Raw genomic sequence first — 55,958 nt, forward strand, 5'->3', positions numbered from 1 at the left:
CGGCCGCCGCGAGGCCGGGATGCGGACCCGGCGGGAGGTCCTCGGCGACGCGTGGGTCGACCGCGCCGTCGCCAACACCACGCCGTTCTCCGCCGGCTTCCAGGACTTCATCACCCGGGTGGCCTGGGGCGACGTCTGGCAGCGACCGGGCCTGGCCCGGCGCGACCGCAGCCTGATGACGCTGTCGATCACCATCGCGCTGCGGCACTGGGACGAGTTCGCCCTCCACGTGCGGGCGGCGAAGAACAACGGGCTCACCGACGACGAGATCGCCGAGTGCATCCAGCACGCCGCGGTGTACGCCGGCGTCCCGTCGGCCAACCACGCGTTCAAGGTCGCCGCGCCGATCCTCGAGGAGCTGCGCGGCGCCTGAGCGCGCGCGACCGTGCGGTGCCGCGGGGGTCCCGCGGCACCGCACGGCCGGTTCCGGCGGTGTCAGGGCGTGACGTCGCCGGGGCCCTGGTCGGCGGTCCCGTCGTCGTCGGTCGCCGCGGCACCGGACCCGGCGGCCGTGCCGCCCGGGTCGGTGGGGGTACCGGCCGGGTCGGTGGGCGTGACCGTCGGGTCGGTGGGCGTGATCGGGTCGGTGGGGGTGGCCGTCGGGTCGGTGGGGGTCTCGGCCGGGGCGGGCGTGGCCGGTTCCGGGTCCGCCGGCACGGTCACCGGGAGCGCGAGCTCCTCGGCGTCCTCCGCGAAGGTGACCCGCCAGACCTGTCCGCCGGGCTCGACCTCCTCCGTCGCGGGGTCGTCGGCGTCGGCCGGGGACGTGCTGTAGGCCGAGACGTAGACGGAGTCGCCCCTGCCCAGCGCGAGTCCGGACGGGAACGGGACGTCGACGGAGGTGTACGTGGCCTCCTCGGGGTCGTCGGTGGTGAAGCGGACGACGTTGCCGCTGGGCCGGGTGGGATCGGACCCGAGGATCTGCGAGACGTAGACGTGCTCGCCGTCCGGGGCGACCGCCAGGCCGTTGATGCCGGTGAAGCCGTCCCAGCGGCCGGTCTCGTCGCCGTCGGCGTCGTAGCGGACCACCTCGGCGACGCCCGGACGCAGGGAGCCGACCCCGCCGACGTAGACGTTGCCGGCCCGGTCCCGGGCGAGCGCGCTGGGGACGAACTCCGGGGTGGTCTCGTCGTCGTCGGACTCGTAGGCGGCGAAGACGCTGACCTCGTAGTCGGGGAGGCCGCTCTCGTCGAGATCCGAGAAGTCCGGCGTCACCCGCCAGACGGCGTTGGCGCCGGCATCGGCGACGAGGGCGTACTCGTCCACGCCGCGCTCACCGCGGGGGGTCGGGTCGACGACGATCACGGCGTTCGGGTTGGAGTCCAGCGCCGTCTTCCGATCCGGGTTCAGGCGCTCCTCCGCCTCGCCGAGGTCCACCCACGGCAGGACTTCGTCGTCCACGCTGAGGAGCAGGTGCTCCTGTGTCTCGTCGTCGGGGTCGTCGGTCTCGTCGCCTTCCGCGGCGAGGGCTTCGGGTGTTCCCTCGCCCTGGGCGATGACCAGGGCGCCCGGGAAGCCGGTCGCGACGCCGTCGGCGCCGACGGTGCCCTCGGCCGACTCCACGGAGTAGAGGCCGGACACGATCTCGTCCGCGTCGCCGTCCACGGTGCGGCCCGGCCGGTCGATGGCGGAGATGGCGCCGGTGAACCCGTCACAGATGCCGTCGGCACCGAGGTCGCCGACGGCGGCGGTCGCCGCGCTGTCGGTCCCGGTCGACCCTGTGTCGGTCGCCGTGTCCCCGCCGGTGGTGGGCTCGGTGGGGGTGGCGGTCGTGTCGGGTGCGGGCACGGGGACGTCGCCCGGGCCCTGGTCGAGGGTGCCGTCGTCGTCGGCCGGCGGCTCGGCGACGACGGGCCCGGCGCCGGTCGACCCGGGATCGGTCGACCCGGTGCCGGGTGCGGCCGTCCCGGCGTCGGTGGCGGGGGCCTCGACCGGCGGTGGTGCGGTGCAGTCGTCACCGCCCTGGCCGCCCTCCGCGACCAGGAGGGTGCGCCCGGCCCACGCGAGCTGGCGGGGGTTGTCGAGCCCGGTGGCGACCACGACGTGGTCGGGCTGTTCGCTGCTGTCGGGCGTCTCGACGGTCGCGGACGCGGCGGTGGCGCTGCCCAGGAGGAGGGCGAACGAGCCGGCGGCGACGATGGTTCTGCGCATGTGGAACTCCGCGTGGGGGTCGGCGGTGTGGAGGGAGACCCCGGGCCTCTCGTCGCCCGGGGCGGATCGCGTGCGGTCCCCGATGCCGACCGAAGCTAGGTGCGGACCGGGAGGGTCCGGAGCCCCCAGGTGGGGGAGGGACAGGTCCGTCTCTTGGGGGGCGCCGGTACCCCGTCCGCCCGGCCCCCACGACGACGAGGGCCCCGCCGTCGGTCCCGGAGGACGGACGGCGGGGCCCTCGTGCGGGGCGCCCCGGGTCAGGCGGTGGCGGGCGACATCTCCCGGACGGCGTCGGGGACGGTCAGCGGGGCGCCGGTCTTCTCGGCCACCTCGTCGGCGCTCACCCCGGGGGCGGTCTCCACCAGGACGAACCCCTGCGGGGTCACGTCGATGACGGCCAGGTCGGTGACCACCCGGTCGACGCAGGCCTTGCCGGTGAGCGGCAGGGTGCACTCCTCGACCAGCTTCGGGCTCCCGTCGCGGGCGACGTGCTCCATCATGATGATCACCCGCTTGGCGCCGTGCACGAGGTCCATGGCGCCGCCCATGCCGTTGACCATCTTGCCGGGGATGAGCCAGTTGGCCAGGTCGCCCCGGGGGTTGACCTGCATCGCACCGAGGACGGCGACGTCGAGGTGCTTGCCGCGGATCATCCCGAACGACAGCGACGAGTCGAAGTAGCTGGCGCCCGGCAGGACCGTCACCGTCTCCTTGCCGGCGTTGATGAGGTCGGGGTCCTCATCGCCCTCGTAGGGGTAGGGGCCGACGCCGAGGATGCCGTTCTCCGAGTGCAGCACGACGTGCACGCCCTCGGGGATGTAGTTCGGCACCAGGGTCGGCATCCCGATGCCGAGGTTCACGTACTGGCCGTCCTCGAGCTCCAGCGCCACCCGGGCGGCGAGCTCCTCGCGGGTCAGGGCCATGTCAGTTCCCCTCGGTGACTTCCTCGCCGGCGGCGGCCGGGGTGGCCGGAGCGCGGCGCGGGCGGGTGGTGAGCTTCTCGATCTTCTTGTCGTCGGGGCGGGCCAGCACCACGCGGTCGACGAACACGCCGGGCAGGTGCACCTGCTCGGGCACGATCTCCCCGGGCTCGACCAGGCGCTCGACCTCGGCGACGGTGATCCGCCCGGCCATGCCGGCCAGGGGGTTGAAGTTGGCCGCCGACTCGTGGAACACCAGGTTGCCGTGGCGGTCCCCGAGGGCGGCGCGGACCAGCCCGAAGTCGGCGGTCAGCGCGGTCTCCAGCACGTACTGCTGGCCGTCGAACTCGCGGACCTCCTTGGGGCGGCTGACCTCCACCACGGTGCCCTCGGCGTCGTAGCGGACGGGGATGCCGCCGTCGGCGACCATCGTGCCGACGCCCGTGGGGGTGTAGAAGGCCGGTATGCCGCTGCCCCCCGCGCGCAGCCGCTCGGCGAGCGTGCCCTGCGGGGTCAGCTCGACCTCCAGTTGACCGTTGAGGTACCGCCGGGCGACCTCCTTGCTGCCGCCGACGAAGGAGCTGATCGTCTTGCGGATCCGCCCGGCGTAGAGCAGCACCCCGAGGGCCGCGTCGTCGACCCCGCAGTTGTTGGAGATCGTGGTCAGGTCCGTGGTGCCCTGTTCCAGGATCGCGTCGATCAGGCCGTACGGGATCCCGCACAGGCCGAACCCGCCCACGGCCAGCACCGCGCCGTCCGGGATGTCGGCCACCGCCGCAGCGGCGCTGTCCACCACCTTGTCCATCAGCTCTCCTCGTCGTCCTCGGCCGTTCAGGGGCGGGCGGGGGAGGCGTGCGTCTCCTCCGCCCGGGTCTCGGTGACCAGGCGGGGCCGGCCCGCGGCCAGCCCCACGACCAGCTGCAGGACCGCCAGCACCAGGAGCAGGACCAGGCCGGTCCGCCACCCCCCGGTCACGTCGTGCAGCAGACCGACGGCCAGCGGCCCGGTGGCCGCGAGCAGGTACCCCACGCTCTGGGCGGCCGCCGAGAGCCGGCCGGTCTGGCCGACGTCGCGGGTCCGCACCAGGACGAGGGTCATGGCCAGCGGGAAGGCGATCCCCGTCCCCAGACCGTAGAGCACCGCCCACAGCACCGGCGCGGCCGCCGGGGCCAGCAGCAGGCCGGTGATCCCCACGGCGATCAGGGTGCAGGAACCGCCCACCCACGCGCCCTGGCCCGGGCGGCGGGCGGCCAGCGGCGGGACGACGAGGGCGCAGGGCGCGCCGACGGCGGTGGCCCCGGCCAGCACCGCGCCCGCGGCCACCCCGGACATCCCGGCGTCGTCCTCGAGGATGTTCGGCAGCCAGGTGAGCATCGCGTAGAAGGTCAGCGACTGGAGGCCGAAGAACCCGGTCACCGCCAGGGCCACGCGGTCCCGGAGGACGGCGCTCACCGGCAGCCGGGCCGCGGCGGGGATGCGCTCGACGCGGCGGCGCGAGGCCAGGACGGCGATGCCGCCGAGGGCGACCACGGCCGGGACCAGCCAGAGGGCGAGCCCCGCGAGCGCCGAGCCCCCGAGGGTTCCCAGCGGTTGGGCGAGGCCGGCGCCCAGGCTGGCCGACAGGGCGACCGACGCCGTCGTCACCCCGAGGACCGGCGCACTGCGGGCTCCGTACTCGGCGCGGACCGCGGCGGGCAGCAGCACGTTGACCACCGCGATGCCGGCGGTGAGCACCACGGTGCCGGCGAACAGGCCCCAGGTCCCGGCCAGGCGCAGGAGGATCCCGGCGACGAGGACCACCGCACCGGCGGTGACGGCGCGGTGCACGCCGATGCGGGCCGCCAGGGCAGGGGCCGTGGGGGAGACCAACCCGAAGCAGATCAGCGGCAGCGAGGTGAGGACGGCGAGCGTCGCTGTCGAGACGCTCAGCTCGTCGCTCAGCTCGTCGAGCAGCGGGCCGACTGCGGCGAACGGCGCCCGCAGGCACAGGGCGAGGAGGACGAGGGCCACGGCCGGGCCCAGCAGGACCCACCACGCCCGGCGGTCGGAGGGAGGGCGGCTCACGACCCGGGACGCCGGGTGCGCGAGAGGTCGTGCTCGATGTGCCGGGCGGTCTCCAGCAGGACCGGGACCAGCTCGTCCTCCAGCTGCTCCATCGACGTCCGGCTGGCGTGCGCCGAGACGTTGAGCGCGGCGACCAGCTCACCGTCGGTGCTGCGGACCGGGGCGGCGGCCGAGCGCAGGCCCTCCTCCAGCTCCTGGTCGACCAGCGCGTAGCCCTGGGCGCGGGCGTGCTCGACGGCGGCGCGCAGCTCGACCGGGTCGGTGACCGTGCGGGCGGTGTAGCGGGTGAGCTCGGCCTGCTGCAGGTAGGCGGCGAGCTCGGCGTGTCCCAGGCCGCCCAGCAGCACGCGGCCCATCGAGGTGGCGTGCGCCGGCAGCCGGGTGCCGACCGACAGCAGGACCGTCATGATCCGCTTGGTCGGGACGCGGGCGACGTACACGATGTCGTCGCCGTCCAGGACCGACAGCGACGAGGACTCGTTGACGCGCGCGACCAGGTTCTCCAGGTGCGGTTCGGCGACCTCCGGGAGCGTCAGCCCCGACAGGTAGGAGTAGCCGAGCTCCAGGACGCGCGGGCGCAGCGAGAACTCCCGCCCGTCCACGCGCACGTAGCCCAGCTGCACGAGCGTGAGGAGGAAGCGCCGCGCGGCGGCCCGCGTCAGGCCGGTGGCCCGGGCGACCTCGGACAGCCCCAGCCGCGGGTGCTCGGCGTCGAAGGCCCGGATCACGGCGAGCCCACGGTCGAGCGACTGCACGAAGGTGCTGTCGCGCACCGGCAGGACGGCCGGCTCCTCGGCGATCTCCACGCGCTCCCTCCCCGGCCCGAGGGGGCGGGTCGGCGCCCCGTCTGCCATTGTGCGCAGAGTGAACGGCTGTACGGCAAGCGGACCTCACCGGCGATCACGGCGCGGTCACTTCCCGCGGTGCGGGCTTGACGGTGGCAGCCGTCACCTGTTTCCGTTCTCAGACAGCACAGCGGTTCGCGCAGCGAACGCCAGTCATCCGGATCCCACTTCTCGAGGAGCGCCCATGCGCCGAGCTCGAGCGGCCCTCGCTGCCGCGTCGTTGCCGTCCGCCACCCGTGGCGGGGCCGACGGCCGAGGGGTGCTGCTGCCGTGACCGAATCCCCCTCGGCGCCGGTCTCCGTCTACGAGCCCGCCGCGGACAACTCCGACGCCGGCGTCGCGCCCAAGCCCCCAGCCAAGCGCTCCCTCGGCGCCTCGCCGATCGTGCTCGGGCTGATCGGACTCGTGGCCCTGGTGGCCCTGTTCGAGATCCTGCCGCGGATCGGGGTGCTGCCGAACCGGTTCTTCCCGACGTCCTCGCAGATCTTCGCCGCGTTGCTGGACCAGCTGGGCCAGTCCGGGTTCTGGATCGCGCTGCTGGACACCATCCAGGGCTGGGCGCTGGGCCTGTTCATCGCCGCCGTGGCCGGCGTGCTGATCGGGATCCTGATCGGCAGCTCGCACTTCCTGCGCGAGCTGACCGCCTCGACCATCGAGTTCCTGCGGCCGATCCCCTCGGTGGCGCTCATCCCGCTCGCGGTGCTGCTGTTCGGCACCTCGATCGAGAGCAAGCTGCTGCTGGTCGTCTACGCGGCGTTCTGGCAGATGGTCATCCAGGTCCTCTACGGCGTCCAGGACGTCGACCCGGTCGCCCAGGACACCGCGCGGGCCTACCGCTTCCCGTTCTGGGCGCGGGTCCGCTACGTCACCTGGCCGACCGCGCTGCCCTACGTCATGACCGGGCTGCGGCTGTCGGCCTCGGTCGCCCTGATCCTGGCGGTCACCGCCGAGCTGGTCATCGGCAACCCGGGCATCGGCAACCGGCTCGCGGTCGCGCAGAGCAGTGGCGCGATCGAGGCCACCTACGCCCTGGTCGTCGTCGCCGGCCTGCTCGGTGTGGTGGTCAACCTGGTGTTCCGCTTCATCGAGCGGCGGGCGCTGAGCTGGCACCCGTCCCAGCGGGGAGAGGTGGCTCTCTGATGGCGTTCCTGCGCCGGTTCGGGTTCGCCCTGGGCCTGCCCGTCGTGCTGTTCGTGCTCTGGTGGGTGACCTCGGCGTCCAGCACCGACTTCTACTTCCCGCCGCTGTCGCGGATCGTCGACAGCCTGGTCGAGGAGTGGTTCGGCCCGCGGCTGGCCGACGACGTCCTGCCCAGCCTGCTGCGGCTGGCCGCCGGTTACCTGATCGCCGCGGTCGTGGCGGTCACCCTGGGCGTGCTGATCGGCACCTACAAGCGGCTGCGGGACCTGCTGGAGCCGGTGCTGGAGTTCTTCCGCGCCATCCCGCCGCCGGTGGTCGTGCCGATCCTCATGCTGATCTTCGGCATCGAGAACACGATGAAGATCGTCGTCATCGCGTTCGGCTGCATGTGGCCGATCCTGCTCAACACCGCCGAGGGCGTCCGGGCCGTGGACAGCGTGCTGTCCGACACGGCCAAGACGTACCGGATCAGCGGCGCGGCCCGGCTGCGGCACCTGATCCTCCCCGCGGCCAGCCCGCAGATGGCCGCCGGCCTGCGGCAGGGCCTGTCGGTGGCGATCATCCTGATGGTGATCAGCGAGCTGTTCGCCGCCAGCGACGGCCTGGGCTTCGCCATCGTCCAGGCGCAGCGCAGCTTCGCCATCCCGGAGATGTGGGCGGGCATGCTGATGCTCGGCCTGCTCGGCTTCCTGCTGTCCCTGCTGTTCCGCCTCGTCGAGAGCCGGTGGCTGGCCTGGTACCACGGCCTGCGCCGGGCCCAGCGCGCCGGGTGATGACAGTGCACACCCCGACCCTGACCCCCCGATCGGAAGGCACGACGCGATGCTCGAGGTGAACGGCATCAAGAAGGTGTACGAGGGCAAGTCGCGCACCGTCGAGGCCGTGCGCAACCTGACCTTCACCCTCCAGGACGGCGAGTTCGCCTGCCTGGTGGGTCCCTCGGGATCGGGCAAGACCACGCTGCTCAAGATCATGTCCGGGCTGCTGGACCCGACCGCGGGCGAGGTCAAGCTCAACGGCAAGAAGGTCGACGGCCCGCCGCCGGGCATGGCGATCGTCTTCCAGGAGTACGGGCGCAGCCTGTTCCCGTGGATGAGCGTCCGCGAGAACGTGGAGCTGCCGCTCAAGCAGAAGAAGGTGCCCGGAGCCCGCCGCAAGGAGCTGGTCGACGAGTCGATCGCCGCCGTCGGCCTGGCCGACGTGCACAGCGCCTACCCGTGGCAGCTGTCCGGCGGCATGCAGCAGCGCGTCGCGATCGCCCGCGCGATCGCGTACGAGCCCGAGGTGCTGCTCATGGACGAGCCGTTCGCGGCCGTCGACGCGCAGACCCGCGCCGACCTCGAGGACCTCGTCCGGGACCTGTGGCACCGGTTCCAGGTCACCACGCTGTTCGTCACCCACGACATCGACGAGTCGGTGTACCTGGGTCAGCGGGTGATCGTGCTCTCCAGCTCGCCCACGGTCATCCGCGACGACGTCGCCATCGACCTGCCCGAGGAGCGCGACCAGCTGCACACCCGGTCCTCGCCCCGGTTCGCCGAGCTGCGCGCCCGGGTCTTCGAGCAGATCCACCGCCCGAAGGAGGAGACGCCCGGCGCGGTCGACCCGCACGCGCCCACCGTGATCGGGACCGGCTCGTCGGCCTCCGGCGTCGGGGCCTGACGACGCGGACGACGAACGGGCGCGGCCCCGGGGGAGCACCCCCGGGGCCGCGCTCGTTCCCGGCGGCGCTGACCCGGTGGTCCCGCGTCCTCGGTCTCAGGTCGAGGACTCGTCGACCGCGATGGCGGCCGCCGGGCAGTCCGTGACGGCGTCGAGGATCCTGGAGCGGTCCGCTTCGGCGTACCTGCTCTTCCTCGGTGCCGCGATGTCCGTGTCGTCGTCGAGGTCGAACAGGTCGGGGGCGGCGGCGACGCAGTTGCCGTGACCGCTGCAGCGCGCCGGATCGACGGTCACCCTCATCGGTCGCCCCCCGCTCCGGTCGGTGCGTCGGCGAAGGCCAGTGGCAGCGAGCGGGGGCCGTGGTGGATGCCGCCGACGAGGCCGCCGAAGTCTGCCGGGCCGGCGGGAACCAGCGCCGGCAGCTCGATCAGTCGCGCCAGGAGCAGCCGGAGCTCGGTGCGGGCCAGCAGGGAGCCCGGGCACTGGTGGATGCCGAACCCGAACGCCAGATGGCCCCGGGAGCCACGCTCCAGGTCGATCACGTCGGCGTGCGGGAACTGCGCGTCATCACGATTGGCGGCGGCGAGCGCGAGGAGGACGCGCGATCCGGCGGGGATGACGGTGTCGCCCACCTCGACGTCCCGGGTGGTCTGGCGTGCGAAGAGCTGAGCCGGGGTGCCGACCCGCAGGATCTCCTCGACGAACCCAGGGATCAGTGACGGGTCCTGGCGGAGAGCCGCCTGTTGCCCCTGGTCGGATGCGAGGAGATGCGCGAGCCAACCGGCGGCGTTGGTCGTGGTCTCGTGACCGGCGATCGCGAACGTGAGCAGTGCCCGCTCGAGCTCGTCGTCAGTGATGGGCCGGCCCTCGATCGAGGCGTCCAGCAGTGTCGTGAGGTAGGTGTCCGGCCGCTCGGAACGATGTCGGGCGATCTCGGCGCGGATGACCTGGCGGAGGGCCGCCCGTGCCTCGTCCAGCGAGTGCTCGGTGATCTGCCTCCACGACTCCTCCGTGAGGCGGCGGAGCTGGGAGATGGTGGTCGGGGAGAAGCCGACGACCTCCTCCAGGACGGCGAGCGGCATCGGCAGCGCCACCCCGCTGACGAAGTCGCCGCCGCCGGCCCGATGGAACGCATCGACGAGGCCGTTCACCAGTTCCGAGAGGAACGGCGCCATCGCCTGCACCGACGCCGCGGTCAGTCGGCTGGCGTAGAGAGCGCGGTAACCGGTGTGGGCGGGCGGGTCGAAGTCGATCGGGATCGACCGGCCCCCGCTGTCCGGGATCCGCACACCGGCGGCGGAGGAGAAGGTCCGCGGGTCCCGCAACGCCGTCCGCACGTCGGTGTACCGGCTGAGCACGTAGAAGCCGCCGTGGAGCTCGGACCGGCTCACACGCTCCTCGCGGAGGTCCGCGTAGGAGGCCCACACCTCTTCCGCGGTCTGCACGGCGTGGTGGTCGAACGGGCACCGGCCCGAGGTGGTGGAGCGCGGAGGTGCCGTCGAGTCGGTCGTCATGGGCCCGTTCCCCTGTGTCGCCGGATGCGGTGGGAGCACCGTAGATCGAAACGAAACGTTTTGTCTAGTTGCGGTAGCCTGACCCCGTGGCCACCGGACGGACTGATGACGCCTCGACGACCCGTGTGCGCGGTCCCCGGGAGCGGGTGCGTACCGCCGTGCTGACAGCGACCCGTGACCTCATCGACGAGGTGGGCTTCTCGAGGTTCTCCATCGACGCCCTGGCGATCCGGGCGGGGGTCAGCAAGGCGACGGTGTACCGGTGGTGGGACAACCGGGCCGACGTCGCCATGGACGCGCTGCTCGACGCCGCCGGACCGGACACGCCGGTGCTGCACGCAGGGTCGGCGCTGGAGAACCTGGTCAGCCACGTCCACATCGGGGTCGCCTTCCTGGCCGGCCCGCACGGCCGCACGCTGGCGGGCGTCGTCGGCGACGCCCAGCACGATCCGCAGCTGGCGCAGGCCTTCCGCGACCGCTACCTCAGCAGGCGCCGCCGCCTGGTCATCGGCCTCATCCGGCAGGCGATCGACGACGGCGACCTGCGCCCGGACACCGATCCGGACCTGCTGGTCGACGTCCTGATCGGGCCGATGTACTACCGCCTGCTGCTGGGCCACGCCGCGGTCACCGAGGCGATGGCCGACGCGCTCGTCGACGTCGTCCTGCGCAGCCACGGAACGGCCCGGGCCCGGCCCCGGCCGCGCGCGCCGGACCCAGCCCGGGCCTCCTGACCCCTCGGCCGGGGGCAGGCGCGGCACCGCCGGCACCTGCCCCCGCCACCCCGCACTACGGCAGCAGCGAGTCCAGGTCGGGCTCGGCGGGCAGCACGCCGTCCTGGACCATCAGCTGTCCGAGCTCGCTCACGGCGTCCCGGTTGATGTCCGTCGTCCAGCGCGGGTAGAAGACGTTCTCCACCTGCTCCGCGGTCAGCGCCGTGAAGGTGGGGATCACGCTCCGGACCTCGTCCGGGTTCTCGTTGGAGTACTCGATCGACTCGGCGAGCGCGGCCGCGAAGTCCTCGATCAGCTGGGGGTCCTCCTCGGCCTGCTGCGCGGAGGTGAACGCCAGCGCGATGGGCAGCTCCGGGTCGACGTCGACGTACGGCCATGCGACCGCGCGGTAGCCGTTGGCCACGGAGGAGGAGATGAAGGGCTCGACCTCCCACGCGGCGTCGACGTTGCCCGCCTCGAGGGCGGCCATCATGTCGCCGAAGCCGATCTCGACGAACTCGATGGCGTCCGGGTCGGCGCCCGCCTGCCGCACGGACTCGCGGATGACCGTCGTCCCGATGCTGTTGAAGGTGTTGATGGCGACGGTCGCCCCGGCCAGGTCGGCCGGCGACTGGATGGGGCTGTCGTCCCGCACGAGGACGGCGCTGCCGTCGCTGCCGGGCTCGCCGGTGGAGCTCGCCAGGTTGGAGACGACTCGCAGGTCCAGTCCCTGCTGCTCGGCGACGAACAAGGTCGTCGGGTTGGCGAAGGCGAACTGGTACTGGCCGCTGACGACGCTGGGCAGGAGCGCGGCGCCGCCACCCCCGGTCTGGATGTCCAGCGTGATGCCGTGGTCCTCGAACACCCCGGCCTGGTCGCCCACCCACAGCGGGGCGAGGTCGCTGATCGGGTTGGCACCCACGGTCACCGTGCGCGCCTCCGTCGCATCCCCGCCGGACGAACCGGCGGCCTCGGGGGAGTCGGGGGAGTCGGCGGAGCAGGCCACCGCCGAGACGGCGACCACCAGACCGATGCCGACTGCCGAGGCCCGCCGGGACCACCGGCGTCCGGCTGAGGGCAGGGGGGTCCCGCCTGATCGGAGGCTGTTGAGCAGGTGCATCGTCGTCACCTTTCACGAGGGAGCCGCCGACGGTCAGAGGGCGGCCTGGGACTGCCGAGGTCCGACCACCGGGGGAGCTGCGGTCGGGGCGCGGGGGTGCGGGGGTGCGGCAGCGAGCCGGCTGGGATCAGCCGGCTCCGCCGAGGCCGATCTCCCGCGGGGTGCCGACCAGCAGCTCGGCACCTCCGGGGCGCACGACCATGAAGTCGGCCAGCATGCAGCCGACGTCGGGCTTCCACGCGGGGTCGTGGAGGTCGATGTTGTTGCCGAAGGCCATGCCCTCCTCGAGCACGAGCCCCCCGAGGCGGGAGCCGTTGAGGGCGTCGCTGCCGAAGCCGGGCCGGTAGATGACGGTCGGGAACTCGGGTGACGCCAGACCCATGGCGTGGAAGCCGAGCTCGACGAAGTCCAGCCCGGCCCGCTCGGCGGGCCGCCGGATCGCCTCCCAGGCCTCCTGGAGGGTGACCCCCGGCCGCAGGTGCTCCTGGCTGGCGTCGAGGCACTCGAGGGAGACGTCCCAGATCCGCTGCAGCCGGTCGGGGACGCGCGTGCCGACGTAGACCGTGTACTCGGTGTGCACCAGGTAGCCGCCGTACTTGGTGTGCCACTCGGTGACGATCAGGTCGCCGTCCTCCAGCGGCCTGGTCGAGGGGACCATCGGCTGGTCGCTGCCGTGCAGCAGGTGCCAGAGTTCCTCGGTGGGGTGCTCCAGGGGCCCGGAGGCGAAGAGGTTGAAGATGTTCGGCTCGCCCCCGGAGGCGATCTGCTGCCGGATCATGTCGGCGTAGACCTCGGCCTCGGTCGCCCCGGGGCGGGCCGCGGCCACGAGGACGTCGACGACGCTGCGCGCGATGCGCCCGGCCTGGCGCATGTGGGCGATCTCGTGCTCGCTCTTCACCATCCGCATCTCCTGCAGCGGGGCGTTGAAGTCGACGAGCGTGGCCTCCGGCAGCGCCTGCGCCAGCGCGGCAGCGTCGCCGGCGAGCATGGTCGGGGTCGTCTGGATCGTCGAGCTGAAGGTCACCAGGCCGATGCGCGAGCGGGCGTGCCCCCGGTCGTGGAGCTCGGCGGCCACCTCCCGCAGCCCGCGCGAGATGCGGATGTCGCTCACCCAGTCCTGGATGGACGCCTGTGCGTGGAACGGCCGGCTCATGTGCGCCACGGCGTTGTAGAGCACCGGGTCGTGGTCGTGGAAGAAGAGGCCGACCGACCCCATCTTGGCGCCGATGCCCATCACGTACCGGAGGTTGGCCAGACCCATGTCCCAGTACAGGTCGTTGCCCAGGATGACCAGGGCGTCGACGCCGGCCATGAGCATCTTCTTGCGCAGCCGGTCCCAGCGCCGGTCGCGCTCCTCCAGCGGCAGTTGGGGGAGGTGGTCCTTGAGCCGGGTCGTCGGGCGGGCGTGCGCCGGGACGCGGTGCGGTGGGAAGGGGACGGGGAGCCCGAGCGCGCGCACGTGCTCGCCCAGGTCGTCGGGCAGCCCGGTCGTCTCCCGCCACGTCAGCGGGTCCGGCGTCGTGGGAGTCGGCGCGGTGTCAGTCATGGGGAGGGGATGCCTTCCTGGTGTGGGGTCGCGCTCAGATGCCGTCGTAGAGCCAGGCGAAGCTCTCGTGGGTCCTCGGGCCCTCCCAGCCGCGCAGCATGTCCCGCCGGACCTCCCGCGCCATCCCGTCGGCGTGGTACAGCTCGCCGTAGAGGCGGGAGAGGAGGGTGACCCGGGCGGTCCGCACGGAGCGCTGGTCCTGGTAGGCCCTCAACCAGGACGGCGCGTCGTCGGCCTGACCGAGCAGCTCGCCCAGCACCCAGGCGTCCTCGATCGCCATGCCGGCGCCCTGTGCGAGGTACTGCAGCGTCGGGTGCGCGGCGTCGCCGAGGAGCGCGACCCGCCCGTCGGTCCAGGTGGCGACGGGCTCCCGGTCGCGGAGCACCCACATCCGCCACTCCTCGATCCGGGCGACCAGGCGGCGGACAGGGTCGCAGGTGACCGCGAAGCGCTCGTGCAGCTCGTCCGGGTCGCCGTAGGTGTTGGCGCCGGCGTCGAAGCGGAGGCTGTGGAAGATCGCGCCCATGTTGAACAGCTCGCCGCGTCGCAGCGGGTAGTGGGCCAGGTGGAGCTTGGGGCCGGCCCAGAGGACGACCGACTCCGAGTACAGGTCGTCGTCCACCTCGGCGCGCGGGAGGACGGCTCGGTAGGCGACCTGCCCGGTCACGCGCGGGTCGCCGTCGCCCACGATCACCGACCTCGTCTGCGACCAGAGCCCGTCCGCGGCGATCAGCACGTCGGCCCGGTTCGGCTCCGTCTGACCCTCGCAGAGGACCTCGACACCCGTGCCGTCCTGGCTGAACCCGGTGACCCGCCGGCTCGGCTCCAGGAGGACGCGGCCGGTGTCCCGGCAGGCGTCGACCAGGACCGCGTGGAGGTCGGCGCGGTGGATGGTGGCGTAGGGGTAGCCGAAGCGACGGCGGAAGGCGTCGCCGAGGTCGACGGTGGTCACCTCGCTGCCGTCGAGGGCGTCCTTCAGGACCAGGCTCCGCGGGAGGAAGGCGATCTCCATGACCGCGTCCATGACGCCGAGCCGGTCGAGGACCCGCATGACGTTGGGGCCCACCTGGAGCCCGGCTCCGACCTCGCCGAACTCCGGGGCCTGCTCGAGCAGCCGTACCGTGCAGCCGCGCCGAGCCAGGGCGAGGGCGGTCGCGGTTCCGCCGATGCCGCCCCCCACGACGATCACGGACGTCGCCGGGCGCCCTGTCACGACGGCCCTGTCCCGGGGTTGGTGCACATGGCTTCCTCCTGGTGGTGGGTGGTCGGCAGGGCAGCGGCGCAAGCCGGATCGCGTCGCTGGAGCGCGTAGTACGTTGACCGCGGCGGTTGGGCCCTCCGCAGCGGAAGTGACGTCGATGTCATCGGTTCGAACGGCCCGTGCCCGTCGGTTCGCGGGCGACCCTGCCTCGGTGGACGGTGCGTGGGCCGAGAGCGTCTTCGGGACCCTGCACCCCGCCGTCCAGGCCAGGCTGCGGCAGGGAGCCACGGCGGCCTCGGTCCCCGCCGGGCAGGTCATCTACCGCGGTGGCGGAGCGCCCCGCCTGGCCCTCGTCGTGTCGGGGCTGGCCCGGGTGCTGATCTCGTCCCCGGACGGCCGCCGCGCGACAGTTCGCTATGCCCGGCGCGGCGACTTCACCGGGATCATCTCGGTGATCGCGGACCGGCAGGTCGTCGACTCCGAGGCGGTCACGGGCTGCGACGTCCTCTTCCTCGAGGTCGACGCGGTCACGCGCGTAGCCCGCAACGACGCCGGCGTCGCGTGGCTGCTGGCGCGGGAGGCCGGCCAGGTGTGCTCCGAGGTCATCGAGATGTCCGCGACGAACGTCTTCGGGACGATCCGCCGCCGCGTCGCCTGGCACCTGCTCGACCTCGCCCAACAGGACGAGGAAGGTCTGGTCGTGGTGGCCGACCAGCAGGAGATGGCCGACTCGATCGGATCCGTCCGGGAGGTGGTGGCCCGCGCGCTGCGGGGCCTGCGCGAGGACGGCCTCGTCGGCCGCTCGCAGCAGGGGGTGCGCCTGCTCGATCCCGCTGCGCTGCACGCGGTGGCCGTCGGCGAGCGGTGAGCCGCCGTCCCCCGGGCGCGGGAGAGGCGAGGAGGACGCAGGGTCCCGTCCCAGCACGGCACGCCCTCCTCTCCCCTGGACCGGGTGTGGTCCGACCCACATCGTCTGGGCCGGGCAGGGCGGACTGAATGACCGAAGTCACACACCCGGACCACAGGGCAGGGCGGGGCTCAGTGCCGCGGCGCGCCGGTCGACAGCGAGCGGGTCACGCCGCGGGCGGCGGCCAGCAGCGCAGGGACCTGCGTCGCGGCCCGGCCGTCGTTGGGCACGATCACCGAGAGGGCGGCGACGACCTCCTGCAGGCCGTTGCGCACCGGCACCGCCACCCCCGCGGCGTCGTCGTGCACGTGGCCAGGAGTGATGACGTAGCCCTGGCGGCGGACCTCGGCCAGCGTCGTCCGCAGCCGCTCGGGCGTGGTGATGGTGCGTGCGGTGTGCTGCTCCAGCGGGCGGGACAGGATCCGCTCCTGCAGCTCGACCGGCCCGTAGGCGAGCAGTACCAGGCCGGACGAGGAGATGTGCAGCGGCAGCCGGCCGGCGATCCGGGAGTAGTTGATGACCGCGTCGCGCGCGGACAGCCGCTCGACGAACAGGACGTCGTCCCCGTCCCGGACGCCGAGCTGCGCGTGGTGGCCGACCACGGCGTGCAGGTCCTCCAGGTAGGGCATGGCCGCCTCGCGCAGCGACAGCGTGAGCGACGCCCGGGCGGCCAGCTCCCACATCCGGACGCCGACCCGCACCTCGCGGTCGGGGCCACGCTCCAGCAGCCCGTGCGCCACCAGCTCGGCGATCAGCCGGGACGCGGTGGCCACGTGCAGGCCGGTGCGGCGGGCGATCTCCGAGACCTGCAGGACCTTCTCGTCGGGGGAGAAGGCGTCGAAGATCCGGATGGCGCGGGAGAGCACCGACTCGCCGGTCCGGACCCGTCCCACGTGGCGAGTCTGGCAGGGCGGCGCGTCAGCCGGCCCGCACCGTCCCCCGGAAGCGGAGGGTCTGGCCCGGTCGCAGCTGGGCGCAGCGGTCGACGTCGGGGTCGGCGACGTAACCGATGACCGGGTACCCGCCGGTCACCGGGGCGTCGGCGAGGAACAGCACCGGCAGTCCGGACGCCGGGACCTGCAGCGCGCCGCGGACCATGCCCTCGCTGGCCAGCTCGCCGGCGCGGGCGCGCTCGAGCGGGGCGCCGTCCAGCCGCAGCCCGATCCGGTTGCTCTCGCCGGTGACCGTCCACGCGGTGCCGGTGAGCGCGGCCGCCGCCGCCTCGGGGAACCAGTCCGCGCGCGGGCCCGGCAGCACCTGCACCGTGACCTCCCCGCCGGGGGGCTCGGGCACGGGGGCGAGGTCCACCCCCGGCAGCTCGCCGGCCGCGTCGCCGACGGGCAGCTCGTCGCCGGCCGCGACGACCGGCGGGCCCAGGCCGGACAGCAGGTCGGTGGACCGGCTGCCGAGCACCGGGGGGACGGCGATCCCGCCGCGGACCGCGAGGTAGGTGCGCAGCCCCGACCCGGGCGGGCCCAGCCGCAGCTCGGCGCCGGCCGCCAGGCGCAGCGGCGCGTTGTGCGCCGGCGAGCCGGCGCACCGCGCGCCCGTGGTGACCACCAGCAGGTCGGCGCCGGCCCGCACCGCCAGCCCGCCGAGCGTCGACTCCAGCACCGCGGCGTCCGGCGGGTTGCCGACCAGCCGGTTGGCCAGCGCGGCGGCGGCCCGGTCGCAGGCGCCCGAGCGGCCGATGCCCAGTGCGCCCTGCCCGGGCCGGCCGGCGTCCTGCACCGTGGTGAGCGGTCCGGTCGCCAGGACGGTCAGGCAGCGGCTCACGTCGACTCCACGAACCGCACCCGCACGCCCGGGCGCAGCAGCGCGGCGGGGTCCCGGGACAGGTCGAACACCGGCACGTCGGTGTGGCCGACCAGCTGCCACCCGCCGGGGGACTCGCGCGGGTAGACGCCGCTGAACTCCCCGGCCAGCGCCACCGCCCCGGCCGGGACCCGCGTGCGGGGCGTCTCCCGGCGGGGCACGTGCCACGGCTCCCCGGCGGGGGTGCAGTAGCCGAAGCCGGGGGCGAAGCCGCAGAAGGCGACCGTCCACTCGGTCCCGGTGTGCCGGCGCACCACCTCCGCCGGCTCCACGCCCAGGTGCGCGGCGACGTCGCCGACGTCCTCGCCGTCGTAGACCACCGGCAGCTCGACCAGCTCACCACCCCGGTCGGCGCCCGGCCGCGGCCGCACCCGGCGCACCGCATGCTCGACGGCGGCCAGCTCGGTGACCGCCGGGTCGGTGACCAGGAGGACGGTGCGGGCCGCGGGGACGACGTCGACGACGCCCTCCAGCGGCTCGGCGGTGAGCGCGGCGTAGAGCCCCAGCACCTCGTCGAGGTCGTCCACCTCGACCAGCAGCGCCGTGGACCCGCTCGGCCGGAGGCGCATCAGGGGGCGAACGGCGCCAGCTCGAGGCCGGCCCCGGTGAGGGTCGCGCGCACCCGCTCGGCGATGCGCACCGCGCCGGCGGTGTCGCCGTGCACGCAGATGGACTCGGCCCGGATGACCAGCGGAGAGCCGTCGACGTCGGCGATCGGCTCCCCGCGCGCCATGGCGAGGCAGCGGTCGGCGATCTCGTCGGGGTCGTGCAGCACCGCGCCGTCCAGCCGGCGGGAGACCAGGGTGCCCTCGGGGGTGTAGGCGCGGTCGGCGAAGGCCTCGCGGACGACGGTCAGCCCCGCCTCCTCGGCCAGCCGCAGCCAGGCCGAGCCGGGCAGCCCGAGGACCGGCAGGCGGCGGTCGTACTCGGCGACGGCCCGGACGACGGCGGCGGCCTGCTCCTCGTGGGTGACGATCGCGTTGTAGAGCGCGCCGTGCGGCTTGACGTAGCGGACCCGGGTGCCGGCGACGCGGGCGAAGGCCTCCAGCGCGCCGAGCTGGTAGAGGACGTCGTCGGTCAGCTCCTCCGGGACGACGTCGATGAACCGTCGCCCGAAGCCGGCCAGGTCGCGGTAGGAGACCTGCGCGCCGATCGCCACCCCGGCGGCCGCGGCCTGCGCGCACACCCGGCGCATGATCCCCGGGTCGCCGGCGTGGAACCCGCAGGCGACGTTGGCGCTGGTCACGATGGCGAGCAGCGCCTCGTCGTCGCCCAGCTGCCACTGGCCGAAGCCCTCGCCGAGGTCGGAGTTCAGGTCCATCCGTCCCCCTCACCCGAACGGCTCGATGACCGGGTGCGCCGGTCGAGACGCTAGGGCCCGTCGCGGAGCCCGGCAACGCGGGAGCGGGGGAGGGAGGCTCAGAGGAGCATGGCGGGATGACGCAGCTGGCCTCCGCCGCCGGTCCCGCCGACGTCCGCGCCGCCTGCCGGGCCGGGTCCGCCGTCCCGACCTCGGGCCTGGCGCCGGGGTTCACCCAGGCCAACCTCGTGGTCCTGCCGCGGGACTGGGCCTACGACTTCCTGCTCTTCGCCCAGCGCAACCCGCGGCCGGTGCCGCTGCTCGACGTCGGCGACGCCGGGTCGCCGCGCACCGTGCTCGCGCCGGACGCCGACCTGCGCACCGACCTGCCCCGCTACCGGGTCTGGCGGAACGGTGAGCTGGCCGGGGAGCCGACCGAGGTCGGCGACCTCTGGACCGACGACCTGGTCGCCTTCCTCATCGGCTGCAGCTTCAGCTTCGAGACCGCGCTGCTGGACGCCGGCGTGCCGGTCCGCAACATCGAGCAGGGCCGCAACGTGTCGATGTACCGGACCGACCGCGCCTGCCGCCCGGCCGGCCGGCTGTCGGGGCCGCTGGTGGTGACGATGCGGCCGGTCCCCGGCGAGCTGGTGACCACCGCCGTCCAGGTGACCGCCCGGATGCCGCAGGTGCACGGGGCGCCGGTGCACGTGGGCCCGCCCGGGTCGCTGGGCATCGCCGACCTCGCCCGGCCCGACTTCGGCGACCCGGTGGACGCGCACGACGGCGACGTGCCGGTCTACTGGGCGTGCGGGGTCACCCCGCAGGCGGCGCTCATGGCCTCGCGCCCGCCGTTCGCGATCACGCACGCGCCCGGGCACATGTTCGTCACCGACGTCCCGGACGCCGCCTACCGCCTGCCCTGACCGGCGGTTCCCGCGACAACCGCCGGGGAACACGAGCGCAGGTCGGGCCGACCGGCCGCCGGTCGTCCGGTGGGGTGGTGGAACGACGCGGGGCCGCTATCGTGGACGACGTCAACGATGGAGGTCCTCATGGACAGCACCTCGCTCACCGACGACGTCGGCTACCTGCTCTCCCGCGCCAGCGGCTCCCTGGTGCGGGCCACCAACGCCGCGCTCACCGTCCACGGCCTGCGGGTCCGTTCCTACTCCGCCCTCCTGCTGGCCTGCGACTCGGGCGACGGGATGTCCCAGCGCGATCTGGCCGAGGCCCTCGGGCTCGACCCCAGCCAGGTGGTCCTGCTGGTCGACGAGCTCACCGAGGCCGGCCTCGTCGAGCGCCGCCCGTCGGAGAGCGACCGGCGCACGAAGCTGGTCTGCGGCACCGCGGCAGGTCGTGCGGTCCGGGGTCGCGCCGAGCGGTCGGTCGCGGAGGCCCATCGCGGCCAGCTGGAGCAGCTGAGCGCCGAGGAGCAGGACCTGCTGCGCGGTCTGCTCGGCCGGCTGGTGCTGGGCGGCGACCCGGCGCTGCGCGGCTAGCGGGCGGTACTTGCCCTCGGGCCCTGTGACGGGCATCATTCAGATCGTCAACCGTTGAGTTTCTCAGCGATTTCGAGTTTGGGAGAGCACATGCTCCGCAAGTGGGTCCCCGTGCTGGCCGCGACGACGCTCGTGCTCGCCGCGTGCGGGGGAGGCGACGACGAGGCGTCCGGCGGCTCCGGTGGGAGCGGCGGCGAGGCCGAGGTCCGCCAGGTCACCGCCGGTCTGCTCCCGGTCGCCGTCACCGGCGCCCTGCAGGGCGGCATCGAGCAGGGCTTCTTCGAGGAGCGCAACATCGAGGTCACCATCGAGACCGGTCAGGGCGGTGCGGCGCTGCTGCCGGCCGTCGCATCCGGCGAGATGGAGTTCGCCACCAGCAACCCGGTCTCGCTGCTGCAGGCGCGCGGCGAGGGGCTCGACGTCCGGGTCATCGGCCACTGGACCTCGACGCACGCCGAGGGCGAGGACGTCAACGGCGTCGTCGCGCACCGCGACTCGGGCGTCACCGACGCGGCCGGCCTGGCCGGCAAGCGGATCGCCGTCAACACGCTCAACGGCATGGGCCAGCTGACCATCGACGAGTCGGTCCGCCAGGCCGGCGGTGACCCGTCGGGCATCCAGTACGTCGAGCTTGGCTTCCCGGACATGCCCGCCGCCCTGGAGGCCGGCAACGTCGACGCCGTCTGGGTCCCCGAGCCCTTCCTGTCCCGGCTGATCGACGCCGGCCACCCGGTGGCGAGCTACTCCAGCCAGGAGTCGGTGCCCGGCCACCCGACCCAGCTGTTCTTCACCTCCGCGCAGCTGGCCGAGTCCGACCCGCAGCTGGTCGAGGACTTCACCGCGGCGCTCGAGGAGACCCTCGAGTGGGCCGACGCCAACCCCGACGCCGTCCGCACGGAGGCCGAGGAGTTCCTGCAGACCCCGCCCGGGGCGATGGCGACCGTCGGGATCGAGGAGTTCGGCACCGACCTGCGGCGCGAGCAGATCGAGCGCATGGGCGAGCTCATGGTCGAGGCCGGCCTCCTCGAGGAGGACGAGCTCGACATCGAGGGGCTGCTGCCCCAGGAGTGACCGGCCCGGCTCCGGCGGTCGTCCGCCGGTGCGGTGGGTCCCGGGGGTGACACCCCCGATCGATCAGCAGGCCCGTCCGGCACGCCGGCCGGGCCTGCTGCCGCTCGCGTTGCTGCTTCCCGGCGGACCGCGCACGATCGGGGGACCGGCTTCTCATCCATCGAGAGGTGGGTACCGCGACAGCGGCCGGTGCGGTCACCGTGGGCGCTGAGCCGGGGCGCCGTGGCCTGTGTCACGGTGGCGCCACCGGTCCGGTCCCCGGCCCGCGCGCAGCACGTCCCCGGCCCGCCGTCCGGGGCGGCGGGCAGCCCGTCATGGAAACGGAGTGAGCCGTGCACACGACGCACGACGAGGTGGACCTGCGGCTGCAGGTCGCGTCCCGCACCGAGGGCGCCGAGGGCGTCGTCGTCCTCGAGCTGCGGAACCCGTCCGGAGCCGAGCTCCCGGCCTGGGCGCCGGGGGCGCACCTGGACCTCCGGCTGCCCAACGGCCTCACCCGGCAGTACTCCCTGTGCGGCGACCCGGACGACCGGTCGGTCTGGCGGATCGGCGTGCTCCGCGAGCCGCAGGGGCGCGGCGGCTCGGCCTACGTGCACGACGAGCTGACCGAGGGCGACGAGGTCGACGTGCGCGGCCCGCGCAACAACTTCCCGCTGCTCCCCGCGCGGCGCTACGTCTTCGTCGCCGGCGGCATCGGGATCACGCCGCTGCTGCCGATGATGGGCGCCGCCCAGGCCGCCGGGGCCGAGGTCGAGCTGCACTACGGCGGCCGCAGCCGGCGGTCGATGGCCTTCCTGGAGTCGCTGGAGGCGCTGACCGACACCCCGGTCACACTCCATCCGCAGGACGAGGTCGGCCTCATCGACCTGCCGGCCATCCTGGGCACGCCCCGCCCCGACACCCTCGTCTACTGCTGCGGCCCCGAGCCGCTGCTGCAGGCGGTGGAGCAGCACTGCGGGGCGTGGCCGCCGGGCTCCCTGCACGTGGAGCGCTTCGCGCCCAAGGAGGTCGGCGAGCCGGTCCGGACCGACTCCTTCGAGGTGGAGCTGGCGCAGAGCGGCCTGACCCTGACCGTGCCGCCGGACACGTCGATCCTGGACGTCGTCGAGGCGGCCGGCATCCCGGTGCTCTCCTCCTGCCAGGAGGGGACCTGCGGCACGTGCGAGACCGCGGTGCTCGAGGGCGAGGTCGACCACCGCGACTCTCTGCTCACGGTCGAGGAGCAGCAGGCGAACGACACCATGTTCATCTGCGTGTCCCGGGCCGCGTGCCCCAAGCTGGTGCTCGACCTCTGACCCCGCCCGGCCGGCCCGTCGCGTCGCCGGCCGCCGCCCGACACCCGCCGACCCCTGCCAGGAGGACACCCGTGGAGATCACCGCCGCCGTCGTCGAGGAGCTGCACGGCCCCTTCGTCGTCCAGGACGTCCAGCTCGACGACCCCGGCCCCGGCGATGTCCTCGTCAAGGTCGCCGCCACCGGCTTCTGCCACACCGACGGCATCGCGCGCGACGGCGACCTGCCCTTCCCGCTGCCCGGCGTCCTGGGGCACGAGGGGGCCGGCACGGTGGTGGCCGTCGGGGAGGGCGTGACCGGCGTCCGCGAGGGCCAGGCGGTGGTGCTCGGCTGGCCGTACTGCGGCGACTGCCGCAACTGCCTGGCCGGCGAGCCCCGGTACTGCCTGCGGCTCGGCGAGCTGGTCGGGGCGGGCCACCGGCTGGACGGCGCCTCGGCCCTGCGCACGGCCGGCGGCGCCCCGCTGAGCAGCCACTTCTTCGGCCAGTCCTCGTTCGCCACCTACTCGATGACCAGCGCCTCGTCGCTCGTGCCGATCCCGGCGGGGCTGCCGGTGGAGCTGATGGGCCCGCTGGCCTGCGGCCTGGCGACGGGGGCGGGCGCGGTGTTCAACACCCTGCGCCCGCAGCCGGGCAGCTCGATCGTCGTGTACGGGGCGGGCACCGTCGGCCTGGCCGCGGTCATGGCCGCCCGCAACTCGGCGGCCACCACGATCATCGCCGTCGACCGGCACGCCGCCCGGCTGCGGCTGGCCACCGACCTGGGCGCCACCCACACGATCGACGCCACCGACACCGACGCGGTGGCGGCGGTGACGGACATCTGCGGCGGGCCGGCGGACGCCGCCCTGGACTGCACCGGCAACGTCGGCGTCATCCGCCAGGCGATCGACTCCGTCGGCATGCTGGGGACGGCGCTGCTCATCGGCGGGGCCCCCGCGGGCGCGGAGTTCACCGCCGACCACGTGAGCACGCTGTGGGGCAAGACGATCCGCGGCACCCTCGGGGGCAGCGGCCGCGGGCAGGCGCTCATCGCTGCCCTCATGGACCTGTACGCGCAGGGTCGGTTCCCCTTCGACCGGCTCGTCGAGTACTTCCCCCTGGACCGGATCGGGGACGCCCTGGAGGCCTCCTACAGCGGCGCCGTCGTCAAGCCGATCATCCGCATGCCGGCCTGAACCCGGGCGTCCCGGGACGGTCGGCGACACGCCCGGGACGTCCTCGGCGGCGCGAACGCCCTGTTCCCGCAGGCCACCGCGGCACTAGGTTCCTGAGCCCCGGCTCCGACCCGTGAGCCGTGAGCCGTGGGGAGCAGCCTGTGCGCGGACGTCGGTCCATCTGCCTCTACACGCCGTCGACCGACCCGTCCGGGATGGGTGCGCACATGGTCGACCTCGTGGTGGAGTTCGCCGGGGCCGCGGACGTGGCGTTCATGATGCGGCCGACGGTGGCCGGCAGGCGGCTGCTGGACCGCGCGGCGGCGTTCGGCGCCCGCACCGTCGAGCTGCCCTCGCCGCGCGACCCGTGCTTCGCCGGGGTGGTCACCGGGTGGCTCGCGGCGCACCCGGCCGACGTCTTCCACTGCCACGTGGGCACCGGCGCGGAGAACTGGGACGGCGTCCGGCTGGCCCGGCGCGCGGGCTGCCCCGCGGTCGTGCAGACCCAGCACCTGCCCTTCCTGCTGGCGCACCCGCGCAAGCGGCGGGCCTACGCCCGCGCGATCGAGGGGGTGGACCGGCTGATCGCGGTGTCGGAGGGGCTGCGCCGGACCTACGAGCGCGTCGGCGTCCCCCCGGAGCGCGTCACGACCGTGCCCAACGGGGTCGCGCCGCTGCGCGACCCGATCGGCCGCCCCGCCGCCCGCGCCGCGCTGGGCCTGGACCCGGTGCAGCCGGTCGTCCTCACCGTCGGCCGGCTGACGCACATGAAGGGGCAGGAGCACCTGGTCGACGCGGTGCCGGAGCTGCTGGCGCGCTTCCCCGACCTCGCCGTCGTCCTCGTCGGGGACGGGCCGCTGCGCGAGGCGCTGGAGAAGCGGGCGGCCGCGCTCGGCGTCGGCGGCGCGGTGCGGTTCGCCGGTCACCGGACCGACGCCCGCCAGCTGCTGGCCGCCGCCGACGTCTTCGCCCTGCCCTCGCGGCACGAGGGGATGCCCCTGGTGGCGCTGGAGGCGATGGAGGCCGGGCTGCCGGTGGTCGGCACCCGCGTCATCGGCACCGAGGAGGTCGTGGTGGACGGGACCACGGGAGCGCTGGTCCGGCCGGGGGACCCGGCGGCCCTGGCCGGCGCCCTCGCCCGCCTGCTCGCCGATCCGGAGCTGCGGCGCTGCCAGGGCGCCGGTGGCCGGGCCCGCTACCTGGCCTGCCACACGCGGGAGCGGATGGCCCGGGCCACCGCGGCGGTCTACGAGGCGGCCCTGTGCGGAGCCCGCCGGTGAGCCGGCTGCGGGTCGGGGTGGTGGGCACCGGCTTCATCGCCGGCCGGCACCTGGCGGCGCTGTCGGGCCTCCCGGAGGTCGAGGTGGTGGCGGTCGCCGACCCGGTGCGCGAGCGGGCCGAGGTGGCCGCCGCCCGCGTCGGGGCCCGCGCCCTCCCCGACGGCGCGGCGCTGCTGGCGGGCGAGGAGCTCGACGCGGTGTGGCTGTGCGTGCCTCCGTTCGCGCACGGTCCGCTGGAGGCGGCGGCGGTCGACCGGGGACTGCCCTTCTTCGTCGAGAAGCCGCTGGCGCTGGACCTGGACACCGCGCGCGAGGTGGCCCGCCGGGTCGAGGAGCGCTCGCTGACCACGGCGGTCGGCTACCACTGGCGGCACCTGGACGTCGTCCAGCGCGCGGCCGCGCTGCTGCCGCCGGGCACGCCGCGGCTCGTGACCGGGTGCTGGCAGGACAAGACCCCCGGGGTGGCCTGGTGGCCGCGCCGCGAGGGGTCCGGCGGCCAGGTGCTGGAGCAGACGACGCACCTGTTCGACCTGGCCCGCGTGCTCGCCGGTGAGGTCGTCTCGGTAGCGGCCGCCGAGCGCCCGGCCGCCGACGAGGGGGAGGTCGCGACCGCCGCCGTGGCCGTGCTGACGTTCGCCTCCGGCGCGGTCGGCAGCATCTCCTCCACCCGGGTCCTGGGCTGGCGGAACGCCGTCGGCCTGCAGGTGGTGGCCGACGGGCAGGTCGTCGAGGTCGGTGAGCGCAGCCTCGACGACCACGAGCTGCGGGTGGTCACCGCTGACGGCGAGGAGGTGCACCGCACCGACGCCGACCCCATCGCCGCCGAGGACCGCGAGTTCGTGGACGTGCTGCTGGGCCGGGCGGAGCGGGTGCGCGTCCCCTACGCCGAGGCCCTGCGCACCCACGCGCTGGCGTGGGCGGCCGACCGGGCCGCGCGCGAGGGGACGGCCGTGCGGCCGGCCTGCTGACCGAGGGGACGGGGACGGGGATGAGCGGACGGCCGGTCCGGTCGATCGGTGTGGTGGGCCCGGGCAGACCTGAGCTGCTCGACGACGAGGAGCCCGAGCCCGGCCCGGGCCAGGCGTGGGTGCGCACCGAGTGGAGCGGCGTCAGCGCCGGCACGGAGGTGGCGATCGTGCGCGGCACCGATCCGCACTTCCAGCTGCACTGGGATCCGGAGCGGCGGGCCTTCGATCCCGAGGGACCGCGCAAGGCGTACCCCGTCCGCGGGCTCGGCTACATGGAGGTCGGGCTGGTCACCGAGAGCCGGACGCCGCAGCTGGCCGAGGGGTCGCGGGTGGCGATGGCCTACGGGCACCGCACCGGGTGCTGCGCCGACCCCGCGCGCAAGGCCGTCGTCCCGGTGCCCGACGACCTCGATCCGCTGCTGGGCGTCTACCTCGCCCAGATGGGGCCGATCTGCGTCAACGGGCTGCTGCACGCCGCGGCCGACCTCGCCGGGCCCGGCGCCGCGGTGGACGCCGGGGTGCGCGGGCGCTGCGTGCTGGTCACCGGTGCCGGCGTCATCGGGCTGCTCTCGGCCCTGCTCGCCGTCCGGCACGGCGCGGCCGAGGTGGTGGTCGTGGAGGGGTCGGCGCAGCGGCGGGCGGTCGCCGAGGCGCTGGGGCTGGCCACCCTCGACGACGCGGCCGGGACCGCGTGGCGGGCGGTCAAGCAGCGGTGGCGGCACGGCCCGGGGGACGCCGGCGCGGACGTCGTCCTGCAGTGCCAGGGCCACGACACGGCGCTGGCCACCGGGCTCAAGTCGCTGCGCCCGCAGGGCACCGTCATCGACCTCGGCTTCTACCAGGCCGGTGCGGCGGCGGTGCGGCTCGGCGAGGAGTTCCACCACAACGGCCTCGCCGTCGTCTGCGCACAGATCGGCCGGGTGCCGCGGGGCATGGCCGACGCCTGGCCGCGGGCCGCGCTGGCCGAGGTCACCCTCGACCTGCTGCGGGCCCGCGGCGCGGACCTGCGCGCCCACCTGGTCACCGACGTCCTGCCGTTCGAGGAGGGGCCGCGGCTGCTGGCCGACCTCGCCGGGCGCCGGCTCGCGGCCCCGCCGCTGCAGGCGGTGCTCCGCTTCGACGGCGCCTGACCGGGCGCCGCCGCGCCTTCCCAGCGTGTCCCCGGCGTGTCGTCCGCGCGTCGTGAGAGACGGACTTGTTCCGGATGCGGCGAGGGGGGATCGTCCGCATCAGCGCCGCGGACGCCGGGGGACCGGGCTGCGCGGCGGCCTCAGAGGAGGGGCCGTCATGGGGTGGGCGATCGTCAGTGTCGTCGGCTTCGCGTTCATGACCGCGCTCGTGGTGGTGCTGGCGCGCAGCAACACCGCCCGCTGGGAGCGCAACCACCGGGCGGCCCAGGCCGCGATCCGGGCCCGGGAGCGGCATGCCCGGGTGGCCGTCCTGATGGCGCACCGCGCTCCGCAGCCCACCCGTCGGTTGCCGCACCCCCACCTCCCGCACCCGCACCTGCCGCACCTCCCGCACGTGCACCTCCCGGCGTGGGTGGTCGACCGGCTGCCGCACCCGAACGGCCACGGTTCCCCGCGCCGCGTCGAGGGCCGGTTCGTGCGCCGGTTGGTCCGCATCCCCGGCCGGCACAAGGCCGCGGCCGAGCAGCCGAGCGAGCAGCGGGAGCCGCAGCGGCAGCCGGACGACAGCGGGCCCACGACGGGCACGCCCTCCTAGAGCAGCGACCGGAACAGCGCGACCAGCCGGTCGGCGTGCGCGTCGAAGGTGTGCTGCTCCCGCACCGTCAGCGCCGCCGCCCGCCCGCGGCGGCCGGCCAGCTCCCCGGCCAGGGCGCCGGCCACGTCGTCGGCGGTCGCGTAGAACAGCCCGGTGCCGTCGCGGCGCAGCACCCGCTCCACCGACACGACCGACCCGGGGTTGGCCGGCTGCAGCAGCGGCAGCCCGGCGGCGAGCAGCACCGGCAGCCGGGCGGGGGAGTTGAGGTCGTCCCAGCTCGCCCGGCGCAGGTCCCCGCCGTTGCCGCTGCGGAAGCGGTGCAGCCAGCCGGCGTCGTAGCGGGAGAGCTCGCGCACCCAGTCCTCGGGCCCGACCGCGGGGTGCACGTGCACGAACGACGGGGCGGCGGCCCGCGCGGCGTCCAGCCAGCCGGTCCAGGAGCCCTTCGGCCCCGGCGCCCGCACCTGGCCGTACAGGTGGGTGTGCACGCCGCGGTGTGCCAGCGCCAGGACCCAGTCCAGGTCCAGGCCGGCGGGCCGGCCGACGACCACGGTGTGCGGCCGGCCGTCGCGGTCGGAGAGCTTCGGCGACAGCGGGGCGACCAGCCAGTCGCGCTTGGGCAGGTCGCCGTCCAGGACGCCGAGCCGCGCGGGGTCCACCCGCCCGCGCAGCGCCAGGGCGAACCAGTCGCGCTCCTCCTCGGTGGCCAGCAGGCAGGCGTCGGCGCCGGCCACCAGGTCGGCGAGCAGCGGCCACTCGCCGCGGGCGATGGTGCGCTGCGGCGCCTCCTTGAACGTCCACACGAACGGCAGGTCCGGGACCGCCGACCGGACGGCGTGCGCGAACGGCACCGCCCGCCAGTTGAGCTGGGCCCACACCACGTCGGGCGGGTCGGCCCGGACCGCCGCGCGCCACCGGTCGCGGTCGACGTCGGGCACGTGCCCGAACGGCAGCGGCCCGACGGTGGAGTCGCCCAGGCCGTCGGCGGTCCACAGCCCGGTCAGCCGGTGCCCGCGCTCGGCCAGCGCGAGGACCCGCTCGGGGTTGAACGCCAGCTCGCCGGCGAGCAGCACGTCCAGCCCGTCGTCCGACGCCGGGTACGCCCGGTCCCGGAACCGGGCGTAGCGCGCGACCTCGTCGACGAACCCGCTGTCGGTGGAGGCGAACCGCAGCGGCTGGCGCACCCGGTAGCGGCTGCGGAAGACGTTGAGCCCGCCGTCGGAGGACTCCCGGATGGCCCGCGAGCGCTGCCCCGGGTGCCGGGTCCAGGTGCAGGTGGTCCGGCCGGTGTCGGCCGCCGGGCCCCGGGCGCGCAGCCGGCGCCACATCAGCCGGTCCAGGTCGTCGGTCTCCAGCTCGGCCCGCTCGGTCCAGCGGTCGGGGGTGCGGGCGTGCGCCACCTGCACCAGTTGCTCGTAGGGAGTGCCCGCCGGCTCGGTCAGCCCGCTGCGCGCCAGCACGACACCGGGCTCCGCCAGGCAGTCCAGCAGGGCGGCCAGGTGGCCGGGGGACCAGACGTCGTCGGCGGGCAGGTAGGCGACCACGGGCGCGTCCGTGTCGTCGAGGCCGGCGTTCAGGGTGGCCCCCAGGCCGCGGTTGGCCGGCCAGCGGACCCGGCGCACACGGGGGTCGGCGGCGGCGGCCACGACGGCGGCGACCGCCTCCGGGTCGGGGGAGCCGTCGTCGAGCACGAGCGCGGTCCAGTCGGCGACGTCCTGGGCCAGCAGGCCCTCCAGCGCGCGGGGGAGGAACGCGGCCTGGTCGTGCACCGGGACGAGGACCCCCACGGCGGTCACGCCGCGGCCTCGGCGAGCTCGTCCTCCTCCCGGACGCGGGCGTACACCTCGGCGACCCGCCCGGCCAGCTGCGGCCAGGAGTAGTCGTGCGCGCGCCGGCGGGCGCCCGCGGCCAGCCGGGCCCGCAGGTCCGGGTCGGCGACCAGCCGGTCCAGCGCGGCGGCCAGCGCGTCGGCGTCCCCCGGGGGCACCAGCAGGCCCGTGGCGCCGTCGCGGACGACCTCCGGGATGCCCCCGACCGCGCTGGCCACCACCGGCAGCCCGGCGGCCATGGCCTCCGTGAGCACCGAGCCCATCTCCTCGTACGCGGAGGGCAGGACCAGCACGTCGAGGGAGGCCAGCACCGCGGGGACGGCGGCGTGCTCGACGAACCCCGCCACGGTGATCCGGTCCCGCCGCGGGCTGGCCGCCACCATCGACCGGACCAGGTCGCCGTCGGGTCCGTCGCCGACCACCACGAGCACGGCGTCCTCGCGCATCCGGTCGAAGGCGGCCACGAGCAGGTCGACCCGCTTCTGCGGGGCGAGGCGGCCCACGTACCCCAGCCGCGGCCGCCCGGCGCCGGGGAAGGCGTCCGCCTGCCGTCCCGCGAACAGCGCGGGGTCGAAGCCGGACGGGATGGTGCTGATCCGCCCGGGGGGAACGCCGTCGGCGTGCAGCGCGGCCGCCGTCCGGGCGGTGAGGACGACGACGGCGTCCGCCCGCCGCAGCGTCGACCGCTCGATCGCCCCGCCCACCCGGCGCAGCACACGGGCCCGCAGGGACCGCCCCCGCAGGGTGTGCCGGACGCTGCAGTGCAGGGTGACCACCAGGGGGCAGCGGTGCCGCCGGGCGGCCAGCCGGGCCAGCACCAGGGTGGCGAGGTCCTCGCCCTGGTGGGCGTGGACGACGTCCACCGCGACCGCCGGCCGGCGCAGCGCCCCCCGGAGCGCGTCGACCGCCCACAGCTGGCGCAGCCGCGCGATGGGCGCGCCGGTGCGGTGCACCCGGGCGCCGCGACCCAGGCCGCGGACGTCGCGCGGGCCGCCGAGCCGCGAGGTGAGCACGGTCTGCCGGTGGCCCTGCGCGTCCAGGCACCGGGTCAGGGTGGCGGTGTGGTTCTGCATCCCCCCGATCGGGTCGAACCGCGCGGCGCGGGCCGCGAGCGCCCCGGGCGGGCCGCCGTCGGGGTGCTCCGGCGGGTGCGACGGCGGCGGCTCGAAGACACTGCACAGGCGCAGGACGTGCAGGCCACCGGCCGGCGGGACGAACGGGCGCACGGGACCTCCTCGTCGGAGAGCCCGCAGTGAAGCAGAGTGCTGGCCGTCGGGACCACGGGAGGAGCCGCCGGTGGCGCAGCCGCTCGCCGACCCGGCCGTGCGCCGGGTGGCCCTGGTCCGCCTGCGCGTGGGCCTGGGTGACCTGCTGTGCTCGGCGCCCGCCCTGCACCGGCTGCGGGCCGCGCGGCCGGACCTGCGGATCACGATGGTCACCTGGCCCGAGCTCGCGCCGCTGGTCGAGCGGCTGGGCGGCGTGGACGACCTGCTGCCCTTCGCCGGGGCGGACGGCGTTCCGGACCGCCCGCCCGGGCGTGCCGCCGACCCGGCCGGCTGGGCGCCGTTCGTCGCCGCGGCCGTCGTCCGCCGCTTCGACCTGGCCCTGCAGGTCTACGGCGACCGGCCCGCGGCCAACCGGGTCACCGCGGCCCTGGGCGCGCGCCTGGTCGGCGGCTTCGCGCCGACCGGGTGGACCGTTCCGGAGGGGGCCGAGGGGCTGCACCTGCGCTATCCGGTGGACCGGCACGAGGCCGAGCGGCACCTGCGGCTGTTCGAGCACCTGGGAGTGCCGCCGGCCGGGCCGCCCGAGCTGGCCTTCCCCCTCACGGCGGACGACGAGGCCGGGCACGCGGCCACCCTCGAGCGTTGGGGCCTGGTGCCCGGCCGGTACGCGGTCCTGCACCCGGGGGCGTCCTCCCCGACCCGCCGCTGGCCGGTGCGCGACTGCGCGGCGGTGGGCGACGCCCTGGCCGGCGACGGGCTGCGCGTCGTCCTCACGGGCGGCGCGGGGGAGCGGGGGATGGGCGCCGCCGTGGCCGCCGCGATGCGCGCCCCCGCGACCGACCTGACCGGCGCGACCGGCCTGGGCGGCCTCGCGGCGCTGCTGCGCGACGCCGCGGTGCTGGTCGGCAACGACACCGGCACCGCCCACCTGGCCGCGGCGGTCGGGGCGCGCAGCGTCACCGTCTTCCTGGCCGGCGACCCCGTGCGCTGGGCGCACCGGGGCCCGCGGCACCGCGCCGTCGTCGCGCGGGTGCCCTGCGCCCCGTGCCCGCACCTGGAGTGCCCGATCGACTTCCGCTGCGCCGCCTCGGTGCGGCCGGCCGCCGTGCTCGCCGCCGCCCGCGACCTGGCCGGGTCCGCGGCGTGAGCCGGGTCTCGCTGGTCTGCGACTCCGAGAACTGGGGCGGCGCCGAGGTCTACCTGACCCACCTGCTCCGGCGGCTCCCCGGCGTCGGCTGGACGCCGTCCCTCGTGGTCGCCGAGCCGCTCGCCGCCCGGTTCGCGCCCGCGGAGTGCGCCGTCGTGCCGCTGGCCCGGCACACCGCCGAGGCCCCCGCGGTGCGGGCGGCGCTGGCGGCGCAGCACCCGGACGTCGTGCTGGTCAACCTGGTCGACCCGGGCTCCAACGCCGCCGCGCTCGCGGCCGCCCGGTCGGTCGCCCCGACCGTCGGCGTGCTGCACCTGGCCGGCGACACCGGTGCGGGCGCGCGGCGGCGGTCCCTGGCGGCGCTCTACGGCGGGCTGGCCGCGGTGCTCACCCCGGCGTCCGGCGCCCGCGACCAGCTGGTCGCCGACCTCGGACTGCCGCCCGGCCGGGTGCACGTCGTCCCCAACGGGGTGGACGTGCCGCCCGACCCGGCGGGCCCGGCCGGCCGGGCGGTGCCGCGCGTCGGCGCGCTGGGCCGGCTCACCGCCCAGAAGGGCTTCGACGTGCTGCTCGCCGCCGTCGGGCGGCTCACCGCGGCCGGCGTCGCCCTGGAGGTGGTCGTCGGCGGGGAGGGCCGCGACGGCGATCGGCTGCGCACCGCGGCCGCCGGCCTGCCGGTCACCTTCCCCGGCTTCGTGACCGACGTCCGCGGGTTCCTCGCCGGCCTGGACGTGTTCTGCCTGTCCTCCCGGCGGGAGGCGCTGCCGCTGGTGCTGCTGGAGGCGATGGCCGAGGGGCTGCCGTGCGTGGCCACCGACGTCGGGGACGTCGCGGCGACGGTCGGGGCGGACGCCGTCGTGGTCCCGCCGGAGGACCCGGCGGCGCTGGCCGGTGCCCTGGGCGTGCTGCTCGCCGACCCCGCGGGCCGGGTCCGGCTCGGGGACCGCGCCCGCCGCCGTGCGGTCGCCGACCTCGACGCGGAACTCATGGTGCGGAGGACCTCCGACGTGCTACGGAGGGTGTGCGGCCGGTCCGCGCGGGGAACCGCGCGGACATGAGCAGCGAGTGAACCAGGAAGAGCAGCAGGCGGCCGCGCGCCAGGCGAAGAAGGAGGGGATGTCGCCCAGCGAGGCGGGGGTGACCACCGGCGCCTCGAAGCAGACGCGCCACGTCCGCACGGGCGACGACCGGCACGAGCACTCCAGCGCCCAGGGGAAGAGCAAGACCTGACCCCGGGGAGCATCCGCAGCACCACCGATGGGAGGACCCCATGGCGATCGCGACGATCAACCCGGCCACCGGCGAGACGGTCAAGACCTACGAGCCGCTCTCGGACGAGGCGCTCGAGGACCGGCTCGCCCGGGCGGCGGCGGCCTTCGCCCAGTACCGGCTGACCTCCCTCCGGGACCGGGCCGGGTGGCTGCGCGCGGCGGCCGACGCCCTCGACGCCGACGCCGCGACCGTCGCCGAGCTGATGACCACCGAGATGGGGAAGACGCTCGCCTCGGCGAAGGCGGAGGTGGCCAAGTGCGCCAAGGCGCTGCGCTACTACGCCGAGCACGGTGAGGGGTTCCTCCAGCCCCAGCCCGCCGACGCCGGGGCGGTGGGAGCGGTCGAGGCCTACGTCGTCCACCAGCCCCTGGGCGTGGTCCTGGCGATCATGCCGTGGAACTTCCCGCTCTGGCAGGCGATGCGGTTCGCCGCGCCGGCGCTCATGGCCGGCAACGTGGGCCTGCTCAAGCACGCCAGCAACGTGCCGCAGACCGCGCTGTACCTGGAGGAGCTGTTCCGCAAGGCCGGCTTCCCCGCCGACGTCTTCCAGACCCTGCTCATCGGGTCCTCGACCGTCGAGCGGGTGATCCGCGACGACCGGGTGGTGGCCGCGACCCTCACCGGCAGCGGGCCGGCCGGGCAGTCGGTGGGCGCGATCGCCGGGGACGCACTGAAGAAGACGGTGCTCGAGCTCGGCGGCTCCGACCCGTTCATCGTCATGCCGTCGGCCGACCTGGACAAGGCGGCCGAGGTGGCGGTGACCTCGCGCTGCCAGAACAACGGGCAGAGCTGCATCTCGGCCAAGCGCTTCATGGTGAACGCCGACGTCGCCGAGGAGTTCACCCGGCTGTTCGCCGAGAAGCTGGCGGCGCTCACCGTGGGCGACCCGATGGCGGAGGACACCCAGGTGGGCCCGCTGGCCACCGAGTCCGGCCTCGAGGACGTCGAGCGGTACGTCCAGGACGCGGTGGCCAAGGGCGCGACCGTCGTCACCGGCGGCCGGCGGGTCGACCGGCCCGGCTGGTTCTACGAGCCGACACTGGTGACCGGCCTGACGCCGGAGATGGCGATGCACTCCGAGGAGGTGTTCGGCCCGGTCGCCGCGCTCTACCCGGTCGCCGACCTCGACGAGGCGCTGCGGATCGCCAACGACCACGTCTACGGCCTGGGCGCCAACCTGTGGAGCGAGGACCAGGGCGAGCGGCTGCGCTTCATCCGCGACGTGCAGTCGGGCATGGCCTTCGTCAACGGGATGGTCACCAGCTATCCGGAGCTGCCGTTCGGCGGGGTCAAGCAGAGCGGCTACGGCCGCGAGCTGACCGAGGTCGGCATGTACGAGTTCACCAACGCCAAGACCGTCTGGATCGGCCCGCCGAGCAGCCGGCAGGGCGAGGGGGAGACGGCGTCGGCCGCGGCGGAGTGACGCCCGGGCGCCCGGTGGTCAGGGGGTGGGCCGGAGCGGGCGCTGAGCGAGGACGACGGTGGTGAGCGCCAGGGCGGCGCCCAGCAGCTGGACCGGGCCGAGCGCCTGGCCGAGCAGCGCCCAGCCGACGGCGGCCGCGACGACGGGGGAGAGCAGGGCCAGGAAGGTGACCTGCCCGGCGGGCAGCAGGCCGATCCCGCGCAGCCACAGCGCGTAGGCCAGGGCGGTGTTCACGGTGGCCAGGTAGAGGAAGCCGCCGGCCTGCCCCGCGGTGAGCCCGGCGGGCAGGCCCTCGGCGGCGAGGGTGAGCGGGAGCAGCACCAGCCCGCCGGCGGCCAGCTGCCAGCCGGTGAACGGCAGCACCGGGACCGGCCGGCCCCAGCGTTTGGTGAGCACCACGCCGGCGCCCATCGACGCCGTGCCGGCCAGGCCGGCGGCCACCCCCACGGCGTCGAGCCGGGCGGCGCTGCTCAGCACGACGAGCCCGATGCCGGCGACGCCGGTCAGCCCGAGCAGCACCGTCCGGGTGCGCAGCCGCTCGCCCAGCAGGGGCACGGCGAGCACCGCGACGAGCAGCGGCTGGGCTGCGCCGAGGAGCGCGGCCACGCCGCCGGGCAGCCGGTAGGCGGCGAGGAACAGCAGCGCGAAGAACGCGCCGATGTTGAGCGTGCCCAGCACCGCCGCCTTCCACCACCACGCCCCGGACGGGAGCCGGCGGCCCGCGGCGACCAGCAGCAGCCCGGCCGGCAGGGCGCGCACCGTGGCGGCGAGGAGGGGCCGTTCCGGTGGCAGCCACTCGGTGGTCACGACGTAGGTCGTGCCCCAGGTGACCGGGGCGACGGCGGTCGCGGCGGTCAGCCACCAGACGGGCCGGAGGCCGGAGGACGGCGCGGCGAGGGTCGACATCGCGCCCGCTCTCTCGAGGACGAGTATCTTGGTAGCAAGCTACTCGGTAGCGTGAATCTGTCAACCGAGATGTGTGCGACGATGGGAGCGTGGCAGCGCACGACGGGGTGGACGTCATCGTCGAGCAGTGGGCCCGCGAGCGGCCCGACCTCGACACCTCCGCGATGGCGGTGTTCGGCCGGATCTACCGGGCGGCGCGCATGGCCGGTGACGCCCAGGAGCGGTGCTACGCGCGGTTCGGGATCACCCGCGCGGACTTCGACGTCCTCGCCACCCTGCGCCGCGCCGCCGGGCCCGAGGGCCTGTCGCCCGGGCGGCTGACCAGCGCGCTCATGCTGACCAGTGGCGGCATGACCGGGCGGCTGGACCGGCTGGAGCGGGCCGGCCACCTCGTGCGCACCCCCGACCCCGCCGACCGCCGCGCGCTTCTGGTGCGGTTGACCGACTCCGGCCGGGCGCTCATCGACGAGGCGGTGACCGCCGGTCTCGCCGTCCAGCAGCAGCTGCTCAGCGGGCTCTCCGGCACCCGGCTGCGCCAGGCGGAGGACCTGCTGCGGGACCTGCTGGCCTCCGTGGAGGCCGGCACTCAGTCCTGAGCGGCGCGCGCGCCGACCCGGGAGTGGCGGTAGCCGTACAAGGCGTAGACCAGCAGGCCGAGCGCCAGCCAGGCCAGGAAGCGCAACCAGGTCTCGATGCTCAGGTTGAGCATCAGGTAGAGGCAGGCCAGCGCCGCCAGCCCCGGTAGCACGGGGGAGAGCGGCACCCGGAAGGGCCGGTGCAGCTCCGGCCGGGTGCGGCGCAGCACGATCACGGCCACCGACACCAGCAGGAACGCGAACAGCGTCCCGATGCTCACCAGGTCGGCCAGCGTGCCCAGCGGCACGAACGTCGCCATGACCAGCACGAGGACGGCGAAGGCGAGCGTGATCCGGACCGGCACGCCGGTGCGCGGGCTGACCCGCGCGACGACCGGCGGCAGCAGCCCGTCGCGACCCATGGCGAACCCGATCCGGCTGACGGTGATGAGGTCCACGAGGATCACCGAGGTCAGCCCGGCGACCGCGGCCAGGGCGATCAGCGCCGACGCCCAGCCGAGGCCGACCTGGTCGAACGCGTCGGCGATCGGCGCCCCACGGTCCAGGCGGTCGTAGCGGACCATCCCGACGACGACCAGCGAGACGCCGATGTAGAGCGCCGTCGACAGCCCCAGGGTGCCGAGCAGGCCGAGCGGCAGGTCGCGGCCCGGGCGGCGGGTCTCCTCCGAGAGGTTCGCGACCGCCTCGAAGCCGGTGTAGGCGAAGAACACCACCGCGGCCGCGGTGAGCATCCCACCGACCCCGAAGGCCACGGGGTCCAGCCCGAGGACGGCGGACACGACCGGCTGGGCCAGCCCGCCGCTCTCCTCGGCCGGCCGGCTCGCCGGGACGAACGGGGTGAGGTTGGCCCCGCGGACGAACCAGGCGCCGGCGACGATGACGAAGACGCAGACCGCCACCTTGACCACCACGAGGACGCCGGTCACGCGGGCGGACTCCCGGACGCCGAGCACCGCGACCACGGTGAGCACGACGACGATCAACGCGGCGCCGACGTTGACCGTCGACTCCTCGCCGAACAGCGACGGCGGCAGGTCCAGCAGGTTGCCGACGTAACCCGACCACCCGCGGGCGACGACCGCCGCGCCGAGGGCGAACTCGAGGAAGAGGTCCCAGCCGATCACCCAGGCGACCAGCTCGCCGGCGGTGGCGTAGGCGTAGGAGTAGGCGCTGCCGGCGGTCGGTGCGGCCGCGGCCAGCTCGGCGTAGCAGAGCGCGGCGAGCAGCGCGACGACCCCCGCGAGGGCGAAGGAGACGACCACGGCCGGGCCCGCGGTGTCGCGGGCCTCCACGCCGGTGAGGGTGAAGATGCCCGTGCCGATGACCACGCCGATGCCGAAGCCCACCAGGTGGCGGGCGGAGAGCGAGCGCCGCAGCCGGCCGACGTCCGCCCCGTCGGTGGTCCCGTCGTCCCCCAGCAGTTCGACCGGCTTGGTCCGGAACAGGTGCACCGGGACACGCTAGGTGCGCGGAGTACCGCCCGCCTGTCGGGCCACCGGCTCGGCCAGCCACCGCAGGACCCGGTCCGCGGTGCCCTGCGGGTCCTCCACGTGCGGGACGTGGCCGACGCCGGGGAACACCTCCAAGCGCCAGTCCGGCCGGGTCGCCGCCAGCGCGCGGGCGGCGGCCACCGGCGCCAGCGGGTCGTCCTCGCCCTGCAGGTACAGCGTCGGCGCGCTGATCCGGGCGACCGTCTCGCGGAACCGCCGGGCGTGCACCAGCACGGCCATCGTGCCGGTGATCGCCCGCCACTGGGCCGCCTGGGCTGCGGCGGCGTCGGGCCGGGCGGCCCGCTCGCGCGTCTCGGCCACCATGACCGGCAGCACGTCGGCCGGCACGCGGTCGACGTGCGGGGTGGCCTGGCGCACCTGCGCGTCGACGGCCTCCTCGGGCGTCATCCGCCGCAGCCGAGCCGCGACCGCCCGCTCCACCGGCGGCAGCCGCAAGAAGGCGCGGCGGGCGGCGAGGATCGGGTCGACCGGCAGCCGGGTGGGGCGGGGGACCGGCGGGCCGATCAGCACCAGCCGCCGGACCGTGTCCGGCGCCTCGGCCGCGTGCTGGATCGCCAGCACGCCGCCCATCGACTGGCCGACGAGGACCACCGGGGTCCCGACCACGGACTCCACGACCCGGCCGATCAGTCGCCGGTTGCCCGCAGCCGCGTCGGCGCCGACCGCCGAGCCGCCGTGGGCGAGCAGGTCGACGGCCAGCACCCGGTGCCGGCCGGCCAGCAGCGGACCGACCAGGCCGAAGGTGATCGCCGAGGCGCCGAGGCCGTGCACGCACAGCACGACCGGGGCGTCCTCGGGGCCGCCGAGGTCCAGCAGGCGCACGCGGTCGCCGCCCAGGGTCACGGTCGCCGACCGGGCTCCCGGCGGCCAGGGGACGGGCTGCAGGTCCACGGCAGTTCCTCCTGCGGTCCGGCCCCCTGCAGGGTCCCGCCGCGGCCCCGTCCAGAGGCTCGCCGCGAGCCTGCGAGCGGCGAGGGGGACGGGGTCCTTCCACGGTGGGGGGCAGGGGGTCCTCTCTCAGACCTCGACGACGTCGAACGTGCGAGAGGGTGCCACGAACTCCTCCTGTGCCGCGACCAGCAGGATCTCCCGCGACCGGGCGTCCTCGGTGCGCTGCAGCAAGCCGTGCACGGAGGCCGCGGCCGCCCCCAGCGCCTTCGCCGCGTCGCGGCCAGCCAGCCAGTGGGCGAGGAACAGCGCGGCGATCGCGTCGCCGGCGCCGTTCACCGACACGTCGAGCTTCGGCGTGCGGACGCGGAAGTGCCGGCCGCCCTCGGAGGCGAGCAGGTCGACGGCGTCCTCCGGGGTGTCGTCGGTGATCAGCGACGTCGTCAACACCACGCGCGGGCCCAGGGCCTGCACGGCGGTCACCGCGTCGCGCACCTCGTCGAGGGTGCGGGTGGTGCGGCCGGACAGCGCGTCGAGCTCGTAGTGGTTGGGCGTGACGACGTCGGCCGCGGGCACGGCGACCTCGCGCATGAACTCCGGGATGCCGGGGCGGACGAACACGCCGCGGCCGACGTCCCCGATGACGGGGTCGCAGCAGTAGACCGCCTCCGGGTTCGCCTCTCGCACCCGCTGCACCGTCTGCACGACCGCGTGACCGATGTCGGCCGAGCCGAGGTAGCCCGAGAGCACCGCGTCGCAGTTGCCCAGCACGCCGCGCTCGGCGATGCCCTCGACGACCTCCTCGATCGCGGGCCCGTCGAACACCCGCCCGCGCCACTCGCCGTAGCCGGTGTGGTTGGAGAACTGGACGGTGTGCACCGGCCACACCTCGATCCCGAGGCGCTGCAGGGGGAACACGGCGGAGGAGTTGCCCACGTGCCCGTAGGCGACGTGCGACTGGATCGAGAGGACGGCGACCATGGGCTGAACCGTGGCACAGGGCCCGGTCCCCGTATCGAGCTGGTGCCGTCCCGGCCGTGCCGACCCCGCCCCGACCCGTTCCGACCCGGCCCCGCTCCGGGCGGGCAGGATGACCGCATGCCCCACCCTCCCCTCAGCTCCTCCGGCGTCGTCGGCGTCGCCGGCCGGATCGACGAGCCGGTCGACGTGCGCACCGCGGACCTGCGGCTGGCCGGCCGCCGACTCCCGGTGACCAGCCCGGCCCGCGTCTACGTCTGCGGCATCACGCCCTACGACGTGACCCACCTCGGCCACGCGTCGACGTTCGTGTGGGCCGACGTGCTGGGCGCGGTGCTGCGGCTCGCGGGGGCCGACGTGGTGAGCAGCCGCAACGTGACCGACGTCGACGACGTCCTCACCCGGGCGGCCGACGCCCACGGCCGGCACTACGACGAGTACGCGCTGAGCCAGGAGTTCGCCTTCGAGCAGGACATGCGGGCCCTCGCCGTCCGGCCGCCGACGCACACGCCCCGCGCCCGGCACCACATCCCGCACGTGCAGCAGCTGGCCGCGGCGCTGCTGGCGGCCGACCGCGCCTACGTCCGGGAGGGACACGTCTTCTTCCGCGGCGCCGGGGTGGTGGAGTCCTCCGGGCTGGACGCGGAGCGGGCGCGGCAGCTGTCCGCCGAGTTCGGCGACGACCCGGCCGACCCGCTGCGCGAGGACCCGTTCGACGTGCCGGTGTGGCGGCCCTCCGGCGAGCGCGACCCCGCCTGGCCCTCGCCGTGGGGCTGGGGGCGGCCGGGCTGGCACGCCGAGTGCGCCGCCATGGCCACCGCCACCCTGGGCCACGGCGTCGACGTCCTGGTCGGCGGCGCGGATCTCGCGTTCCCGCACCACGCGCAGCAGGCGGCGATGGTGGAGGCGGCGACCGGGGTCGGCCCGTTCGCGCGGTCCCAGGTGCACGTCGGTCCGGTGGCGCAGGACGGCGCGAAGATGGCCAAGTCGACCGGCAACCTGACGCTGGTCGCCGACCTGCTGCGGATCACCACCGGGCCGGTGCTGCGGCTGCTGGTGCTCGACCGCCCCTGGGCGCAGCCGTGGGAGTACCGGCCGGAGCTGCTGCAGGGCGCGCAGGCCCGGCTGGACGCGCTGTTCACCGCCGCCGGCCGGCGGGCGTCCTCCGCGGCCGCGAGCCGGGCGGTCGTCGACCGGCTGCTCGACGACCTCGACGTCCCCGGCGCCCTGGACGTCGCCGCGGCCGAGGGCGGGGACGCCGCGCGGCTGCTGGTGCGGGTGCTCGCGCTCGGCTGAGGACGTCGGCCGGTACCTCCGGCCCTGGACGCCGGTCGTCGGTGCTGCTGACGTGGGGGCATGACGGCCGTCCAACACCCGGTCTTCGCCCGCTTCTACACCCACCTGGCGACCGCGATGGAGCGGGTCGGCGCCGACGACCTGCGGCGCGAGCTCCTCGACGGCGCCGCCGGACGGGTGCTCGAGGTGGGCGCGGGCGCCGGCACCAACTTCGCCCACCTGCCGCCGTCGGTCGACGAGGTGGTGGCGGTCGAGCCCGAGCCGTACCTGCGGGCCCAGGCCTCGCGCGCGGCGGAGGGCGTGGCCGTCCCGGTCACGGTGGTGGACGGTGCGGCCGACCGGCTCCCCGCGCAGGACGCCTCGGTCGACACGGTGGTGTGCTCCCTGGTCCTCTGCACCGTGCCCGACCCGGCCGCTGCCCTCGCGGAGGTGCACCGCGTGCTGCGACCCGGGGGCCGGCTGCTCCTGTGGGAGCACGTCCGTGCCGACGGCGGTCCGCTGGCGCGGGTGCAGGAGGCACTCGACCGGACGGTCTGGCCGACGATCGGCGGGGGCTGCCACACGGCTCGGGACACGGTGGCCACCGTCGAGGCGGCCGGCTTTCCCGTCGAGCGGCTGCGCCGGTTCCGGTGGCCGCAGACCCGGGTCCCCGCCCCGACGTCCCCGATGGTCCTCGGGACCGCGGTGCGCCGGTGACCGCGCGGGCCTCCGGACCGGTCCCCGGACAGGGGCGTCCGGCGGCCGGCCCGGGACCTGCGACCCGGTGACCCCGCCGCCCGCCCGTTGCGAGGCTCGAACGGCCCGTTGCCGAGCCGACCGGAGGCCGACCGTGGACCGACTCCGCTCCGCCGACCCGTTCGAGCCGGAGTCCCGGCGCGTCGAGGTCACCGCGTTCGCATGAAGGGCGGCGCGGTGGCGGTGCGCCCGGCCGGGCGTCTGTGGGGCCGCGCCCGTTCCGGCCCGCCGCCCGGACGGCGGCCGTGGTGGGCCCGCCTGCTCGCGGCCGTGACCCTCGAGTCGCTGGTGGCCCGGTAGCCCGAGCGGGCGCTGACCTGCACCGGCGGGGGTGGGTCGGGACCTTGGACTCTGCCCCCGCGGGCCGATGGGGCCCCTAGCCTGTGCCGTCCGGCCTCGGGGTACGGGGTCTGCTGGGCGGACGGAGAGGGTCGTGGTGAGCGGAAACGGGGCTGACCGGCGGATCCGGGTGTTCCTCCTCGACGACCACGAGGTGGTCCGGCGCGGAGTGGCCGACGTGCTCGAGAGCGACCCGGGCATCACGGTCATCGGCGAGGCGAAGAACGCCGCCGAGGCGCTGGCCCGCGTGCCGGCGCTGCGCCCGGACGTCGCCGTGCTCGACGTGCGGCTGCCCGACGGGGACGGCGTCTCGGTCTGCCGGGAGCTGCGGTCGAGGATGCCGGAGCTGAAGGTCGTCATGCTGACCAGCTACAGCGACGACGAGGCGCTGTTCGAGGCGATCATGGCGGGGGCCTCGGGCTACCTGCTCAAGCAGATCCTCGGCCAGGACCTCGTCAGCGGCGTCCGGGTGGTGGCCGCCGGCGGCTCGCTGCTCGACCCGACCGCCACCACCGCCGTCCTCGCCCGGCTGCGGCGGGCGGCGGAGCCGGCCGGGCCGCTGGCCAAGCTCAGCGACCAGGAGCGCACGGTGCTGCGGCTGATCGGCGAGGGGCTGACCAACCGGCAGATCGGCGAGCGGATGTTCCTGGCCGAGAAGACGGTCAAGAACTACGTCTCCCACCTGCTCGCGAAGCTCGGCCTGGAGCGCCGCACGCAGGCGGCGGTGCTGGCCACCGAGCTGCGCGGCTCGTCGCCGGCGGCCTGGGAGGCCTGAGCCCGGAACCGCGGGAGCGGCCTGAGCCCCGGAGCCGCGGGAGCGGCGCGCCGGGCTCAGCGCAGGGGCGCCCACCAGCGCAGCCGCGTCCCGCCGTCCGGGAGCGCGTCGACGTCGCACCCGCCGCGGCGTCGCTGCGCGCGGTCGGTGAGGTTGCGCAGGCCGCTGCGGGCGGCCCGGGGGTCGATCCCACGCCCGTCGTCCACCACCTCGAGGACGACCACGTCGGCGACGTCGAGGGTGATCGTCACGTGCCGGGCACCGGCGTGCCGGGCGGCGTTGCTCACCGCCTCGCGGGCGACCGCCTCGACGTCGGCGGCCAGCTCCCCGGTGACCAGGCTGTCCACCGCGCCGGACATCCGGACGGTCGGGTGCAGCTCCCGGCCGGCGGTCTCGGTGACGACGTCGAGCACCCGGCGGCGCACGCTCGCGGACTGGTCCCCCTCATCGGTGGTGTGCAGGTCGAAGATCGTCGTCCGGATGTCGCGGACGGTCTCGTCGAGCTGCAGCACGACCTGCCGGATGCGGGTGCGGGCCTCGGGGTCGGGCAGGCGCGGCAGCACCGACTGCAGGCTCAGGCCGGCGGCGAAGACCCGCTGGATGACGTGGTCGTGGAGGTCCTGGGCGATCCGGTCGCGGTCCTCGTAGACGGCCAGCTGCCGCGCCACGCGCTGCTGCACCGCCATGTCGAGCGCGGCGGCGATCTGCAGCGCGAACGCGCTCATCAGCGGCGGCAGCGCCGGGGGGAACGGTGGGCGGCCGTCGCGGCGGGCAGCGACCAGGACGGCGTCCTCGCTGTGGCTGCCGCGCAGCCGGACCCCGGCGCACGGACCCCACGCCACCTCGGGGTTGCGCCCTCCCGTCGCCAGCCCCGTCCGGTCGAGCGTGACCACCGACTCGGAGGAGGCGACCGCGTCGAGCACGGGGTTGTCGTCCGGCGAGAGCCGGGCGCCGGTGACGTCGTCGACGCCGTCGCCGGTCTGCGCCCGGACGACGTAGCAGCCGTCCCCGCTGTCCGGCCCCACGAGCAGCCAGGCGGCGTCGGCGCCGGTCAGCTCCGCGACCCGGGAGGTCACCAGCGGGAACACGTCGTCCAGCGAGGTGGTGCTGAGCAGGCAGGCGCGGACGTCGGACAGCGCGGACGTCCAGCGACGCTGCGCCTCGGCCTCCTCGTACAGCCGGGCGTTGTCGATCGCGACGCCCGCGGCGCCGGCCAGCGCGGTGAGCACCGCCTCGTCCTCGGCGGTGAACTCCCCGTGCCGCTTCTCGGTCAGGTAGAGGTTGCCGAAGACCTCGCCGCGGACGAGCACCGGCACCCCGACGAAGACGTGCATCTCCGGGTGGTGTGCGGGGAAGCCGACCGACGACGGGTGCCGGCTGAGGTCGGGGATGCGCAGCGGCTGCGGCTCGGTGATGAGCTGGCCGAGGACGCCCTTGCCCTCGGGGAGCCTGCCCATCCGCGCGGCGAGCTCGTCGTCGATCCCGACGTGGATGAAGGCCGCCAGGCCGCCGCTGGCCGCGAGCACGCCGAGCGCCCCGAAGCGGGCGTCGACCAGGTCCACCGCGGCCACGACGATGCGCCGCAGGGTGGTCTCCAGGTCCAGCCCGGTGGAGACGCTGAGGAAGGCGTCGAGCAGGTGCTGCACCCGCGTCTGGCTGGAGGCCAGCGTCGTGAGCCGGTCCTGCACCTCGTCCAGCAGCTCGGTCAGCCGCATGCCGGCGAGCGGGGACGCGGAAGGACCCGGGTCCAGCTCCGCGGGCGGCTCCGGAGGCATCGTCGTCCCATCAGGCTCGGGAGTTCCGAGACTGCCACGGCCGTTGGGTGTGCGGAAGGTGTGGGGGCGCCGCTCAGCCGTTGGGGGCGGCGAGGCGGCGCGGTCCGTCGTCGCGCGGTGGCACGATCGGTGCCCGGGGCAACGGTCCGTCCCGCCAGCCGGTCAGCAGGGCCATGGCGATGCTGATGTAGCAGGCGTCGGGCCGGCGGTACGAGACCGGCCAGTGCAGCGCGTCGAGCACCGTGACCTCGGCCGGGTCGGTGACCGACCGGGACGGGCCGACGACGGTGACGGTCCACCCGGTGCAGGTGTCCGCGTCGATCGAGTCGACCTGGAAGGCGACCACGGCGCCCCGGGTACCGGACACCAGCGGGCTGTGTGGCCGCGCCGGGATGACGACCTGGTCCCCGTGCACGCAGAAGGTCACCGGCTGGATCGCCGGGAGGGCGTCGCGGGTGTAGCTGACCCGGCCGAGGCGCGCGGTCCGGACCAGGGCCCGGCATGAGGGGTCGTCGAGCTCCTCGACCGCGTGGTCGTGCACGCTGGGCGGCACGGGGACCTCCCTGGTCGCCTGGGGCGGAACGGGGCCGCGGGGGGTCGGGGTGCCCCGCCGGCGGCGGGCTCCATGACTCTCGGCCGGACCGGGCGCCCGGGCGCAGGGACCTTGGTCCCGACCCGGAGCGACGGTCGTCCCGCGCGTGGACCGACTCAGGACGACGCGGCGCGCACCCGGCGGTCCGGCACGCCGACCACCCAGTTGAGCGCACCGGCGATCGCCACCCCGACCGCGGCGCCGCCGACCACGTCCAGCGGGGCGTGCGCGCCGAGGTACACGCGGGCCACGCAGACGAGCGCGGCGAGGACGACGAGCAGCTCGAGCCACCGACGGCGCACGTACGGCGCCAGCAGGACGACGATCCCCGCGACGACGACCGCGTGCCCCGAGGGGTAGGCGATCCCGGCCGACGGGACCTCCCGCAGGATCGCGCCGGGGATGACCGAGCCGGGCCGCTCGCGCTGCACCAGCGACTTGACCAGCTCACCGTGGACCAGCAGCTTCAGCGGCACGAGCAGGACCAGGGCCAGCGCCAGGCGCCACTGCCGCAGCACCAGCGCCGGCACGGCGACCAGCAGCGGCATCGCGATCACGCCGAGCAGCTGGACCGCCCACAACGGCCGCTCCACCACGTCCGGCCAGCCGTTCACCCAGGTGAACACCGCGCGTTCGGCCGTTCCGACCTCGCCGGAGGCCACCGCCCACGAGCAGAGGACGGCGACCGCGGCTCCGCCCGCCGCCGTGACGGCGTCCCGCGGCCGGCGGCGGGCGCTCACGCGCCGAAGCGGTGCTCGAGGCGCGCGGTCAGCAGCCAGCCGATCACCGCGGGGACCCAGAAGGTCAGCACCCGGAAGGCGAGGGCGGCCGCGCAGGCGCTGGCCAGGGGGGCGCCGAGGGCGGTGAGCGCCAGGAGCAGGCCGACCTCCGCGGCGCCCGGCGCCCCTGTCACCGGAACCACCGACCACAGCAGGTGCATCGCGGCGTAGACGCTGGCGGTGGCGAGCAACGGCACCGCACCCCCCGCGGCGTGCATCGCGGCGGCCAGCGTCGCCGCCTCGAGGAGGACCCCGGCGATCGACCAGCCGAACTGCCCGCCCCACCGCCACGGGTCCCCGGTCGGCATGCGGACCAGGGTGGCCAGCAGTGAGGGCAGCCGCCGGCGCGGACCCGGAGCGGTGTCGTGGCGGCCGGCGAGCCGCTGGCCGACCAACACCAGCGCCCAGGCGGCCACCCCGAGCGCGACGGCGTCCGCCAGCGCATCCGGGGCGTCCCACTTCCCCAGGTGGCCCTCCACCACGGCCATGATCAGCATCCCGCCGGCCACCACGCCCGCGGCCACCACCGCCCCGACGACGTACCGGCCGGTCGAGCGCCGCGCGTCGTCGGGCAGCACCCCCGCCCGCTCCAGGAAGCGGGAGGCCGACCGGCGCCACCCCTCGCTGCCGTGCAGCAGGGACGCCGACTCCGCGACCAGCGAGGCGGCGTAGGTGCGCCCCAGCGCCAGCCGGCGCTCGACGGTCATGAGCGCCGCCGCGGCGTTGGCCGCCCGGGCCAGCACGGCGAACGCCAGGGCCGCGCCCAGCCAGCGCCAGCCGCCGTCCTCGAGCACGTCGAAGAACTCCGTGGCGCCGGCCAGCACCGGCACACCGACGAGCACCAGCGCGGACCCGGCCCCGACGGCCAGCCGGGCGAGGGGACCCGGCGGGCCGAACTCCGGCCGGTCGGGGTCGGGCAGGCCCAGCCGCGCCCGTAGCGCGCGGCGCAGGGCGGCCAGCCGGTCGGGGTCGGCCCGCACCCCGGCACGGGTCGCCGCCGTGAGGCTCATCGGGGTCAGCCCCGGCAGGGCCGCGGCGACGGCGTCGGACCCGAGGGCGTCGATGGCGCACCCCACCACCAGGAGCGGGTCGGTGCGCAGGGACAGCGAGGCCAGCAGCTCGGCGACGTCGCCGGCGAGGGCGTCGTCGGAGGCGCCGGTGAGCGCGTTGCCGAAGTCCACCACCCACGGCCGCCCGTCCGGGTCGACCAGCACGCTGGCGGCCACCAGGTCGTGGTGGGCGATCCGGGCGGCGCGCAGCAGCGCCACCTGCTGCCAGACCGCGCCCAGCAGCTCGGGGGTCAGCTCGTCGGCCGGCAGCTCGTCCAGGCCGCGGCCGGTGAGCCACTGCTGCACGACGATCGCGCCGCGGTCCTTGCCGCGGGCCAGCAGGACCGGCGGCACGTGGACGCCGCGCTCCCGGGCGATCATCGCGGCGACCGCCTCGTGTTCGGCCTGCTGGCCCAGGGGTGCGACGGCGTCGGCGTCCTTCACGTCCCGGACGGCGAGCAGCCGCCACAGCCGGTACAGCCAGTCGCGCTCGCGGCGGTCGGGCTCCAGCCACTTCACGTACAGGAGGCGGCCGCGCTCGTCGACCGCCTCGAACGGGATGGAGCTGCGCGCCTGCACCCGGGCCGGTCGCACGTCCCGCACCGGCAGGCCGTAGTGCTGCAGCCACCGCGCGACGCGGTCGGGCGGCACCTCCAGCCGCGGCACGCCGAACGCCCAGTGCACCAGCGAGCCGATCGCCCACCCGACGCCGAGCCCGCCCAGGATGTCCAGCGGCAGGTGCGCGCCGACGTACACGCGGGCCAGGGCCACCGTCCAGGCCAGCACCCACGCGGTCCGGCGGGCCCGGCGCGGCAGGTACGGGACGACGGCGGTGGCCAGCGCCGCGGCGACGGCGGAGTGCCCGCTGATGAAGCCCAGGCCGCCGACCGGGCCCTCGGGGAAGTTCGCGTCGAGCGGGAACCCGCCGGGGCGCTCCCGCTGGACGACGCTCTTCACCAGGTCGGCGGCCAGGTAGGCGAGGACCCCCGAGACCAGCATGTCCCGGGCCATCCGCAGCCGACGGGTCAGCGCGGCCAGCGCGGCGACCACCGGGACGGCCGCGACGTTGCCCAGCTGCATGACCACCCAGACGACCGGGAAGACCTCCGCCGGCAGGTCGTTGACCACCTGGAAGACGTTGCGTTCCAGCACCGGCAGTTGGCCGCGCTGCGCGATGAGGAAGCCCAGGCCGAGCACCGCCAGCCCGGCGACCACGCGCACGAGGTCCACGGCGTGCCGCTGCACGGGCCTGCGCACGCCGCCCGGTGCGCGGACGCCCGGCACCGCCGGGGACTCGACGCGCGAGGTCACGCCTCCAGGGTGCACCTCGCAGCGCTCCCGGTCAGCAGGGTCGCGCGGCAGGCCGGACGGCCCGCCGCCGCTCAGGAGCCGGTGCCGCTCCGGCGGCCCCAGCCGAAGTAGGCGATCGGCCCCACCCAGTTGATCCCGATGACCACGGCCCACACGCCCTTGCGCCCGGCCACCTCGGCCGGCCGGCGGCGGGCCAGGTCGCGCCACGCGGTCGCGGCCAGGACCCACTGCACGATCCCGAGGCCCAGCAGGACCGCCCGCTGGCGCCCGGTCAGGTCCTGCCACCGCCGCCGCCGCCGTCCGGGCACGGCTCCGTCGCCCTCGGGGAGGCCGGTCACGGGACCCGCCGGGTCCAGGTGGGCTCCACCGCCGCCCACTCGCGCGCCCAGTCGCGGGCCCGGTGGCGGCCGAGCAGCCAGCACAGCACCACGTGCAGCAGCCCGGTGGCGGCGAGGGCGCCGGTCCAGCCGACGAGGGTCAGGACGACGGCGCTCTGGGTCGCCTCCCGGGACGTCAGCGGCGGCCCGGCCTGGCGCCCGTCGGCGGTCACCCAGATCTCGAAGACCTCGCCGGCGCCCGTGCCCGCGGGTGCCCGCGCGTCCCCCTCGGTGACCGCGCCGTCCGGTGTCGTCCACCACGCGGGCACGACGGGGCTCCCCCCGAGGGCGGCGCCCCTGCGGACCGAGGCGTCCGCGGTCGCCACCGCCGTGGTGAGGGTGCGCTCGGCCGCCTGCCGGGCCGCGGTCTCCTGCAGGTCGGCGCGCAGCCCGGTCCCGACGGCCAGCGCGATGGGGACCGACAGCACCGCCACGAGGACCAGCAGGACACGGGCGGCGCACTCCAGCCGGTCGCTGCCGCGCTTGAGCGGGCCGCGGCCCAGTGTGAAGCGCCGGATGCCCCGGTGCGGCGTCCTCCGCGCCTCGGCCACCGGACACCTCCTCCCGCGGGTTCCCGCCGTCGCCGGTCCAGCCTCGCCGGGCGAGGACCGGCCCGGCAGGGCCGCAGGTCCCGATCGGGCGCGGGCGCCGGGCCGCGGGCGGGGAGGGACGGAGGCATTGGTCCCGGGGGACCGGTGCCGTTCGACCGCTGCCCGGCCCCGGGAGGCGTCGGAGGCTGGCAGCACTCACGGGGCGGGGAGGCGCCGTGAACGGTCCGGACAGGAACCACCCGGTACGGGTCGACGCGGTGCTGGACGCCCCGCTGTCGCGCTGGCTGTGGCTGGTCAAGTGGCTGCTGCTGCTGCCGCACGCGGTCGTGCTGGCCTTCCTGTGGCTCGGCTTCATCGTCACGACGGTGGTGGCCTGGTTCGCCATCCTGATCACCGGTCGCTATCCGCGGCCGCTGTTCGACTACGCCCTCGGGGTGCTGCGCTGGAGCTGGCGCGTGCACTACTACGGCTACGCCGCCCTGGGCACCGACCGCTATCCGCCGTTCACGCTGGCCGACGTCCCGGACTACCCGGCCCGGCTCGACGTCCCCTACCCCGAGCGGCTCTCCCGCGGGCTGGTGCTGGTGAAGAGCTGGCTGCTCGCGCTGCCGCACCTGCTGATCGTGGCCCTGTTCGCCGGTGGCGGCGTCTGGATCGGCACCTCGGCTGCGGACGCGGGGGCGTGGGACGACGGCTGGGGCGCCGGCGGGCTGGTCGGGCTGCTCGTGCTCGTCGCCGCCATCGTGCTGCTGTTCACCGGGCGCTACCCGGTGCCGGTCTACGACTTCGTGCTGGGCATGGACCGCTGGGTGCTGCGGGTCGCGGCCTACGTCGCGCTGATGACCGACCGGTACCCGCCGTTCCGGCTGGACATGGGCGGCGCCGACCCCGGCACCCGCCCGGTCGGTCCGGTCGGCCCGCCGCCGGCCGGCGCACCGGTCGCGGCCGCGCCCCCGGACGCCGGGTGGAGCGCCGGCCGGGTGGTCGCCCTCGTCGCCGGTGCCCTGCTGCTGTTCGTCTCGAGCGGCCTGCTGGTCGGCGGGACCGCCCTGGCCTGGGCCGACCAGACCCAGCGCGAGGACGGCTACCTGTCGACGCCGACCGACGACCTGTCCACCGGCGCGTACGCGCTGGCCGTGGAGGACCTCACGCTGGACACGGCGGGCGACCGGTGGGTGCTCGACGAGGTCCTCGGCGACGCGCGGATCGAGGTCACCGGGGCCGACCCCGCCGACGAGGTCTTCGTCGGGGTGGCCCGGGCGGCCGACGCGGCCCGCTACCTGGACGGCGTGGGGTACCGGGAGATCGACGAGCTCGGCCCCGACGGCGGGCTCGACGAGGGCCGGGAGAACCCCGGGGGCGCGCCGGCCGGGACGCCGGGCGCCGAGGACTTCTGGGTGGCCCGCGCCGAGGGGGCCGGCACCCAGGTGCTGGAGTGGACGCCGGCCGACGGCGACTGGACCGTGGTGGTCATGCGGGCCGACGGGGCCGCCGGGGTGGACGTCGACGCGCGCGCCGGCGTCACCGCACCGGCCCTCCCGTGGCTGTGGGGCGGCCTGCTGGCGGCCGGTGTCGTGCTGCTGGCGATCGGGGTGCTGCTCGTGGCCCTCGCCGTCCGCCGGGCGCCGGCCGGCCCCGGTGCCGTGCCCGCACCGCCGGTCCCGCCCGCTCCGCAGCCGTGGCCGGCCGCCGGCCCGCCGGTGCCCCGCAGTGCCCCCGACAGCGAGCGGCCGGTCGGCTCGCCGCCGGCGGACGAGCGGTGACCCGCCGGATCCCCCGCCCGACCGGCGGCCCGCTGCGCCCCGGCGCCGGCAACCCCTCGTGACGCGATCGCGAGCGGCGCGCCGGAAGGGCTGTCGCGCGGACGCCGGAGGGGGGACGGTGTGCGCCGTCGTCCCCAGCGGCGCGGGCGGCCGGCTCGAGGAGATCGAGGTCTTCCCATGGTGCTCCACGGAGACGGGCCGCCCGGGGTGCCGGGTGAGCCGGAGGCGGCGTTCGCCGAGCTGAGCCGCGTCCTGCTCGAGGCCCGGCCGCTGCCGGCGACCCTCGCCTTGGTCGCCCGGCTGGCCGCCGGCCTGCTGGACCCCCCCGGGGAAGCCTCGGTCACCCTGGCCCGGTCCGGCCGGCTGCTCTCGGTCGGGGCGACCGGGGACCTCGCCGCCAGCCTCGACCAGCAGCAGTACGCGGCCGACAGCGGGCCCAGCGTGGCGGCCGCGCGCACCGGCGGCACCGTGACGGTCGAGGACACCGCCGCGGAGGGTGGCCACCGGGAGTTCGCCCGGCTGGCGCGGCGGCGGGGCGTCACCGCGGTGCTCGCGGTGGGGCTGCCGACCGGTGGGCGGACCGGCGGCGCGCTCACCGTGTACCGCACCACCGCCGGTGGCCTGGGCCCGGTGGCGGTGGAGCTGGCCCGGGCGCTGGCCGGCTACGCGGCCGGCGCGGTCACCAAGGGGCAGCCCGCCGGCGCTCCGCGCGACGTCCGGCTGACCATGCAGTCTCGTGCGGTGATCGAGCAGGCCAAGGGCGTCCTCATGGCCCGGCACCACTGCTCGGCCGACGAGGCGTTCACCTGGCTGGCGACGGAGTCCCAGCGCACCAACCGCAAGCTCCGCGACCTCGCCGTCGACCTGGTCGCGGCGGTGCAGCGGGCCGGGGCGGCCGGTGGCCGGGCTCCCCAGGACTGACCTCCCGGCCGGGTCGCGCTGCCGCGGCCGCGCTGCGGCCACCGCGCTGCCGCGGCCGGGCGCCCGCGCCGGGATCAGGGGGTCGCGGCCAGCCGGTCGGCCAGGTCCCCGGCGAACCCCTCGGCGACCGCCAGCTGCTCGCGCAGCGCGGTCACGCGGGCGGTCGCCGCCTCGGAGAACGCACGCAGCCGGTCGACGAGGTCACGACGGTCGCCGGCCCGGAGCCGGGCGAGCACTGCGAGCAGCTCGCGCGCATCTTCTCGACGGTGAACCCCAGCGGCTTCATCCGCTTGACGATCTCGAACCGGGCGAGGTCGCTCGCGCTGTAGAGCCGGAACCCGCCGTCCGACCGGGCGGTGGGCCGGACCACTCCCTGCTCCTGGTGGAAGCGGATGATGCGCAGGCTCCGATCAGTCCGCTCGGCGACCTGGCCGATCTGCAGCAAGTCGGCCCGTCCGGTGGCCGCCATCAGTGCGCCCCGGCGAGCTGACCGGTGTGCCGCTCGTAGCGCGACGCCGAGTGCTCGTCGAGTCCCACGATCGTCACCATCTTGCCGCGGGAGGCGTACCTGTGCGTGACGGCGTCGAGGGCGGCGACGGTGGAGGCGTCCCAGACGGAGGCGTCGGAGAGGTCGACGACCACGTCGGCCGGGTCGCCGGCGTAGTCGAACCGGTGCACCAGGTCGTTGCTGGAGGCGAAGAACAGCGCGCCGTGCACCGCGTAGACCCGCGTGCCGTCGGCGGTGGCCTCGCTGGTCACCGACACCAGGTGCGCGACCCGGCGGGCGAACAGGACGCAGGCGACCAGGACGCCGACGCCGACGCCGATCGCGAGGTTGGAGGTGAGCAGCACGACGGCGACCGTCGCGAGCATCACCGCCGTCTCGCTGCGCGGCATCCGGTGCAGCGTCCGCAGGCTGTGCCAGTCGAAGGTCGCGATGGACACGAACACCATGACCGCGACCAGCGCCGCCATCGGGATGAGCGCGACGACGTCGCCGAGCGCCACGACCAGCACGAGCAGGAAGACGCCGGCCAGGAAGGTGGACAGCCGGGTGCGGGCACCCGACTTCACGTTGATCATGGTCTGGCCGATCATGGCGCAGCCGCCCATGCCGCCGGTGAAGCCGGTGACCACGTTGGCCACGCCCTGGCCCCAGGACTCGCGGGTCTTGTCCGAGGGGGTGTCGGTGAGGTCGTCGACCAGCTTGGCCGTCATCAGCGACTCCATGAGCCCGACGAAGGCGATGCCGAGCGCGTACGGGGCGACGGTGGTCAGCGTGGCCCAGGTGAGCGGCACGTCGGGCAGGGCGAGGAACGGCAGGCTCTCGGGGAGCGCGCCCTCGTCGCCGACGTCCGGGAGGGCCAGGCCGGCGGCGAGGGTGATCGCGGTGAGCACGATGATCGCCACGAGCGGCGCCGGGACGGCGGTGGTCAGCCGGGGCAGCAGGAAGATGACCGCCAGGCCCCCGGCGACCATCGGGTACACCAGCCAGGGGACGCCGATCAGGTGCGGCAGTTGGGCGCTGAAGATCAGGATCGCCAGCGCGTTGACGAAGCCGACCATCACGCTGCGCGGGACGAACCGCATCAGCCGGGCGACGCCGGCCGCGGCGAGCAGCACCTGGAAGACGCCGCCCAGGATCACCGCGGCGAGCAGGTACTGGAGACCGTGGTCGCGGACCAGCGGCGCCACGACCAGCGCGACGGCGCCGGTCGCGGCACTGATCATGGCCGGCCGCCCGCCGGTGAACGCGATGACGACGGCCATCGTGAACGAGGCGAACAGGCCCACCCGCGGATCGACCCCGGCGAGGATCGAGAAGCTGATCGCCTCGGGGATCAGGGCGAGGGCGACCACCAGACCGGCCAGGACCTCGGTGCGGGCGACCCGAGGCGACAGCCAGGCGGGGCGGCGCAGGCGCGGCAGGGCCAGGGCGGGGGAGGAGGGCATGGGTCCGTTCTCGGTCTGCAGGCGCCGAGGGAGGGAGGAGCGGCGCGGGTAGTGGCTCCCAGTCTCACGGCCCACCCGACCCTCCCGTGAGGGGAGGGTGCTGAGGTGTTCGTCACCGAGCGGCGTTTGTGCTGGTGGCACCCCGCCTACCAGGCTGGGGAGACCCGACCGCCCGGAGGCACCATGACCACGTCCGTGGACCCCACCGCCACCCCCGAGTGGGCCGCGCTGGCCGAGCACCACCGCGCGCTCGCCGGCCGGCACCTGCGGGAGCTCTTCGCCGAGGACCCCGACCGCGGACGCCGGCTGTCCGGGCGCGCCGGCGACCTCTACCTGGACTGGTCGAAGCACCGGGTGACCGAGGAGACGCTGCGGCTGCTGGTGGCCCTCGCCGAGCGGGTCGGGCTCCGGGAGCGGATCGAGGCGATGTTCCGCGGCGAGCACGTCAACCCCACCGAGGACCGCGCCGTCCTGCACGTGGCGCTGCGCGCACCGGCGGATCGGCGGCTCACCGTCGACGGGCAGGACGTGACCGGCGACGTCTCGGCCGTGCTGGCGCGGATGCGGTCCTTCGCCGACCGGGTGCGGTCGGGGGAGTGGGTCGGGCACACCGGACGGCGGATCCGGAACGTCGTCAACATCGGCATCGGCGGCTCGGACCTGGGTCCGGCGATGGCCTACACGGCGCTGCGGGCCTACAGCGACCGCGACCTGACCGCCCGGTTCGTCTCCAACGTCGACCCGACCGACTTCGCCGAGGCCAGCCGCGACCTCGACCCGGCCGAGACGCTGTTCGTCGTGTGCTCCAAGACCTTCACCACCCTGGAGACGCTGACCAACGCGACGGTGGCCCGCGACTGGCTGCTCGAGGGGCTGGGCGGCGACGAGTCCGCCGTCGCCCAGCACTTCGCCGCGGTGTCGACCAACACCGAGGCGGTGCGCGAGTTCGGCATCGACCCGGAGAACATGTTCGAGTTCTGGGACTGGGTCGGCGGCCGGTACTCCTTCACCTCGGCGATCGGGCTCTCGCTGATGGTCGCCATCGGGCCCGACGCCTACGACGAGATGCTCGCCGGGTTCGCCACGATCGACGAGCACTTCCGGACGGCGCCGTTCGAGGCCAACCTGCCGGTGCTCCAGGGGCTGCTGAACGTCTGGTACACCGACTTCTTCGGCGCCCAGACCCACGCCGTGCTGCCCTACAGCCAGTACCTGTCCCGGCTGCCGGCCTACCTGCAGCAGCTGACGATGGAGAGCAACGGCAAGTCGGTCCGCTGGGACGGGCAGCCGGTGACGACGTCGACCGGCGAGGTCTACTGGGGCGAGCCCGGCACCAACGGCCAGCACGCCTTCCACCAGCTGCTGCACCAGGGGACGACGCTGGTGCCCGCGGACTTCATCGGGTTCGGCGAGCCCAACCACGACATCGGCGAGATGCACGACCTGCTGATGGCCAACCTGTTCGCCCAGTCCGCGGTGCTGGCGTTCGGGAAGACCGCCGAGGAGGTCGCCGCCGACGGCACCCCCGCCGAGCTGGTGCCGCACAAGGTGATGCCCGGCAACCGCCCCTCGACGACGATCCTGGCGCCGAAGCTGACGCCGGCCACCCTCGGGCAGCTGGTCGCCTTCTACGAGCACACCGTGATGACCCAGGGCGTGGTCTGGCAGATCGACTCGTTCGATCAGTGGGGGGTCGAGCTGGGCAAGGTCATGGCCCGCCAGCTGGAGCCGGCACTGACCTCCGCCGAGGCGCCGGAGGTCGACCAGGACGCCTCGACGACGGCACTGGTGACGGAGTACCGCCGGCTGCGCGGCCGCCCGGTGTGAGCGGCGGGCCGGGCGTGCGGATCGCCTCGCTGCTGCCGGCCGCGACCGAGATGGTGACCGCGCTCGGGCTCGCCGACCGGCTCGTCGCGGTGACCTTCGAGTGCGCCGCCGCGGCACGCGAGCGCGCTCCCGTCGTCGTCGACACCGCGCTGCCCGCGGAGCTGTCCCCGGCGCAGGTCGACGCCTGGGTCCGCGACCGGGTCGGCCGGGACCTGCCGCTGTACGAGCTGGACCGGGCCGCGCTCG

55 protein-coding genes and 1 pseudogene (2 of these 56 running past the window's edge) are annotated in these 55,958 nt (G+C 75.5%); 27 read left to right on the top strand and 29 right to left on the bottom strand.

What is annotated here, in order from left to right; all coding sequences use genetic code 11:
• Positions 1-373 carry the 3' portion of a 4-carboxymuconolactone decarboxylase gene (pcaC, locus tag PGN05_RS00840; RefSeq protein WP_419750320.1) on the top strand. The gene continues 26 nt to the left of window position 1, outside the view, so only the last 373 of its 399 coding nucleotides appear in the window; its start codon lies off the left edge, out of view; the stop codon is at positions 371-373.
• Between the two features lie 62 nt (positions 374-435).
• On the opposite strand, the gene PGN05_RS00845 is transcribed toward pcaC, so the two are convergent.
• From PGN05_RS00845 to PGN05_RS00865, 5 genes are all read right to left on the bottom strand, one after another.
• Positions 436-2,151: a ScyD/ScyE family protein gene (locus PGN05_RS00845; RefSeq protein ID WP_419750322.1), complete on the bottom strand. Its 1,716-nt coding sequence runs from the start codon at positions 2,149-2,151 to the stop codon at positions 436-438.
• Positions 2,152-2,408: 257 nt separating this feature from the next.
• Positions 2,409-3,074 carry a CoA transferase subunit B gene (locus PGN05_RS00850; RefSeq protein ID WP_419750323.1) on the bottom strand — a complete coding sequence of 222 codons (666 nt, stop codon included), beginning with the start codon at positions 3,072-3,074 and terminating at the stop codon, positions 2,409-2,411.
• A gap of 1 nt (position 3,075) precedes the next feature.
• Positions 3,076-3,876 (bottom strand): CoA transferase subunit A, encoded by an 801-nt coding sequence (locus PGN05_RS00855; RefSeq protein WP_419750324.1) that lies wholly within the window; start codon positions 3,874-3,876, stop codon positions 3,076-3,078.
• 26 nt (positions 3,877-3,902) lie between these two features.
• A complete protein-coding gene (locus tag PGN05_RS00860; RefSeq protein ID WP_419750326.1) occupies positions 3,903-5,135 on the bottom strand; it encodes an MFS transporter in 1,233 nt (410 codons plus the stop codon).
• Complete coding sequence (locus PGN05_RS00865; protein WP_419750327.1) at positions 5,132-5,941, bottom strand: IclR family transcriptional regulator domain-containing protein; 810 nt, start codon at positions 5,939-5,941, stop codon at positions 5,132-5,134. Before PGN05_RS00865 ends, PGN05_RS00860 begins: the two co-directional genes overlap by 4 nt.
• Positions 5,942-6,250: 309 nt before the next feature.
• Between PGN05_RS00865 and PGN05_RS00870 the strand changes: the two genes are divergently transcribed.
• From PGN05_RS00870 to PGN05_RS00880, 3 genes are read left to right on the top strand one after another with little or no spacing between them, the layout of a single operon-like run.
• On the top strand, positions 6,251-7,120 hold the full coding sequence (locus PGN05_RS00870) for an ABC transporter permease (protein ID WP_419750329.1): 870 nt from the start codon (positions 6,251-6,253) through the stop codon (positions 7,118-7,120).
• Entirely contained in the window at positions 7,120-7,893 is a 774-nt protein-coding gene (locus tag PGN05_RS00875) for an ABC transporter permease (RefSeq protein WP_419750331.1), read from the top strand. Before PGN05_RS00870 ends, PGN05_RS00875 begins: the two co-directional genes overlap by 1 nt.
• Positions 7,894-7,942: 49 nt before the next feature.
• A complete protein-coding gene (locus PGN05_RS00880; protein WP_419750333.1) occupies positions 7,943-8,782 on the top strand; it encodes an ABC transporter ATP-binding protein in 840 nt (279 codons plus the stop codon).
• Between the two features lie 96 nt (positions 8,783-8,878).
• On the opposite strand, the gene PGN05_RS00885 is transcribed toward PGN05_RS00880, so the two are convergent.
• Entirely contained in the window at positions 8,879-9,082 is a 204-nt protein-coding gene (locus tag PGN05_RS00885; protein ID WP_419750334.1) for a ferredoxin, read from the bottom strand.
• Positions 9,079-10,296, bottom strand: a complete 1,218-nt coding sequence (locus tag PGN05_RS00890) for a cytochrome P450 (protein WP_419750336.1) — start codon at positions 10,294-10,296, stop codon at positions 9,079-9,081. Before PGN05_RS00890 ends, PGN05_RS00885 begins: the two co-directional genes overlap by 4 nt.
• 158 nt (positions 10,297-10,454) lie before the next feature.
• On the opposite strand from PGN05_RS00890, the gene PGN05_RS00895 reads away from it, so the two are divergent.
• Positions 10,455-11,030: a TetR/AcrR family transcriptional regulator gene (locus PGN05_RS00895; RefSeq protein ID WP_419750337.1), complete on the top strand. Its 576-nt coding sequence runs from the start codon at positions 10,455-10,457 to the stop codon at positions 11,028-11,030.
• Between the two features lie 55 nt (positions 11,031-11,085).
• On the opposite strand, the gene PGN05_RS00900 is transcribed toward PGN05_RS00895, so the two are convergent.
• From PGN05_RS00900 to PGN05_RS00910, 3 genes are all read right to left on the bottom strand, one after another.
• Positions 11,086-12,033, bottom strand: a complete 948-nt coding sequence (locus PGN05_RS00900; RefSeq protein WP_419750339.1) for an ABC transporter substrate-binding protein — start codon at positions 12,031-12,033, stop codon at positions 11,086-11,088.
• A 223-nt stretch (positions 12,034-12,256) separates the two neighbouring features.
• On the bottom strand, positions 12,257-13,675 hold the full coding sequence (locus PGN05_RS00905; RefSeq protein WP_419750340.1) for a M24 family metallopeptidase: 1,419 nt from the start codon (positions 13,673-13,675) through the stop codon (positions 12,257-12,259).
• Positions 13,676-13,709: 34 nt separating this feature from the next.
• Positions 13,710-14,864 (bottom strand): 3-hydroxybenzoate 6-monooxygenase, encoded by a 1,155-nt coding sequence (locus tag PGN05_RS00910; protein ID WP_419750341.1) that lies wholly within the window; start codon positions 14,862-14,864, stop codon positions 13,710-13,712.
• A 223-nt stretch (positions 14,865-15,087) separates the two neighbouring features.
• Here PGN05_RS00910 and PGN05_RS00915 point away from each other — a divergent pair, with 223 nt between their 5' ends.
• A complete protein-coding gene (locus PGN05_RS00915) occupies positions 15,088-15,744 on the top strand; it encodes a Crp/Fnr family transcriptional regulator (protein WP_419750342.1) in 657 nt (218 codons plus the stop codon).
• A 170-nt stretch (positions 15,745-15,914) separates the two neighbouring features.
• Here the strand turns inward: PGN05_RS00915 and PGN05_RS00920 are convergent, their stop codons facing one another.
• Genes PGN05_RS00920 through PGN05_RS00935 form a run of 4 tightly spaced genes read right to left on the bottom strand, consistent with a single transcriptional unit; the run spans position 15,915 to position 18,919 of the window.
• On the bottom strand, positions 15,915-16,676 hold the full coding sequence (locus PGN05_RS00920) for an IclR family transcriptional regulator (RefSeq protein WP_419750343.1): 762 nt from the start codon (positions 16,674-16,676) through the stop codon (positions 15,915-15,917).
• Between the two features lie 25 nt (positions 16,677-16,701).
• Positions 16,702-17,559: a biotin-dependent carboxyltransferase family protein gene (locus PGN05_RS00925; protein ID WP_419750344.1), complete on the bottom strand. Its 858-nt coding sequence runs from the start codon at positions 17,557-17,559 to the stop codon at positions 16,702-16,704.
• A complete protein-coding gene (locus PGN05_RS00930; protein WP_419750346.1) occupies positions 17,556-18,167 on the bottom strand; it encodes a 5-oxoprolinase subunit B family protein in 612 nt (203 codons plus the stop codon). The genes PGN05_RS00925 and PGN05_RS00930 overlap by 4 nt, the downstream gene beginning before the upstream one ends.
• Positions 18,167-18,919, bottom strand: coding sequence for a LamB/YcsF family protein (locus PGN05_RS00935; protein ID WP_419750348.1), 753 nt, complete (start codon positions 18,917-18,919; stop codon positions 18,167-18,169). The genes PGN05_RS00930 and PGN05_RS00935 overlap by 1 nt, the downstream gene beginning before the upstream one ends.
• 116 nt (positions 18,920-19,035) lie before the next feature.
• Here PGN05_RS00935 and PGN05_RS00940 point away from each other — a divergent pair, with 116 nt between their 5' ends.
• The 9 genes from PGN05_RS00940 to PGN05_RS00980 all read left to right on the top strand — a co-directional run bounded on the left by PGN05_RS00940 (position 19,036) and on the right by PGN05_RS00980 (position 27,893).
• Complete coding sequence (locus tag PGN05_RS00940) at positions 19,036-19,824, top strand: putative hydro-lyase (protein ID WP_419750349.1); 789 nt, start codon at positions 19,036-19,038, stop codon at positions 19,822-19,824.
• A 129-nt stretch (positions 19,825-19,953) separates the two neighbouring features.
• Positions 19,954-20,400, top strand: coding sequence for a MarR family winged helix-turn-helix transcriptional regulator (locus PGN05_RS00945; protein WP_419750351.1), 447 nt, complete (start codon positions 19,954-19,956; stop codon positions 20,398-20,400).
• A 90-nt stretch (positions 20,401-20,490) separates the two neighbouring features.
• Positions 20,491-21,471 carry an ABC transporter substrate-binding protein gene (locus PGN05_RS00950; RefSeq protein ID WP_419750353.1) on the top strand — a complete coding sequence of 327 codons (981 nt, stop codon included), beginning with the start codon at positions 20,491-20,493 and terminating at the stop codon, positions 21,469-21,471.
• Between the two features lie 332 nt (positions 21,472-21,803).
• Positions 21,804-22,766, top strand: coding sequence for a PDR/VanB family oxidoreductase (locus tag PGN05_RS00955; protein ID WP_419750354.1), 963 nt, complete (start codon positions 21,804-21,806; stop codon positions 22,764-22,766).
• Positions 22,767-22,837: 71 nt separating this feature from the next.
• Positions 22,838-23,941: an NAD(P)-dependent alcohol dehydrogenase gene (locus PGN05_RS00960; RefSeq protein WP_419750356.1), complete on the top strand. Its 1,104-nt coding sequence runs from the start codon at positions 22,838-22,840 to the stop codon at positions 23,939-23,941.
• Between the two features lie 140 nt (positions 23,942-24,081).
• Positions 24,082-25,200: a glycosyltransferase family 4 protein gene (locus tag PGN05_RS00965; RefSeq protein ID WP_419750357.1), complete on the top strand. Its 1,119-nt coding sequence runs from the start codon at positions 24,082-24,084 to the stop codon at positions 25,198-25,200.
• Positions 25,197-26,168 carry a Gfo/Idh/MocA family protein gene (locus tag PGN05_RS00970; protein ID WP_419750358.1) on the top strand — a complete coding sequence of 324 codons (972 nt, stop codon included), beginning with the start codon at positions 25,197-25,199 and terminating at the stop codon, positions 26,166-26,168. The genes PGN05_RS00965 and PGN05_RS00970 overlap by 4 nt, the downstream gene beginning before the upstream one ends.
• 20 nt (positions 26,169-26,188) lie before the next feature.
• Positions 26,189-27,298: a zinc-binding dehydrogenase gene (locus PGN05_RS00975; RefSeq protein WP_419750360.1), complete on the top strand. Its 1,110-nt coding sequence runs from the start codon at positions 26,189-26,191 to the stop codon at positions 27,296-27,298.
• 157 nt (positions 27,299-27,455) lie between these two features.
• A complete protein-coding gene (locus PGN05_RS00980) occupies positions 27,456-27,893 on the top strand; it encodes a hypothetical protein (protein WP_419750361.1) in 438 nt (145 codons plus the stop codon).
• On the opposite strand, the gene PGN05_RS00985 is transcribed toward PGN05_RS00980, so the two are convergent.
• Both PGN05_RS00985 and PGN05_RS00990 read right to left on the bottom strand, forming a co-directional pair.
• Complete coding sequence (locus tag PGN05_RS00985) at positions 27,890-29,689, bottom strand: glycosyltransferase (RefSeq protein ID WP_419750362.1); 1,800 nt, start codon at positions 29,687-29,689, stop codon at positions 27,890-27,892. The genes PGN05_RS00980 and PGN05_RS00985 overlap by 4 nt on opposite strands.
• Entirely contained in the window at positions 29,686-30,948 is a 1,263-nt protein-coding gene (locus PGN05_RS00990) for a glycosyltransferase (protein WP_419750363.1), read from the bottom strand. The genes PGN05_RS00985 and PGN05_RS00990 overlap by 4 nt, the downstream gene beginning before the upstream one ends.
• 70 nt (positions 30,949-31,018) lie before the next feature.
• Here PGN05_RS00990 and PGN05_RS00995 point away from each other — a divergent pair, with 70 nt between their 5' ends.
• From PGN05_RS00995 to PGN05_RS01010, 4 genes are read left to right on the top strand one after another with little or no spacing between them, the layout of a single operon-like run.
• On the top strand, positions 31,019-32,095 hold the full coding sequence (locus tag PGN05_RS00995) for a glycosyltransferase family 9 protein (protein ID WP_419750364.1): 1,077 nt from the start codon (positions 31,019-31,021) through the stop codon (positions 32,093-32,095).
• Positions 32,092-33,153 (top strand): glycosyltransferase family 4 protein, encoded by a 1,062-nt coding sequence (locus tag PGN05_RS01000; protein WP_419750365.1) that lies wholly within the window; start codon positions 32,092-32,094, stop codon positions 33,151-33,153. The genes PGN05_RS00995 and PGN05_RS01000 overlap by 4 nt, the downstream gene beginning before the upstream one ends.
• 7 nt (positions 33,154-33,160) lie before the next feature.
• Positions 33,161-33,325, top strand: coding sequence for a hypothetical protein (locus PGN05_RS01005; protein ID WP_419750366.1), 165 nt, complete (start codon positions 33,161-33,163; stop codon positions 33,323-33,325).
• A gap of 40 nt (positions 33,326-33,365) precedes the next feature.
• A complete protein-coding gene (locus PGN05_RS01010) occupies positions 33,366-34,790 on the top strand; it encodes an NADP-dependent succinic semialdehyde dehydrogenase (RefSeq protein WP_419750368.1) in 1,425 nt (474 codons plus the stop codon).
• Positions 34,791-34,808: 18 nt separating this feature from the next.
• On the opposite strand, the gene PGN05_RS01015 is transcribed toward PGN05_RS01010, so the two are convergent.
• Positions 34,809-35,696 (bottom strand): EamA family transporter, encoded by an 888-nt coding sequence (locus tag PGN05_RS01015; RefSeq protein WP_419750370.1) that lies wholly within the window; start codon positions 35,694-35,696, stop codon positions 34,809-34,811.
• Positions 35,697-35,785: 89 nt separating this feature from the next.
• Here PGN05_RS01015 and PGN05_RS01020 point away from each other — a divergent pair, with 89 nt between their 5' ends.
• Positions 35,786-36,292, top strand: a complete 507-nt coding sequence (locus tag PGN05_RS01020; RefSeq protein WP_419750371.1) for a MarR family winged helix-turn-helix transcriptional regulator — start codon at positions 35,786-35,788, stop codon at positions 36,290-36,292.
• On the opposite strand, the gene PGN05_RS01025 is transcribed toward PGN05_RS01020, so the two are convergent.
• The 3 genes from PGN05_RS01025 to pdxY form a co-directional block, all read right to left on the bottom strand.
• Complete coding sequence (locus PGN05_RS01025; protein ID WP_419750373.1) at positions 36,283-37,743, bottom strand: amino acid permease; 1,461 nt, start codon at positions 37,741-37,743, stop codon at positions 36,283-36,285. The two genes, PGN05_RS01020 and PGN05_RS01025, sit on opposite strands and share 10 nt — an antisense overlap.
• A gap of 9 nt (positions 37,744-37,752) precedes the next feature.
• Positions 37,753-38,694, bottom strand: a complete 942-nt coding sequence (locus PGN05_RS01030; RefSeq protein ID WP_419750374.1) for an alpha/beta fold hydrolase — start codon at positions 38,692-38,694, stop codon at positions 37,753-37,755.
• Between the two features lie 126 nt (positions 38,695-38,820).
• The gene (gene pdxY, locus PGN05_RS01035) at positions 38,821-39,672 is read right to left on the bottom strand and encodes a pyridoxal kinase PdxY (RefSeq protein WP_419750376.1); all 852 of its coding nucleotides are present in this window, start codon (positions 39,670-39,672) and stop codon (positions 38,821-38,823) included.
• Positions 39,673-39,789: 117 nt separating this feature from the next.
• Between pdxY and PGN05_RS01040 the strand changes: the two genes are divergently transcribed.
• The 3 genes from PGN05_RS01040 (at position 39,790) to PGN05_RS01050 (ending at position 42,814) form a co-directional block, all read left to right on the top strand.
• Complete coding sequence (locus PGN05_RS01040; RefSeq protein ID WP_419750377.1) at positions 39,790-40,965, top strand: cysteine--tRNA ligase; 1,176 nt, start codon at positions 39,790-39,792, stop codon at positions 40,963-40,965.
• Positions 40,966-41,025: 60 nt separating this feature from the next.
• Positions 41,026-41,661 carry a class I SAM-dependent methyltransferase gene (locus PGN05_RS01045; protein WP_419750378.1) on the top strand — a complete coding sequence of 212 codons (636 nt, stop codon included), beginning with the start codon at positions 41,026-41,028 and terminating at the stop codon, positions 41,659-41,661.
• Between the two features lie 475 nt (positions 41,662-42,136).
• The gene (locus tag PGN05_RS01050) at positions 42,137-42,814 is read left to right on the top strand and encodes a response regulator (protein ID WP_419750379.1); all 678 of its coding nucleotides are present in this window, start codon (positions 42,137-42,139) and stop codon (positions 42,812-42,814) included.
• A 56-nt stretch (positions 42,815-42,870) separates the two neighbouring features.
• On the opposite strand, the gene PGN05_RS01055 is transcribed toward PGN05_RS01050, so the two are convergent.
• From PGN05_RS01055 to PGN05_RS01080, 6 genes are all read right to left on the bottom strand, one after another.
• Positions 42,871-44,529, bottom strand: a complete 1,659-nt coding sequence (locus PGN05_RS01055) for a GAF domain-containing protein (protein ID WP_419750380.1) — start codon at positions 44,527-44,529, stop codon at positions 42,871-42,873.
• Between the two features lie 133 nt (positions 44,530-44,662).
• The gene (locus tag PGN05_RS01060; protein ID WP_419750381.1) at positions 44,663-45,142 is read right to left on the bottom strand and encodes a pyridoxamine 5'-phosphate oxidase family protein; all 480 of its coding nucleotides are present in this window, start codon (positions 45,140-45,142) and stop codon (positions 44,663-44,665) included.
• 155 nt (positions 45,143-45,297) lie between these two features.
• Complete coding sequence (locus tag PGN05_RS01065; RefSeq protein WP_419750383.1) at positions 45,298-45,921, bottom strand: phosphatase PAP2 family protein; 624 nt, start codon at positions 45,919-45,921, stop codon at positions 45,298-45,300.
• Positions 45,918-48,320, bottom strand: a complete 2,403-nt coding sequence (locus PGN05_RS01070; protein WP_419750385.1) for a phosphatase PAP2 family protein — start codon at positions 48,318-48,320, stop codon at positions 45,918-45,920. The genes PGN05_RS01065 and PGN05_RS01070 overlap by 4 nt, the downstream gene beginning before the upstream one ends.
• A gap of 71 nt (positions 48,321-48,391) precedes the next feature.
• Entirely contained in the window at positions 48,392-48,658 is a 267-nt protein-coding gene (locus PGN05_RS01075; RefSeq protein WP_419750386.1) for a PLDc N-terminal domain-containing protein, read from the bottom strand.
• Positions 48,655-49,248 (bottom strand): hypothetical protein, encoded by a 594-nt coding sequence (locus tag PGN05_RS01080; protein WP_419750387.1) that lies wholly within the window; start codon positions 49,246-49,248, stop codon positions 48,655-48,657. The genes PGN05_RS01075 and PGN05_RS01080 overlap by 4 nt, the downstream gene beginning before the upstream one ends.
• A gap of 215 nt (positions 49,249-49,463) precedes the next feature.
• On the opposite strand from PGN05_RS01080, the gene PGN05_RS01085 reads away from it, so the two are divergent.
• Positions 49,464-51,011 carry a DUF4389 domain-containing protein gene (locus PGN05_RS01085; RefSeq protein ID WP_419750389.1) on the top strand — a complete coding sequence of 516 codons (1,548 nt, stop codon included), beginning with the start codon at positions 49,464-49,466 and terminating at the stop codon, positions 51,009-51,011.
• Positions 51,012-51,188: 177 nt separating this feature from the next.
• Entirely contained in the window at positions 51,189-51,932 is a 744-nt protein-coding gene (locus tag PGN05_RS01090) for a GAF and ANTAR domain-containing protein (protein ID WP_419750390.1), read from the top strand.
• A 74-nt stretch (positions 51,933-52,006) separates the two neighbouring features.
• Here the strand turns inward: PGN05_RS01090 and PGN05_RS01095 are convergent, their stop codons facing one another.
• From PGN05_RS01095 to PGN05_RS01105, 3 genes and pseudogenes are all read right to left on the bottom strand, one after another.
• Entirely contained in the window at positions 52,007-52,168 is a 162-nt protein-coding gene (locus PGN05_RS01095) for a hypothetical protein (RefSeq protein ID WP_419750667.1), read from the bottom strand.
• A gap of 65 nt (positions 52,169-52,233) precedes the next feature.
• Positions 52,234-52,401 (bottom strand): annotated as a pseudogene (locus PGN05_RS01100) (MerR family transcriptional regulator); the annotation flags it as partial.
• Positions 52,401-53,885, bottom strand: a complete 1,485-nt coding sequence (locus tag PGN05_RS01105; protein WP_419750391.1) for a SulP family inorganic anion transporter — start codon at positions 53,883-53,885, stop codon at positions 52,401-52,403. The gene PGN05_RS01105 and the pseudogene PGN05_RS01100, both read right to left, overlap by 1 nt.
• Before the next feature lie 183 nt (positions 53,886-54,068).
• On the opposite strand from PGN05_RS01105, the gene pgi reads away from it, so the two are divergent.
• Both pgi and PGN05_RS01115 read left to right on the top strand, forming a co-directional pair.
• Positions 54,069-55,712 carry a glucose-6-phosphate isomerase gene (pgi, locus tag PGN05_RS01110; protein WP_419750392.1) on the top strand — a complete coding sequence of 548 codons (1,644 nt, stop codon included), beginning with the start codon at positions 54,069-54,071 and terminating at the stop codon, positions 55,710-55,712.
• 14 nt (positions 55,713-55,726) lie between these two features.
• A protein-coding gene (locus tag PGN05_RS01115; RefSeq protein ID WP_419750394.1) for an ABC transporter substrate-binding protein crosses the window boundary here: on the top strand, positions 55,727-55,958 show its start. It continues 653 nt past the right edge of the window; only the first 232 of its 885 coding nucleotides appear in the window; it begins with the start codon at positions 55,727-55,729; its stop codon lies off the right edge, out of view.

Origin of the sequence: Geodermatophilus sp. CPCC 206100 (assembly GCF_048569675.1) — a bacterium.
Lineage (GTDB): Bacteria > Actinomycetota > Actinomycetes > Mycobacteriales > Geodermatophilaceae > Geodermatophilus.

What these genes read in the sequence shown, in the direction of transcription:
- PGN05_RS00845 (WP_419750322.1), bottom strand. Translation starts at nt 2,151, where the DNA reads ATGCGCAGAACCATCGTCGCCGCCGGCTCGTTCGCCCTCCTCCTGGGC.
- PGN05_RS00850 (WP_419750323.1), bottom strand. Translation starts at nt 3,074, where the DNA reads ATGGCCCTGACCCGCGAGGAGCTCGCCGCCCGGGTGGCGCTGGAGCTC.
- PGN05_RS00855 (WP_419750324.1), bottom strand. Translation starts at nt 3,876, where the DNA reads ATGGACAAGGTGGTGGACAGCGCCGCTGCGGCGGTGGCCGACATCCCG.
- PGN05_RS00875 (WP_419750331.1), top strand. Translation starts at nt 7,120, where the DNA reads ATGGCGTTCCTGCGCCGGTTCGGGTTCGCCCTGGGCCTGCCCGTCGTG.
- PGN05_RS00880 (WP_419750333.1), top strand. Translation starts at nt 7,943, where the DNA reads ATGCTCGAGGTGAACGGCATCAAGAAGGTGTACGAGGGCAAGTCGCGC.
- PGN05_RS00885 (WP_419750334.1), bottom strand. Translation starts at nt 9,082, where the DNA reads ATGAGGGTGACCGTCGATCCGGCGCGCTGCAGCGGTCACGGCAACTGC.
- PGN05_RS00890 (WP_419750336.1), bottom strand. Translation starts at nt 10,296, where the DNA reads ATGACGACCGACTCGACGGCACCTCCGCGCTCCACCACCTCGGGCCGG.
- PGN05_RS00905 (WP_419750340.1), bottom strand. Translation starts at nt 13,675, where the DNA reads ATGACTGACACCGCGCCGACTCCCACGACGCCGGACCCGCTGACGTGG.
- PGN05_RS00930 (WP_419750346.1), bottom strand. Translation starts at nt 18,167, where the DNA reads ATGCGCCTCCGGCCGAGCGGGTCCACGGCGCTGCTGGTCGAGGTGGAC.
- PGN05_RS00935 (WP_419750348.1), bottom strand. Translation starts at nt 18,919, where the DNA reads ATGGACCTGAACTCCGACCTCGGCGAGGGCTTCGGCCAGTGGCAGCTG.
- PGN05_RS00940 (WP_419750349.1), top strand. Translation starts at nt 19,036, where the DNA reads ATGACGCAGCTGGCCTCCGCCGCCGGTCCCGCCGACGTCCGCGCCGCC.
- PGN05_RS00945 (WP_419750351.1), top strand. Translation starts at nt 19,954, where the DNA reads ATGGACAGCACCTCGCTCACCGACGACGTCGGCTACCTGCTCTCCCGC.
- PGN05_RS00950 (WP_419750353.1), top strand. Translation starts at nt 20,491, where the DNA reads ATGCTCCGCAAGTGGGTCCCCGTGCTGGCCGCGACGACGCTCGTGCTC.
- PGN05_RS00975 (WP_419750360.1), top strand. Translation starts at nt 26,189, where the DNA reads ATGAGCGGACGGCCGGTCCGGTCGATCGGTGTGGTGGGCCCGGGCAGA.
- PGN05_RS00980 (WP_419750361.1), top strand. Translation starts at nt 27,456, where the DNA reads ATGGGGTGGGCGATCGTCAGTGTCGTCGGCTTCGCGTTCATGACCGCG.
- PGN05_RS01010 (WP_419750368.1), top strand. Translation starts at nt 33,366, where the DNA reads ATGGCGATCGCGACGATCAACCCGGCCACCGGCGAGACGGTCAAGACC.
- PGN05_RS01015 (WP_419750370.1), bottom strand. Translation starts at nt 35,696, where the DNA reads ATGTCGACCCTCGCCGCGCCGTCCTCCGGCCTCCGGCCCGTCTGGTGG.
- pdxY (WP_419750376.1), bottom strand. Translation starts at nt 39,672, where the DNA reads ATGGTCGCCGTCCTCTCGATCCAGTCGCACGTCGCCTACGGGCACGTG.
- PGN05_RS01040 (WP_419750377.1), top strand. Translation starts at nt 39,790, where the DNA reads ATGCCCCACCCTCCCCTCAGCTCCTCCGGCGTCGTCGGCGTCGCCGGC.
- PGN05_RS01045 (WP_419750378.1), top strand. Translation starts at nt 41,026, where the DNA reads ATGACGGCCGTCCAACACCCGGTCTTCGCCCGCTTCTACACCCACCTG.
- PGN05_RS01055 (WP_419750380.1), bottom strand. Translation starts at nt 44,529, where the DNA reads ATGCGGCTGACCGAGCTGCTGGACGAGGTGCAGGACCGGCTCACGACG.
- PGN05_RS01090 (WP_419750390.1), top strand. Translation starts at nt 51,189, where the DNA reads ATGGTGCTCCACGGAGACGGGCCGCCCGGGGTGCCGGGTGAGCCGGAG.
- PGN05_RS01105 (WP_419750391.1), bottom strand. Translation starts at nt 53,885, where the DNA reads ATGCCCTCCTCCCCCGCCCTGGCCCTGCCGCGCCTGCGCCGCCCCGCC.
- pgi (WP_419750392.1), top strand. Translation starts at nt 54,069, where the DNA reads ATGACCACGTCCGTGGACCCCACCGCCACCCCCGAGTGGGCCGCGCTG.